Source organism: Pseudomonas sp. FEMGT703P, from assembly GCF_002786345.1.
GTDB classification, from domain to species: Bacteria; Pseudomonadota; Gammaproteobacteria; order Pseudomonadales; family Pseudomonadaceae; genus Aquipseudomonas; species Aquipseudomonas peli.
This window is the reverse complement of record NZ_PGCM01000005.1, coordinates 1-57,671: the sequence shown is the minus strand read 5'-3', so window position 1 is coordinate 57,671 and position 57,671 is coordinate 1. Positions and strand designations below refer to the sequence as shown.

Below are 57,671 nucleotides of genomic sequence, written 5' to 3'. Positions count from 1 at the left end.
CGGCGATTTCACGGTAAAGCGGATCACGGACTGCCAACAGATCAGCCAGAACCTTACCTGGATCTGCCGCCCGCAACAGGGGGCGATTTCGATCACGTGAAGTACGATCCACCTGCTGCTCGACAGACGCATGCAGATATACCACACGCCCACCGCGCCTAAGGGCAACACGGTTTTCAGCACGCATCACTGCACCGCCGCCGGTGGCAAGCACCATACCATCAACATCGCAAAGATCTGCGATCACCGCCTGCTCACGCTCACGAAATCCCTGCTCACCTTCAACATCAAAGATCCAGGGAATATCTGCGCCCGTACGTTGCTCAATCTCTTTATCAGAGTCTTTGAACGGCAACCGCAACTCTTTAGCAAGCAGGCGCCCGATGGTGCTTTTACCAGCGCCCATCGGGCCAACAAGAATCAAATTCCGCACTGAATCAGCGGCTCACCGCGATGGTTTGATTGTTCATAATGCGAGGAGTCAGGAAAATAAGTAGCTCAGACTTTTTATCCTGCACCAAGTCGCGCCGGAAGAGGCGACCTAAATATGGAAGATCTCCCAAGAACGGAACCTTATCTACCGATTTAGACTGAGTATTAGAAAAAACACCGCCAATTACAATTGTTTCACCATCAGCAACAAGAACCTTAGCATTAACCTCATTTTTATTGATTGATGGCACACCGCCTGTTGCTGCAGCTTGCGAAAAATCAGGCGCATCTTTAGTTACCTTAACCTCAATTATTACACGATTATCTGGCGTAATTTGGGGCGTAACCTCAAGAGACAGAGCGGCTTGCTTAAAAGATGTACTTGTTGCACCGCTGGAACTGGCCTCCTGATAAGGCACTTCAGAACCTTTCAAAATCTTTGCTGTCTCCTTGTCTGCTGTAACAACTTTAGGCTGGGAGACAACCTCGCCAGAGCCCGTTTTCTCCATAGCGCTCAACTGAAGATCCAAAATAACGTTATCTGTAACAAAACCGATACCAAACCCGCTTGTCGCCGCCGCAGCACCCAAGTCAACAAAAGGACTATTCACTGGGGAAGTCCTGAGGCCTGGAAAACGCCCAACCGTACCGCCTTCATCATTCTCCTCAACACCTAAATCTCCATCTTTGCCCCAGGCATTCCACTTATCACCAGTCCAAAAATTACCACCCCAACGGACACCGAGTGACTTATCAAAATCCACATTGGCCTCAACTATACGCGCCTCGATCATAACTTGGCGGACCGGAATGTCTAGCTGAGTAACAATACGACGAAGCTCATCAATCCTTTCTTGAGTAAGCGTAACAATAAGGGTATTTGTCCTGTCGTCGAAAATAACGGAACCGCGCATATCATCCTTAAGTGCTCCTTGCGAATCATTATCCTCATATATTTTCGCTATATCAGATGCCTTAGCATAATTCAGTTGAATAACATCTTTACGGAGTGGAGCTAACTCAGCCACTTGTTTCTGAGCTTCTAGCTCCTGCCGTTCGCGCGCTGCGATCTCGTCCGCCGGCGCGACCATCAAGACGTTACCTACCTTGCGTTTATCTAGGCCTTTAGTTTTCAAAACGAGATCAAGTGCTTGATCCCAAGGAACGTTTTGCAAACGTAATGTGATATTTCCAGAAACAGTATCACTAGCAACCAGATTGAGGTCAGTAAAATCAGCGATCAACTGCAGCACTGAGCGAACATCGATATCTTGAAAATTCAAAGAGAGCTTTTCGCCACTGTAGGCAAAACTCTCTTTCTTTTGCTGCTCAACATCGCTCTGACTCAACGGCTTTACACTTATAGTTAGCTTATTATCAGCCTGATAAGCCAGGTAATCATAAAAACCAACAGGCTCGATAACTATAACAGCATCTCCACCGACCTCAGAAGAACTAACAAACTGAACAGGCGTAGCAAAATCTTTTACATCCAGCTTTACCCTCAAAGCTTCCGGAATTTCAGCCTTAGAGAATTTCAACTTAATCTTTCCGCCCTGATCCTGAATATCAGGACTAATAGCTGAGTCCGCGAGGCCGATAATAATATTGCCTTCCCCCTGATCACCTCGCTGGAAATCTATACTGTTTATTCCTTTACCAATTGATTCATACTTATCTTTCTGCGGCATCGAATCTGATCGAGCAGCACTCAACACTGGAGCAACAGCACTAGAACGCTCGCCGACGACAACATATAAATTATTCCCTTCGGCACGTGTACTGTATGGTGCCAGAGTTGTAAGATTAACTATCAAACGAGTCCGATCTTTGGCCTCAACCACAGTCACACTACGAGCATTGCCTACGCCAAGCTCGCGATTTTTCGCACCCAGCTTATTTGACACTCCAGGCAAATCTAAGGCGATTCGAGCAGGCTGCTCAATAGTATATCCACGTGGAGCTAGAACCGGCTCATCAAAGGTGAGCTTGAGTTCGACTCTGTCTCCAGGCAATGCCGCAACATCCAAAGTCTGTAAATTCGCAGCAAAACTAGAACCAGTAAAAATCACTGCAATGAGCGTGAGACCACAAATAGAGAACTGATTACTCATAATATTATTCCGCCGAGCAAATTGATTATTTTTTTCATAGTCATCACACCCTTAATTAAGAGCGCTCCTTAAGGGATAAGCTGCGCGGCCGCTCTAACCAACCACCTTCACCATCTGGAACTATCTCAATGACTTCAATTCTAGACTCATCTAAAGCTTGAATACGCCCATGATTTCGCCCGAGGTAGTCACCGACTTTGACCCTATGTACACCACCAGCACCGCTTATCAAGGCAAAAAATCCGCTTGAATTAGACAGCACACCAACCATGTCAAACACTTCGATATTGAAGCCTTCGAGAAACTGTTTCGTACGAGCCTCATCAGGCCTTACATCTTCGCCCCCTTTCTGCTTTGCAATGAGTTCCAATGTAACGGGCGGTTGAAATGGACTTCTTAATGATGCGGCACCATAAGTAAAGTTTTCGTACATTTGAAATTTCGGCAGCGGCTCGATCTCACCCTTTGGTCGCGCACGAATCTCCTCCATAAAAGACTGCAAGTCAGTAAAATCACTACTGGCTCCGCAACCAGCAAGGCCAAAAAATAAAATAAAAATTAACAACAAACGAAAGCTCATTGCTGGCCTCCTTTATCATTATATCGATAAGTTTTTGCAAGTATATTCATCCTCAACTTAGATGAACTACCAGCAACCGCTGGCGCCAAATCAAAATCATGAAGAGTAACTATCCGCGGAAGACTAGCAACACCACTAACAAAGGTTGCTAGATCGTGGTAACTGCCAACAACCTTCACCTGAATTGGCAGCTCAATATAAAATTGCTGAGCAACCTCAGGTAAAAGCTTAATTTCTTCAAACTCTAAGCCACTACCCAACCCTGTCCGCGTAATATCTTCAAGCAGGCCAGGAACCTCAGTATCACTTGGGAGCTGTTTTAACAGAGCCCCAAAGGAAACCTCCATCTCTTGCATCTGATTCTTATAAGCATCTAAGTTTGCAGCTTGAAAGGCTTTCGTTGAGAACTGCTCTTTAAGAGTAATTTCCTCTGCATGCTTAATCTCTAACTGGACTTGCAAATCTTTAAGGTGGAAGTTGTAACCCAGCGCAACAACAATCACGAACAGAAGAATGCCTGATATAAACTTTACTGCTGCTGGCCACGAGCCAACATTATTAAAATCAAGATCATTTAGATCAATCTGACGCAGGCTTTCTAAAGAATCATTAAGGCTCATTGCTTAGCCTCCTCAGGAGCAAGCGCAGGCTGGGTCTGCTGCACACTTAGCTGAAACACATTAGCCTGATCAACCGCCCCGGCCGTAACAGACTTAACTTCAGTTAGATTCGGCGCCGTTAGCCACTCTGAAGCGTCTAAATTTCGCATCAGATTCGATACACGATTGTTAGATTCAGCCGCGCCAACAATTGAGATATTCTTAGCAGCCATTTTTACTGCAGTGAAATGCACACCATCAGGTAGTGTTCTAACTAACTGGTCAAAGACACGACCAATAATAGGTCGATTACCTTGTAAATCCTGAATGATCTTCATCCGCTCAAGAAGCTGCTGACGACGGGTTTTCAGCTCACTAATTTCTTTAATGCGCGCATCCAGAACAGCAATTTCCTTACGGACAAACTCATTCCGAGCATCCTGTTGCTCAATAGCACCATTAAGATATTGATCCCCAAGAAATACAGTGCCTGCTGCTACGATAAAGACACCAGCAAGTGTTACTAGAAAGCGCTGCTTGCGCTCTTCGCGCAGCTGCTCGCGCCAAGGTAAAAGGTTAATCCGCGCCATTAGTCGAAACTCCTCATTGCCAGACCACAGGCAATCATCAAGGCTGGCGCATCACTGGCGAGCGCACCAGCGTTGACCTTTCCACTCAGTGCCATTTCAGCGAATGGGTTAGCGACCAATGTCTGAGTGCCGATTTTTTGCTGAATCAAACGATCAAGGTCTGGAATCGACGCAGTTCCGCCTGCCAACAGGATGTAGTCAACATCATTGAACTGACCTGCGGCGAAAAAGAACTGCAGCGATCGAGCGACTTGTTGCACCACGGCCTCTTTAAAAGGCTGCAATACTTCGCTGTCATAGTCATCCGGTAAGCCGCCTTGCTTCTTGGCAAGGCCTGCCTCTTCAACTGACAAGCCGTAACGACGCTGAATCTCTTCGGTCAACTGCTTGCCACCAAACAGTTGCTCGCGGGTGTAGATGGTACGGCCGTTGTGGAGAACACTGAGGGTGGTCATGGTGGCGCCAATGTCGACAACCGCTACGGTCAGCTCATCGCGACCACCACCCAATTGGTCAATCAACAAACCATAGGCGCGCTCCAAGGCATAAGCCTCGACATCAACCACTTTGGCGGTGAGACCAGCAAGCGCAAGAGCGGCCTCACGAACCTCGACGTTCTCCTTGCGACATGCTGCGAGCAGCACCTCAACTCGATCGGCATTACGCGGGGATGCGCCCTGCACCTCGAAATCGATGGCAACTTCTTCTAAGGGGTAGGGGATGTACTGGTCGGCTTCGATCTTCAGTTGGTTTTCGAGCTCATCATCAGAAAGCCCGGCTTCCATTTCGATGGTCTTGGTAATAACTGCAGAGCCGGCAACCGCGACGGCGACGGTTTTTACACCGCTCTTAGCCTTCGCTAGCACGCGTGAAAGGGCCTGACCCACACCTTCCAGCTCGGCGATGTTTTTCTCGACCACCGCGTTTGGCGGGAGCGGCTCGACTGCGTAAGCCTCTACCTTGTAGCGGCTTCCGGAGCGGCTCAATTCGAGGAGCTTGACGGAGGTCGAACTGATATCGATCCCGAGTAGCGTATTCGCTTTCTTATTGAAGAGCCCTAGCACGACCGATTTCCTATTGGCATCCGCGACTTACGGACTATTTATGTTTTTTCACATTAAATAACAGTCTTGACAGAAGCGCAAATGGCTACCCGGCAAAAAAACCGCTTATAATGTGATCAGTTTTTCTCTTTTAACCTTGTGTTTCGCTTAACCCGTTCTTTTATCTGGAAATCCAAAAATCTTGATGCGTCTTTTGCGTTTTTTTTGCTGGTCTAGCCTCGCCGCTTTTTGTGGTCTGGTACTCAGTTTCAGCGGTGCCTTCCTCTATCTTAGCCCCAGCCTTCCATCCGTCGAATCATTGCGCAGTATTCAGCTGCAGATTCCCTTGCGCGTTTACAGCAGCGACGCCAAGCTGATTGCCGAGTTTGGTGAAATGCGCCGCTCGCCCATCGCCTTCGACGACATTCCCCAAGACTTCATCAGCGCGCTGCTGGCAGCCGAAGACGACAACTTTGCCAATCATTATGGCGTCGACCTGACCAGCCTGATGCGCGCTGCGACGCAAATCTTGAAAAGCGGGCAAATCCAGAGTGGTGGCAGCACCATCACCATGCAGGTGGCAAAGAACTTCTTCCTGACCAGTGAAAGAAGTTTCTCACGCAAGATCAACGAGATACTTCTAGCTCTGCAAATTGAGAGAGAGCTTAGTAAGAACGAAATTCTTGAACTTTATGTGAATAAGATTTACCTCGGTAATCGCGCCTACGGTATCGAAGCAGCCGCTCAGGTGTATTACGGTAAGTCCATTCGCGACGTCACTCTTTCACAGATGGCCATGATTGCCGGACTTCCTAAAGCGCCTTCGCGCTTCAATCCGCTAGTCAACCCAACACGCGCCCTTGAGCGCCGCGACTGGATTCTCGGGCGCATGTTCAGCCTGGGTCGAATTGACCAGCAGCGCTACAAAGAGGCGCTCGCCGAGCCGATCAATGTCAGTTACCACGTGCCAGCGCCCGAGCTGGTAGCACCTTACATAGCCGAAATGGCGCGAGCCGAGATGGTCGGGCGTTACGGCAGCGAGGCCTACACCGAAGGCTTTAATGTCACCACCACGGTACCGAGCGATCTTCAGCTGGCGGCCAATACGGCCGTACGCGAAGGCTTGATCACATACGACCAGCGCCACGGCTATCGCGGACCAGAAAGCAGACTACCCGGCATGACCAAAGAAAATTGGTTAACCGAACTGAGCAAGCAGACGTCTCTCGGCGGCCTGGAGCCGGCCATTGTTACCGGCGTAGAGAAAAGCGGAATTATGGTCCTGCTGCGTAACGGCGAAGAACAGGCCGTGGCTTGGGACAGCATGAAGTGGGCGCGACCATTCCTTAACACCAACAGCCTTGGTCCACGCCCACAGCAGCCTGCCGATGTCAGCCAGATAGGCGACCTGATTCGTGTGCAGCCTCAGGACGATGGAAGCCTGCGCTTCGTTCAGTTGCCCGCAGCACAAAGCGCTCTTGTTTCCCTGGATCCGAACAACGGTGCCATTCGCGCCTTGGTGGGCGGATTCTCTTTTGAGCAGAGCAACTACAACCGTGCCGCCCAGGCCAAGCGCCAACCCGGCTCGAGCTTCAAACCCTTCGTGTACAGCGCCGCGCTGGATAAAGGCTACACCGCCGCCACCCTGGTGAATGACGCGCCAATTGTGTTCGCCGATGACGCGCTGTCGCAGGTTTGGCGACCGAAGAATGACAACAACACCTTCCTGGGCCCGATCCGCCTACGCGAAGCCTTGTACCGCTCGCGCAACCTCGTATCGATTCGCCTGCTGCAAGATCTCGGTATTGCCAGCACCTTGAGCTATATCGAGCGTTTTGGTTTTGACAAAAAAGACCTGCCGCCCAACCTGTCATTGGCGCTTGGCACCGCAAGCCTGACCCCAATGGAAATCGCCGAAGGCTGGAGCGTGTTTGCCAGCGGCGGCTATAAGACCGAGCCCTACTTGATCGAACGGATTGAGGATCGCACTGGCAAACAGCTGTTCAACGCCAACCCAGCGCAAACACCTACTGGGATCGCTCAGCGCGCAGAACAAAACAGCACGATACCACTCAGCACCGGCGACCAGCCTCTGCCGCCTGAGCCGGTACTTGCCGAGCAGATCATTGATGGGCGCACCGCCTACATCATGACCAGCATGCTTCAAGATGTGATCAAACGCGGTACGGGGCGCCGCGCCATGGCCTTGGGCCGTGATGACCTGGCAGGCAAAACTGGCACCACTAACGAATCAAAAGACAGCTGGTTCTCTGGTTATAACGCCGACTACATCACCACGGTCTGGGCCGGCTTTGATCAACCGGAAAGCCTGGGTCGCAATGAGTATGGCGGCACTGTAGCCCTGCCGATCTGGATGAGCTACATGGCTGCTGCGCTGAAGGACAAGCCAAGCCATTTACTGGCCGAACCCGAAGGGTTGCTAACCCTGCGTATCGATCCCCACAGCGGGCGCGCTGCCACACCGGATACACCGGAAGCCTATTTTGAGCTGTTCAAAAGTGAGGACTCACCACCGCCCATGGGTGAGTTTGAACCGGGCACCTACATCCCGGGTAGCCCGCTACCCGCTGACGAATCTGCGCCGATCGACCTGTTCTAAGCCACTCGGCACCTTAAGCAGCGGCTTAGCAAACCGGAAATCGCGCCAATAAAAAACCCGCCTTAGCGGGTTTTTTATTGCTCTTGAGCTAAGCCATTAGCCGTTGAACACGTCGTTTACCGACTGCAACGGGTAATGCTTCGGATACGGCAGAGTCGCCACACCGCTTTCAATCGCGGCCTTGGCCACAGCATCGCAGACCACAGTGATCAGGCGCGGGTCCATCGGCTTCGGAATGATGTACTCACGGCCGAACGACAGGGCAATACCGCCGTAAGCGTCACAGACTTCCTGAGGCACCGGCAGCTTGGCCAGATCACGCAACGCCAGGGCTGCGGCGATCTTCATTTCCTCGTTGATACGGGTCGCACGAACGTCCAGCGCACCGCGGAAGATGAACGGGAAGCCCAGTACGTTATTGACCTGGTTCGGGTAGTCGGAACGACCGGTAGCCATGATCACATCGCTGCGCACTTCGCGCGCCAGCTCCGGTTTGATTTCCGGGTCAGGGTTGGAGCAAGCGAACACAATCGGATTAGGCGCCATGCGCTTGAGGTCTTCAGCCGCCAGCAGGTTGGCACCCGACAGGCCGACGAAGACATCGGCACCGTCCAGGGCATCAGCCATGGTGCGCTTGGAGGTTTCGCTGGCGAACACAGCTTTGTACTGATTGAGATCATCGCGGCCAGCGTGGATCACGCCTTTGCGGTCGATCATAAAGATGTTCTCGACCTTGGCGCCCATGCTCACCAGCAGCTTCATGCAGGAGATTGCGGCTGCGCCAGCACCCAGGCACACAATTTTGGCCTCTGGCAGTGTTTTACCGGCGATTTCCAGGGCGTTGAGCATGCCGGCCGCAGTCACGATCGCGGTGCCGTGCTGGTCATCGTGGAACACTGGAATGTCGCACTGTTCGATCAGCGTGCGTTCAATTTCAAAGCACTCGGGTGCCTTGATGTCTTCCAGGTTGATGCCACCGAAGGTGATCGAGATGCGACGTACGGTGTCGATAAATGCCTGCGGGCTTTCAGACTCGACTTCGATATCGAATACATCGATGCCGGCAAAACGCTTGAACAGCACACCCTTACCTTCCATCACCGGCTTGGAAGCCAGCGGGCCCAGGTCGCCCAGGCCGAGAATAGCGGTACCGTCGGAAATCACTGCCACCAGGTTGCCTTTGCCGGTGTAGCGGTACGCCAGCTCCGGGTCACGCGCGATTTCGCGCACAGGCTCAGCGACACCTGGGCTATAGGCCAGGGACAGATCGCGCGCAGTTGCGGTGGGCTTGGTGAGCTCGACACTCAGCTTACCCGGACGAGGATTCGCATGGTATTCGAGAGCGGCTGTTTTCAAATCAGACATGTTGGCATTTCCGCTTTGGGCTGTTGAACAGGCAGGCGGCGAGGATACGCAAGTTGTATACAGCTGCACAAGACTGACGAGTCCGGATGGACACGCCAGCCCTAGCGCACGACCTTCAGCCAGTCGCCAGCACGCGGCTGCCCTGATGGGTAGAGGTTATTCAGCAGGCGCAGGGTCTTCAGCGCATCCCCCGGCAACTTGCTGCCTTCGGCCAGCGCCTCGATGGTTTGTCCCGGCTTGACCTTGACCATCTGCAAGCGCAGCGGCTGCGCCTGCTGGAACTCGGCGCTAGTCATCGGCCGAAAGCTTTTGATCACGCTGAGAAACTGCTCATCCTGAGTTTCCAGCGAGGCGCGACCACGTACCGCTCCGACAAACAGGTAAACCCGTGAGCCATACTGGATAACCGCCACGCGTTTGGCGGCAGTGCCTGGAATCACCGCGCTGTAGCCATTGAGACCAGCCTGCTGCAACTCGACGCCGGCCACCAACCGCTGACCGCCGACGCGCTTGCGCAACAGTTCAGCCGGCGTCAGTTGCTGCGGGTTATCTTCCAGGGTCATGGCGATAAACGCCTGCTGATCGGCGGTGTGACCGATCAGCGCATCCGGGCGATTGAGCAGGCTCCAGCCCTTGGGAAACGCCAGGGTGAAGTTCAGATCGGCATGGTAAAAGCGCTGGCCGCGACGCACACCGGTATCGGCGGAGTCGCCAAAGGGCAGACCTTCAAGGCGTTTGAGAAAGGCCTCGCGATTGACCTCCTGCTGACCGGTAGCCAAGGCACGCGCCGGGCCCAGCACCTGCTGCAAACGCCGGTCGTTATCCGGATGGGTATCGAACAGCCCGTGGTAGCCGCCCGCAGGTTGCGCCTCACCGCGCGCGGTAGCTTGGTCGCGGGCAAAGTCTTCCTGATTTTTCAGCACCTTGACCACTTCGATCATCGCCTGCGGGTCATAACCGCTGCGCGCCAGGTACTGAGCGCCCAGACCATCGGCCTCCAACTCCATGTCGCGGCCATAACCACGGACAACGGCACTGCCCAGCACGCCGGTGACATCGGCAGCGGCACCCACGCCAGTGCCAATCGCCACGGCCTGGCCGAGCAAGCCCCAGGCAGTGGACTGGCTTTGCTGCTGCACACTGTGCCGCGCGGTGACGTGGCCGACCTCATGACCGAGCACGGCGGCCAGTTCGGCTTCCGAGCTGAGATAGGCCAGCAGCCCGCGATGGATATAGATGTAGCCGCCCGGCAGGGCAAAGGCGTTGATATCCGGGCTGTCGACCACCGTGAACTGATAGGCCAGCTGGTTGCGGTGGCTATTCTTTGCTACCCGCTCACCGACTTGCTGCACGTAGGCCTGCAGCTTCTCATCGGCATAGCGCGGGTTTTCTTTGAGGATTTCCTGGTTGTAGCGGCGCCCGAGATCGAGTTCCTGCTGCTCGCTCATCATCACGAAATCGCTGCGGCCAGTGGCCGGATTGACCGCACAGCCGGCTAACTGTACCAGCAGGACAGAGAGCGTCAGTACACGCAGGATCATGGCAGGGCCTCCAACATGGCCTTATCAGTCAATGGCAGCATCCAACGCGCCTGTCCCGCGCGCAAGCCGCCACGTCTGGAGCGGTCGATCACCCAGCCACGAGCCTCGACCTGGCGGCCGTCAAGGCTTTCGACCGCGCGCAAATCAAAATTGCCCAACGCCTTGGGCGCGATATGCAGCACCAGCGAATCGCCCATTTCCAGCCACAGACCGCCGCCATTGCGTTCGATACGCTCAACCCGACCCTGCAACAGAGCAAAGCCGCCGCTTTTCAACTGTGCAGCGGTTTGCACCGGCGAACGCTGCCAGAGCCCGGCACGCGCCTGCCGCGCACTGCGCTCGGCGGCTTGCTGGCACTGTACCAGCGCCAGGTTAGGTGCAACCGCCACCTGATAGCCCAAGCCCTCGGCGAGTAGCTGCGCTTCCAGATTATTACCACGGTCGTCATAGGCATGGGCCAGGGTGCGCCCGTAGTGGTCTTTGGCCTGTCGACCAAGCTGCAGGGCCACTCGACCATCACTGGCCGCCACCAGCGCCTGCAGGCGTTGGCGCGCAGCCTCGGCAAACGGCTCGGCGGAACGCCCCTGCCGGCCCATCTCCGGGCTGTTCAAGCCAATCAACCGCACTGTGCGGCCATCGACCAGGCGCAGGGTGTCGCCATCCACCACCCGTTGCACCTTGGTACCGGGCAGGTTGCCCGGCGCCGGACAGAACGCCAGAGCGCCGCCTGCATAAACTCCGAAAACGAAAAAGGCGCCCACGAGGGACGCCTTTTTCAGTAGCGAGGTAAAACCCATGTGGGTCTGCGTCGCTGTGCGCAAGCTTACTGCTTGGCGCCGAACATGCCGAAACGCTGCTTGAAGCGATCAACACGGCCGCCGGTATCCAGCATTTTCTGCTTGCCGGTGTAGAACGGGTGGCACTCGTTGCACACGTCCAGGCTCAGCGGCTTGGCCAGGGTGGAGCGAGTTTCGATCACGTTGCCACAGCTGCAGGTGGCGGTGACGGCTACATAGTTCGGGTGGATATCGGCTTTCATGATGATTCCTCAGGGCTGTCGTGCCGCCACCAGACACTATTGTCAGGTACCGCACGGAAATAGGCCGGCGATAATACCAGAGCACCGCCGCGACGCAAGGCCGGCCGTCGACTGGCAGCATGCTAAGATCGCCCCCCTGCAACCAGGAGCCCACCGCTTGCCCGACGTCATTTTGCGCCTCGCATTGCCCTCGCCGCTGCGCCGCCTGTTCGACTACCGTGCCCCGCCCGGTGTGCCGCGCAGCGCCTTGCAGCCCGGTGCGCGGCTGCGCGTACCGTTTGGTCGACGCGAGATGATCGGCATCCTGATCGAAGTCACGGAGCACAGCGACGTGCCGGCCGACAAGCTCAAGCCCGCCCTGCAATTACTGGACGCCCAATCGCCACTGCCGCCCGCACTGTTCAAGCTGTGCCTGTGGACCGCGCAGTATTACCAGCACAGTCTGGGCGACACCCTGAGCTGGGCGCTGCCAGTGCTGCTGCGCCAGGGCGAGCCGGCGGAAGTACGCCAACAGCGCTTCTGGTCGGTCACCGCCGGCGCGCAGTTGGACGACCCCCGCCTGAGCCGTGCACCGCGTCAGCGCGACGCCCTGAAAACCCTGGCCCAGCACCCCCACGGCGTTGCCCATGCACTGCTGAGCAAACTGCAGCTGAACAAGGACAGCCTCGACCTGCTGCTGGAAAAGGGTCTGGTGCAGATTGACGTGCGCCGTCATGCGCCGAGCGAGCGTCACGCCAACTGGTTGGCGCAGCCGGAACTGCCGCTAAATGCTGAGCAGCGCGCGGCCAGCGAGGCAATCCGCTCAGGTTTCGGCAGCTTCAACGCCTTTCTTCTCGCCGGGGTCACCGGCAGCGGCAAGACCGAGGTCTACCTGCAGCTGATCCGCGAAACTCTGGAGGCCGGCAAGCAGGCTCTGGTGCTGATCCCGGAGATCAACCTCGGTCCGCAAACCCTGGCGCGTTTCGAGCGGCGCTTCAACGCTCGTATTGCCCTGCTGCACTCGGCAGTGAATGACCGCGAACGCCTGGACGCCTGGCTGGCGGCGCGCGATGGCGAGGCGGACATCATCATCGGCACCCGCTCGGCGCTGTTCACCCCCATGCAGCGGCCGGGGCTGATCATCATCGACGAGGAGCACGACGCCTCCTATAAACAGCAGGAAGGTCTGCGCTACCACGCCCGCGACCTGGCGGTGGTACGCGCCCATCAGGAAAATATCCCGATCGTGCTGGGCTCGGCCACGCCCTCGCTGGAAAGCCTGCACAACGCCCACAGTGGCCGCTACGCCCTGCTGCACCTGCGGGAGCGCGCCGGCGGCGCTAAGCAGCCGCGCTTTCTGCGCCTGGATGTGAAAAGCCGACCGCTGGATTCCGGCATCTCCGGCCCCATGCAACAGGCCATCGCGCAAACCTTGCAAGCCGGCCAGCAAGTATTGGTGTTCCTCAACCGCCGCGGTTTCGCCCCGACCCTGCTCTGCCACGACTGCGGCTGGTTGTCCGAGTGCCCGCGCTGCGACGCACGCATGACCGTGCACCAGCGCTCACGCGAGCTGCGTTGCCACCACTGCGGCCACGTCGAGCGCCAGCCAAGCAACTGCCCAAAGTGCAACAACGTCGACCTGCGCCCGGTCGGCGCGGGCACCGAGCGCGCCGAAGAACGCCTGGAAATTCTCTTCCCCGACGTGCCGGTCTTGCGCGTCGACCGCGACAGCACCTCGCGCAAGGAGGCTATGACCACCTTGTTCAACACCGTGCAGCGCGGCGAGCCGTGCATCCTGGTCGGCACACAGATGCTCGCCAAGGGTCACCACTTCCCGCGCGTCACTCTGGTGGCGATTCTCGATGCCGATGGTGGGCTTTTTTCCGCCGATTTTCGTGCCAGCGAGCGTATGGCCCAGCTGATCGTGCAGGTCGCCGGCCGCGCCGGACGCGCCGAAGAGCCGGGCAAAGTGATTATCCAGAGCCACCTGGCCGACCATCCTTTATTGGTGCAACTGACCGAGCAGGGCTACTTCGCCTTCGCCGAACAGGCCCTTAGCGAACGGCGCAGCGCCGGCCTGCCGCCGTTCTGCCACCTCGCACTGCTGCGCGCCGAAGCGCATAAACCCGGGCAGGCCGAAGGCTTTCTCGACGATGCCTGCACGGAAGCTGAGCTGTTGCTGAACGAGCTGAAACTCAGCGGCATCGAACTGCTTGGTCCGGTGCCAGCGCCAATGGAGCGCCGCGCCGGCCGCTACCGCGCCCAGCTGCTGGTGCAGGCAAACGCCCGCGCGCCGCTGCATCGCTTACTCAACACTTGGATGCATGCACTGGAACAAATGCCCAGCGGCCGTGCGGTACGCTGGTCATTGGACGTAGACCCCATCGATCTGTTCTAAGACAGGCCGCCGCGCGCAGCCTGTTACACTGCACGCCATTTCGTTTAGCAGGCCTGTACCGTGACCCACACCGCTTTCTCTTCTCTGCCGCTTTCCGCCGCCATGCTGGCGAACCTCGAGTCCCTCGGTTACACCGAGATGACCCCGATTCAGGCGCAGAGCCTGCCGGTAATGCTCAAGGGCATGGACCTGATTGCCCAGGCCAAGACCGGCAGCGGCAAGACCGCCGCCTTCGGCATCGGCCTGCTCAACCCGCTTAACCCGCGCTACTTTGGCTGCCAGGCACTGGTGATCTGCCCGACCCGCGAGTTAGCCGACCAGGTGGCCAAAGAGCTGCGTCGCCTGGCGCGCTCTGCGGACAACATCAAAATTCTGACTCTGTGCGGCGGCGTGCCGTTTGGCCCGCAGATCGGCTCGCTGGAACATGGCGCACAGATCATCGTCGGCACCCCGGGGCGCATCCAGCAGCACCTGAGCAAAGGCACGCTGAAACTCGACGGTCTGAACACCCTGGTGCTCGACGAAGCCGACCGTATGCTCGACATGGGCTTCTACGACAGCATCGCCGACATCATCAGCCAGACCCCGACACGCCGGCAGACCCTGCTGTTCTCCGCCACCTACCCAGCCGGGATCAAGCAGCTGTCCGCGACGTTTATGCGCGATCCACAGCAGGTCAAAGCGGACGCCCTGCACGACGACACACAGATCGAGCAGCGTTTCTACGAAATCGCGCCAGAAGAGCGCATGGACGCGGTGGTCAAGCTGCTCAACAGCTATCGCCCGCAGTCCTGCGTGGCCTTCTGCTTTACCAAGCAGCAGTGCCAGGAAGTGGTCGATCACCTCACCGCTAAAGGTATTTCGGCCGCCGCGCTGAACGGTGACCTAGAACAACGCGACCGTGATCAGGTGCTGGCGATGTTTGCCAACCGCAGCTTGTCGGTGCTGGTGGCCACCGATGTGGCCGCCCGCGGCCTGGATATCGACGCCCTGGACATGGTGATCAACGTCGAACTGGCGCGTGATTCAGAAATTCACATTCACCGCGTTGGCCGTACCGGCCGTGCCGGTGAAAAGGGCTTGGCCATGAGTCTGGTGGCCCCGGCCGAAGGCCACCGTGCTCAAGCCATCGAAACCCTGCAAAAGGCCCCGCTCAACTGGCACCCACTGAGCAGCTTGAAGCACCAGGGCGGCGCGCCATTACAGCCGCCGATGATCACCCTGTGCATCGGCGCGGGTCGTAAAGATAAACTGCGCCCCGGCGATATTCTCGGCGCACTGACGGGCGCGGCGGGCATCCCTGGCGCGCAGGTTGGCAAGATCGCGATCTTCGACTTCCAGGCCTATGTCGCCGTTGAACGGGTCGTGGCCATGCAGGCACTCAAGTGCCTGAGTGAAGGCAAAATCAAGGGCCGCTCGCTGCGTATCCGTACCCTATAGTTGCCATAAGCGCTAAACAGACGGTCGCCGTGACGCGACCAGCGACAGAGGAGTAGCACCCTTGCGCAATATTCTGGTGATCGAAGACAGCCCATTGGTGCTGAAGATTCTCGAGCATCTATTCCGCAAGGAAACCGGCTTCCAGCCGATCTTCTGCGCGTCCCTGGGTGAAGCCCAGGTGATGCTGGAGACCTCGGCGGAGCTGTTCTTTGCCGCGATCGTCGACCTCAACCTACCGGACGCCCCGGACGGTGAAATCGTCGACGTGGTGATGGGCTATCACCTGCCTTGCATCGTGCTCAGCGGCACCTACAACGAACAGCGCCGCGACCAGATGCTGCTCAAGGGCGTGGTCGATTACGTCCTCAAGGAAAGCCAGCACTCCTACGAGTACGCCTTCCGCCTGCTGCACCGCCTGGAAAGCAACAGCACCGTGAAGATCCTCATCGCCGAGGACTCCGATGCCACACGCCACTACATCCGCCACGTGCTGACCCCGCATCGCTACCAGATTATTGAGGCCTGCGACGGCGATGAAGCCCTGAGGATCCTCAAGGAACAGCCGGACATCGACCTGCTGGTGGTCGACCACAGCATGCCGGGACTCAGCGGTTTTGACCTGGTCAAACTGCTGCGGCAGAAGATGAAGCGCCACGAGCTGATCATTCTTGGCCTGTCCGCCGACACCAAGGGCTCGCTCAGCGCCAAGTTTATCAAGCACGGTGCCGATGACTTTTTGCGTAAACCGTTCTGCTCGGAAGAGCTCAACTGCCGGGTGATGTCGACCCTGGAACGCCGCGACCTGCTGCGTGCGTTAAAACAAGCGGCGCAGTACGACGCCCTCACCGGCCTGAATAATCGCCGTGCGTTTTATGAACATGGCCAACAGCTGTTCCAGCAAGCCCGCTCCGGTGGCCGTGACCTGAGTGTGGCGATGCTCGATCTGGACTTTTTCAAACGGATCAACGATGACCACGGTCACGCCAGTGGTGATGCGGCACTCATCGGCTTTGCCCGGGCGTTTTCCGCCACCTTCCCAGACGCTCTACTCGGTCGCCTGGGCGGGGAAGAATTTGCCATGGTCAGCCAGCAGGACGCCGCCACCCTCAGCGACACCCTGGATCAGCTGCGCACGCACTGCGCCAGCTTGAAGTACGCCATCGGCGCACCCGCACTGTCATTCAGTGCCGGCATCTATCATGGCGCTCCTGATGACCTGGAAAGCCTGCTGCACCAGGCCGACCTGCGTCTGTATCAGGCCAAGAGCCAAGGCCGCGGGCGCAACTGTTGGCAGTAATCCATGCGGTCTGCTGGCGATGCAGCATTAGGTCCTAGAGCCCATGGCGCAGAAAGATCTGCGCATAACTGCCATCGGCGCGCATGTCCTCAATCGCCTTATTAAAAGCATCAGCAATTTGCTGATGCTGCGGATGCTTGCGGCTAACCAGAATGTGCAGGCCGTTTTCGCTCAACGGCTGCGGCAGAAACTCCAACTGATCGCGAATCCCGGCAAGGCTGCGACTCAGGTGAAAGCGCGCCACCAGCTCATCCTCCAAGGTCAGCTGCACCCGCCGTGCCTGCAACATCCGCGCGCCCACCTCGAAGCCCACCACTCCCACTTTGGTCAAACGACTGTCCAGATCAAACTCACTGGAGTAGGCATACCCGCGCACCACAGCGATGCTATAGGGGTACAGATCCGGCAACGTACGGAAGTTGATATGACTGTCCTTCCGTTGCAGAAAACGAATGCGATTAATCAGGTAGGGCTGCGAGAAATGGCCAAACACAGCCCGCTCATCGGTGTACCAGGCGTTGATCAGGACATCGTAGATTTCTTGCTGCAACCCCCGCACCGCACGCTCCCACGGCACCTGGACATAACTGGTGGTATAGCCGGCGCGGGCCAGGGCGGTGGTCACCAGGTCAGAGGCCACCCCGTTGTTCAGCAGCGTCTGGTCATTGAATGGCGGCCAAGGGTCCGCCACCAACCGTAAGGTCTCTGCAGCATGGCCATACAGAGGCGCCAACAGCAGCCACGACAGCAGGCAGGCACGCAGTCCATTCATCAACGGCGATTCCAGAGAAAGCAGAGCACTAATCCTAGTCGATCACTGGCTCAGCCACACCCTACTGGCCATGCGCTAATATGCGCGCTGTTTTGCGCCAGCCTTGGCGCGTGTCGCAGGTTGAGGAAATGGCTGTGCTTACTCCCCAGGTCGTGATTATCGGAGCCGGTGCCGCCGGGCTTATGTGTGCATTGACGGCCGCTACGCGCGGACGCCAGGTATTGCTGCTGGATCACGCCAACAAAGCCGGCAAGAAGATCCTGATGTCCGGTGGCGGGCGCTGCAATTTCACCAACATGTACTGTGAACCGAGCAATTTTCTTTCGGAAAATCCGCACTTCTGCAAATCGGCCCTGGCGCGCTACACCCAGTGGGACTTTATCGGCCTGGTGGCCAAGCATGGCGTGCCGTACCACGAGAAGAAACTCGGCCAGCTGTTCTGCGACAACAAGGCCAGCGACATCCTCGGCCTGCTGCTGAGCGAGTGCGATGAAGCCGGCGTCGAGCTGCGCCTGGACACCTCGGTCAGCGAGATCAGCAAGCGGGACAATGGTTATCAGCTGCAGACCAGCGCCGGCCTGGTGCGCTGTGAATCGCTGGTGATCGCCACTGGCGGCCTATCGATTCCAACCCTCGGCGCCAGCGGCTTTGGCTATCAGGTGGCCAAGCAGTTCGGCCACGAGCTGCTGCCGACCCGCGCCGGCCTGGTGCCATTTACCCTCACCGACCCGCAGCTTAAAGCGCTGTGCACCGAGCTGTCCGGCACCTCAGTCGAGGATTGTGTGGTGAGCTGCAACGGCCAGAGCTTCAAGGAAAATATTCTGTTCACCCACCGTGGCCTGTCCGGCCCGGCGATTCTGCAGATTTCCTCATTCTGGCAACCCGGCGATGCCGTGAGTATCAACCTGCTGCCGCATATCGACCTGCCCGAGTGGCTGGATCAGCAACAACGCGAACGCCCCAACAGCGAACTGAAAACCCTGCTCGCCGAGCTGTTTACCAAAAAGATGGCCGGGTTGTTGGCCGACAACTGGTTCGCTTCCAAACCGATGAAGCAGTACACCCACGCCGAACTCAAGGCGATTGCCGAGCAGCTCGGCGACTGGCAACTGGTGCCAGCCGGCACCGAGGGTTACCGCACCGCTGAGGTTACCCTGGGTGGCGTCGATACCCGCGAAGTGTCATCTAAAACCATGGAGTCGCTAAAGTCACCGGGGCTGTATTTTGTCGGCGAGGTGCTGGATGTGACGGGGCATCTGGGCGGTTTCAACTTCCAGTGGGCCTGGGCCTCCGGCTACGCGGCAGCCCAGTACGTCTGACCACTCAGGGCGCTGGGGCAGGCTCAAGCGGCGGCAACGGCTCACCCGGCAACCACTTCTGGTGGATCAAGGTAAAGCTGCCATCCCTCTTCATCGCGTCGAGTTCACTTTGCCAGCGGCTGATCAACGCATCATCCGTCTGCAGGGAAAAAGCGATGTAGCTGTCGCTGTGCATGAAGTCGAACAACAGCTGCACTTCATCCGCCTGGATATCGCCCTGTGCCAGCAGGGCATTGATGCTCAGGTTATCCAGCACCATCAGCTTGACCCGACCGAGCTTGAGCATGCTTACCACCTGCGCCGGCCCGGTTACCGGGGTGAGGTTGCTGAAGCCCTCGGCCAGCAGCCGCTGATGGCTGTACCAGTCGCGCGGCACGGCAATTTCGCCGTACTCGCGTGCTTCTTCTAAACGGCTGATCGATAGAAAAGAGCGGCGCAGGGCGTAGAAGCTGGTGACGTTGCGGGTAATCGGCCCGACCCACTTGAACAGCTGTTCACGCTCACGGGTGCGCATGGCCACAAACAAGCCAGTGTTCGGTCGGGTCAAGGCCTCCTGATACCCACGCGCCCAAGGCACCACGCTGATCGGCGCGCTCTGCCCGGTGCGCTGCAGAATGGCTTGCACCACTTCAGTGGCTAGCCCTTTGGGTTCGCCGTTCTCGCTGAAATTGATGGGTGGGTATTCTTCGGTGTAGAAGCGCAGCGGCTGAGCCTGTAAAACCCTGCACGACAAGCAGACAAGCAGCAACACGAGCAATCCACGCACACAGGTGTACAACACGGCAGATGCCTCGCGAATGGCGGATAGTTTAAGCGTAGCCCGGCCGCCGTGATTCACACCAACCCATCGATCGGCGCCACATTTTAATCGGTGGCAACACGGCTTACAGCTGCCAAGTCGACACAGACTCCGTTAGGCTGCTACCTGTTACGGTTGATCAAGGTCGGGCCATGCCGTCCACTGCGCTGCGCCACTCGCTTCGTCGCCTCTGGGCCCAGGATAAATTCAGCTACAGCCTGCGGGTGTTTATCGCCCTCAGCGGCGCGTTGCTACTGTGCTGGTCGCAGGGCTGGATGCATGCGCTGATCCCGTTGTTTCTCGGCGTCATCGCCAGCGCCCTGGCGGAAACTGATGATAGTTGGCAGGGCCGCGTGGTGGCACTGCTGGTCACCCTCGGCTGCTTCAGCGTGGCGGCCTATGCGGTGGAATTTCTGTTCCCCTACCCCTGGCTGTTCGTCTGCGCCCTGGCGCTGTCGAGCTTTGCCCTGACCATGCTCGGCGCGCTGGGCGAACGCTACGCCACCCTCGGCGCGGCCACGCTGATTCTCGCGGTGTACAGCATGATCGGCGTGGAGCAGCGCGGCGGCGCGGCGGGCCTCTGGCAGGAGCCATTACTGCTGGTGGCGGGCGCAGCCTGGTATGGCCTGCTGTCGGTGCTGTGGAATGCGCTGTTCGCCAACCAGCCGGTGCAGCACAGCCTGGCGCGGCTGTTTCGCGAGCTGGGCCAGTACCTCACGCTCAAGGCCGCGCTGTTCGAACCGCTGCGTCAGCTGGACGTGGAGGAACGCCGCCTGGCCCTGGCCAAACAGAACGGCCGCGTGGTGGCGGCACTGAATGCGGCCAAGGAAATCATCCTGCACCGAGTCGGCAATGGGCGGCCGGGACCGAAAGTCAGCCGCTACCTGAAACTGTACTTTCTTGCCCAGGACATCCACGAACGCGCCAGTTCCTCGCACTACCCCTATAACGAGCTGGCCGAAGCGTTCTTCCACAGTGATGTGCTGTTTCGCTGCCAGCGCCTGCTGCGCCTGCATGGCGAAGCCTGTCAGCGCCTGGCCCAGGCCATCGAGCTGCGTCAGCCATTCGAATACCGCGAGCTGTGCCGCCAGGCGCTGGACGACCTGCACGACTCCCTCGAACACCTGCGCGTGCAGAGCAACCCAGCCTGGCGTCACCTGCTGCGCTCCCTCGGCGCGCTGGCCGGCAACCTGCGCAGCCTGGATGCACTACTGGGCAACGCCAGCAACCCCGACGCCATGGCGGAGCAGCAGGACAGCAGCCTGCTCGACCGCGAACCGCACTCGCTCAAGGATGTTTGGGAACGCCTGCGCTTGCAGCTGACGCCGACCTCATTGCTGTTTCGCCACGCCTTACGCTTGTCCATCGCGCTGGCGGCCGGTTACGGCATGCTGCACTGGATTCACCCAACCCAGGGTTACTGGATTCTGCTGACCACGCTGTTTGTCTGCCAGCCCAACTACGGCGCGACCCGGCTCAAGCTGGTGCAGCGTATCAGCGGCACGGTGCTCGGCCTGCTACTCGGCTGGGCGTTGTTTGACCTGTTCCCAAATCCGCTGGTGCAAGCGCTGTTTGCGGTGGTCGCCGGGGTGGTGTTCTTTGCCCTGCGCAGCAGCCGCTACACCTTGGCCACCGCCGCCATCACCCTGCTGGTGCTGTTCTGCTTCAACCAGGTCGGCGATGGCTACGGGCTGTTTATTCCACGCCTGGTCGATACCTTGCTCGGCAGCCTGATCGCCGGCCTGGCCGTATTGCTGATCCTGCCGGACTGGCAGGGCCGTCGCCTGAATCGCCTGCTCGCCAGCACCCTGAGCTGCAACAGCCGCTACCTGCAGCAGATCATCGCCCAATACGCCAGCGGCAAACGTGACGACCTGGCCTACCGCCTGGCGCGACGCAATGCGCATAACGCCGACGCCACACTGTCGACCACTCTGGGCAATATGCTGATGGAACCGGGGCATTTTCGTAAGGATGCGGATATCGGCTTCCGCTTTCTGGTGCTCTCGCACACCCTGTTGAGCTACCTCTCGGGCCTTGGCGCACACCGCGGTGAAACCAGCCTGAGAGGCAGCGACAACCCGCTGCTGGCCAGTGCCAGCCAGTTGGCCGCCAGCCTGGACGAGATTGCCAGCTGCCTCGACGACGAGCGCACGGTGGCCATCCACAGTGACGCCGAAGAGCAGTTGGCTGCGGCACTGGAACAGCTCAGCGACGACCTGGATGACCAACAACGTCTGGTGCAAACCCAACTGGCGCTGATCTGCCGCCAGCTCGGACCACTGCGCACCCTGGCCTCACACCTGCAAAAACGCCAACCTGAGGCTTAACCTCAGGCTATACGGCGTAGCCAGCCACTATTGGCTAGCGCATAGAGCAGGCTTTCTGCCAGTATGCCAGCGCACGTATAGCACTCTGGTCGCTCTATGCTCACCGCCAGGAATACCGCTAACCGATCACTACCGATCAGCCTAAGCAGCCTAAGCAGCCTGGTCCTAGCGTTCTGTCTGCTGCTGGTAATGCCACTGAGCCAGGCTGAAATACGCCTCGACGACCACACACCCGCGCAAAACCTCAATGATCTGGCCGATTACCTGGCGGACCCCGGCGGCACACTGACCCTGAAAGATATACGGCAGGTCGACGCCGACTTTCGTCATCGCAAGGATCTCAGCTTCGGCTACACCCGCGGGGCTGTCTGGCTGCGCCTGCAGCTGCGTTCACACACCTTGCAAGCGCGTACCTGGCGCGTAGAGCTGGACTACCCCTCGCTGGATGAAGTACGCCTGTACGATGTCGGATCAGACGGTATACGCACATCACGCTCTGGCGATACCGTGCCCTACTCAGAGCGCAGCATCGGCCACCGCACGCCCGTATTCGACATACCCCTGCAACCTGGCGAGCAACGCACCCTGTACCTGCGCGTCGAATCGGCTGGCAGCATGACGCTGAGCGGCAGCCTGATGTCGCTCAGCGACTTCGAGCAGCACAGCCAACGCGGCTACCTGGTGCATGCGATCTACTGCGGCTTGCTGATTGCCTTGGGTCTGTACAACCTTCTGCTATTTCTCGCGCTACGCGAGCGTCCGTTTCTCAACTATGTGCTGTTTATGTGCGCCTTTGCCCTCAGCGTACTGTCGCTCAACGGTCTCGGCGCACAATACCTATGGCCGCAGGCAGCACCTTGGAGCAACCGCATGCTGCCCGTCAGCCTGACATTGGCAGCCCTCTTCTCGGCGATATTTGCCCGCAGCTTCCTCGACACACGTCAGTGGCTACCACGCTGGGATCGTGTACTGGTCGTGCTCTGCTTCGCGACAGCACTGGCCGTTCTGGCCACCTTGCTGTTGCCAGTGCAGCGCGCCTTGCAGACCATGTCGCTGACCGGGCTGACAGTCACGCTCATGCTCCTGCTCACCAGCTTCGTCTGCGTCGGCTACCGTGTGCCAGGTGCCCGTTTATTTGCCCTAGCCTGGATGATGTTGCTGACCGGCGCAGTGCTGCTGGCACTGCGTAACTTCGCCATCATCCCATCGAATTTTCTGACGCTCTATTCCATGCAAATTGGCTCAAGCCTGGAAATGATCCTGCTGTCTTTCGCCCTTGCAGCGCGTTTCAATGAGCTGAAGCGGCAGCGAGAGGCTGCCCTGCAAAACAACGAACGGGTACTCGAACAGCGGGTGGCCGAGCGTACTCAGGCACTTGAGGAGGCCAACCAGCGCCTTAGCGAGCAAGCCATGCGCGACCCACTAACGGGCCTTGCCAACCGTACGGCACTGCAGCAGCACCTGACCCAGGCACTAAGCCGCAACCAGCGCCGCCAAGAGCTACTGGCCGTGATGCTGATTGACCTGGACGGTTTCAAACCCATCAACGACCTATATGGTCACGGCTTTGGTGACCTGGTATTGGCTGAAGTCGCCCAGCGCCTCAACCTGCAAATGCGCGAGAGTGATTTGGCGGCACGTTTGGGTGGCGATGAATTCGTGATGGTCTGCGAAAGCGTGCAGTCAGCCGAGGCCGTCCAGCAGCTTGCCGAACGCCTGCTCAACCGCCTGAATCAGCCGATGACCCTCGAAGGACACACCGTGCATGTCGCGGCCAGTATCGGCATTGCCCTGAGCCATGACGAAGACGACACCACAACCCTGATTCGCCGGGCCGACGCGGCGATGTATCAAGCCAAAGCGGCAGGCCGTAACCGCACCCAGCTTGGCTGAGGCCTCGCTAAAAGTACTCGGTGCCAGCCTGTCAGCTAACTAATGCAGCACCCGCACGACCTTGAGGGAGCACAGCTGTCAGCTGCCCGCGCCAATGCTTTTCCGCTACCCTGCACGCCTGCCCAGAAAGTGCCCGCCATGAACAAGACCGAACTGCTGAAACAGGTAATCGCCCGCCTCGAAGATGACCTGCTGCAGGCTCAACAGGCGGCGCTCACCGCCTATGAAACGGCGACCCATGAAGAAAATATCGCTGAAAACAAATACGACACCCTAGGTCTGGAGGCGTCTTATCTAGCCACCGGGCAGGCGCGCCGTGCGGCCGCCATTCGTCAGACCCTGGCAAACTGGAAGCTCCTGGTGTTACGCGCGTTTGACCCTCTACTGGGCATCCAGCTCGGCGCACTGATTGAGTTGAGCGACGATGAAAATCGCCGCCAATGCCTATTCCTAGGCCCGGACGGCGCAGCGATGAAACTGCAGCAGGACGGCCAGTCAATACAGGTGATCGGCCCGCAAGCGCCCCTTGGGCTGATCCTTATTGGCAAGACCGTTGGCGACGAAGTGACCCTGCACGTGGCCAGTGGTGTGCAACTGTTGGAGATTCTGTCGGTCGACTAAAGGGCTATTAGCCGATAGCGTTAACGGGAGACCGCTATGCAAGCCAACGTCCAAGAGCTTGAAACACTGTTCCAGCAACTGGGGCTTGAGCATGACCAGATCAGCATCGACCTCTTTATCAAGCGCCACTCCCCCTTGCCGGAAGACTGCCGACTGGCCGATGCACCGTTCTGGGACCCAGCCCAGGCCGACTTTTTGCGCCAACAGTTCTTAGCCGACGCTGAATGGGCCGAGGTGGTGGATCAGCTCAACCTGCTGCTACGTGGCTGACAGCACGCCTGCTGTTCCTGGCAGTTCCCGCCAGGTCAGGTAAACACGCAGGTCGAACTCCAGCTGGTGGTAGCCCGGCAGCATGTATTCGCAGAGTTTATAAAAGGCCTTGTTGTGCTCAGCCTCTTTCAGGTGCGCCAGCTCGTGCACCACGATCATCTGCAAAAACTCCGGCGCGGCCTCGCGGAACAATGAGGCCACGCGAATTTCCTTCTTCGCCTTGAGCTTGCCGCCCTGCACCCGCGAAATTGCCGTGTGCAAACCGAGAGCACGATGGGTCAGGTCGAGGCGATTGTCGTAGAGCACCTTGTCGATGGCCGGAGCATTGCGCAGGTGCTCCTGCTTGAGACCCTGGATATAGGCGTACAGCGCTTTGTCGCTTTGAACCGCGTGCTTGCCGCTGTAAGACCGCGCCAGATAATCGCCCAGGCGCTCCTCGGCAATCAGCTGACGGATCTTGTCTTGCAGCTGGGCCGGGTAGCCTTGCAGGTATTTGAGCGGGGTCATTGTCAAAATGGCGTATACACGGGAAAGCCGAGGATTATGCCGCAAGCCGCGCGCAACCAGGGCGGCTTTTGGCACCCCAGCTACTGGCTCGGTACAACCCGCAGCAACCGACCATCTGCACTGTCAGTGAGCAGGTACAACGCACCATCCGGACCGACACGCACATCGCGAATACGCTCTTCCAGTTCCTCGAACAGCACGTCCTCACCGGCCAACTTGCCGTCCTGCAGACGAATGCGTCGCACACTGCGCTCAGCCAAGGTCGAAGCAAACAGATCGCCCTGCCATTCTGGGAATAGAGCCCCGCGGTAAATCGTCAGGCTGGAAGGAGCGACCGACGGTGTCCAGTGCAGTAAGGGTTGCTGCAGGCCGGGCAGTTCGGTGTAGGGCGAAATCTGCGCACCGGTGTAGTCGATGCCATAGGTGATCAACGGCCAGCCATAGTTATTGCCGGGCTCGATGAGGTTCAGCTCGTCGCCTCCGCGTGGGCCGTGTTCGTGGCTGTAGAGGCGCTGCAGCTGATTGTCATAGACGATGCCCTGCACGTTGCGATGGCCCAGGCTGTAGATCTCCGCCGCCGCGCCGGCCTGGCCCACCAGCGGGTTGTTCTTCGGCGCACTGCCGTCACGGTTCAGGCGCACGATCTTGCCAAGGTGGTTGCTGGTGTTCTGGGCCTGCTCGCGCCAGTCGAAACCATCGCCCAGGGTCAGTACCAGGGTGTTATCCGGTAGCCAGGCCATGCGCCCACCGTAATGCGCAGCACCGGACTTAGCCGGCTGTGCGGTAAATAGCACCTGCACATCCTGCAGCTGACCATCGACCAGCCGCGCCTTGCTCAGACGGGTGTTGTTAGCCTGGGTCGTGCCGTATGCATAACTCAGATACAGCTGCTGATTACTGGCGAACTCCGGGTCAAGCAGCACCTCCATCAGCCCGGCCTGGGCGGCGACAAACCCCTCAGGCACGCCGCCAACCGGTTGCGGATTAAGGCTGCCGTCCTGCTCGATGATGCGCAGGCGGCCGACGCGCTCGGTTACCAGCATGCGGCCATCCGGCAAGAAGGCCAGCGACCAGGGATGCTCCAGACCTTCAGTCACGGTTTCGATGCGGTAATCCATGGCGTGCGCCAAGCTGCTGCCAAGCAGACCAGACAACAACAGAGCGCGGGACGTATTCAGCATGATTCGGGCCTTTTGCTTGCAGAGGGATAAATCAGGATTGCGCCGGCGATGAGCGCCGCATCAGCACGGCAAATAACAGCGCGCCCAGGCTGCCGCAGGCCATCAGCCCAAAGGTGCCGGCAAACGTGCGGTTGGCGCCAATCAGCGTTGGCATCGGTAGCAGTGCATTGGCCAGCGCCATCGCCGCCAGCACCGCCAACGCACCGGCCAGGGTAAACAGCAGCCAGCGGCCCATTGGCCAGAGGCGCGCCAACAGGCTTGCGGCTGGCAAGGCAAAAATAAAACCGAGGATCACCAGCACCGCGAAGGTCGGGCTAAAGCCCAGCAGGTCCAGGCAGGTGGTCTGCACCCGTACACCAAGCGGCATGGGCGCGCCAAGCGCCTGCAGGTTGGCCAGATTGAACTGGGTCTGCAGCACAGTGCCCATCACACTCGCCAGCAGCACAGCCAGAAAGAAGTACAACAGAGTGCGCAATTTGCTTGGCATGCAGACAGATATCCAGAGACGACGGTGGCCCGAGTATGGACCAGCGCGCCGCGCTGCACGTGGCCGGTGTTTTACATGGTTTTACCAAGCCCACAAATGGGCGATAGGCGCAGCTACAGCTGCTGTAGCAGAATGCCAGCAGCCATCCTGCCGACAACAACCCACACAAGAACCGCACGATGAAAAAAGCCCTACCCCTCTGCGCGCTGATTCTCGCGCTGTTTGCCGTGGCGTTCAGCCTCGGTCCCGTGCCACCCGTCGATACCCAACTGACAGCGATCCAGCTCCCTGCCGACCTCGACCGCTACCTGACCGAGACAGAAGCACCTTACCCGGACATCACGCCCGGCGCGGAAAAGACCATCGTCTGGGCCCACCCAGACCAACGCCAGACCGACCTGGCGATCATCTACCTGCATGGTTACTCGGCCACTCGCCAGGAAACCGCGCCGCTAAGCGATCAACTGGCCCGGCAACTGGGCGCCAACCTGTTCTACACCCGCCTGAGCGGTCATGGCCGAAGCGGCGCCGCGATGGCCGAGGCCAGCGTGCAGGACTGGCTGCAGGACAGCCAGGAGGCAATGCAGATCGGTCAGCGTTTGGGTAAACAGGTACTGGTGATCGGCACCTCGACCGGCGCCACCCTAGCCACTTGGCTGGCGCTGCAGGGCGATAACCCGCAGGTGCTGGCCTATATCATGGTGTCGCCGAACTTTGCCCCCAAAGACCCGGCCGCGACCGTGCTCACCTGGCCCTGGGCGACGCACTTTGTGCCCTTGCTGCTGGGCCCGGAACATCAATGGCAACCGCGCAACGCCGAACAGGCGCGCTACTGGAGCCACCGCTACCCGGTACAGGCGCTGCTGCCGCTGATGGCGCTGGTGAAATATGTGCGTGAGCAGCCGCTGGAGCAGATCAGCGCACCGATTCTCACACTCTATTCGCAGGACGATCAGGTGGTCAGCGCCCCGGCCATCGAAGCGGCCTTTGCTCGCTTTGGCTCAGCGCACAAGCAGCTGATCGCCCTCAAGGACACCGAGGACCCGTCACACCATGTGCTGGCCGGCGACATCCTCTCGCCGCAGGACACGCCACGGGTACAGGCGGCGATTCTGGCGTTTCTCGCCAGCCTGCCGCCGCGTTAGTCGATACGGCACACCGCCGGACTGAATGCACAGGGTTTGTCCGCCAGGTAACTGCGGTAGATCTGTAGCAGCTGCGGGGCCGTCAGGCGACAGGCCTGTGCCCGGCACTGCGCATTGAAAGCAAAGGCGCTCTGCTCGGCTTCGGCCAGACGGATAGTCAGCGCCGGCCAGTCAGTGAGGGGGGCATCGGCGGGGGTAAACAGCAAGCGCCCATTCCGCTGCACCAGCGGCGCACCGGCCGCCGCATAGTCGAAGACAAACAGCAGGGTACGCGAGACCTTGGTGGTGCACTCGGCGCGGCTATCACAGCGCTGCGGATCGCTTGCCACAAACACTGGAGCAATCGGCTCACTCACATGCGGCTGAGCCGCACAGCCGGCCAACAGAACCAATGCCACCAACAGCCCGATCGATCTGTACATCTATGCCCTCCAGATAACAAAAAGCCCCGCATCGGCGGGGCTCTAAGTACAAATTACGAACGATCTTGCGAGCTAGAGCGATACAAGGCGAAAGCAGCCGAGGAAGCGGAGTGTACGAGTTGTACATAAGCATTCCGAGGCTGCTTTCAACGCCGTAGCGCCGACGCGCAGCTGATCGTCTGGGGTTAGTTGACCTTGGCGGCCAACTCACCTTTTGCATAACGCTGGAACATGCCTTCCAGGGAGATCGGCTTGATCTTCGAGGCGTTGCCGGCGGTGCCGAAGGCTTCGTAGCGGGCGATGCAGATGTCGCGCATAGCGGTGACGGTGGCACCGAAGAATTTGCGCGGGTCGAACTCGCTCGGGTTCTCGGCCATCAGGCGGCGCATGGCACCGGTGGACGCCAGGCGCAGGTCAGTGTCGATGTTGACCTTGCGCACGCCGTACTTGATGCCTTCAACGATTTCTTCAACCGGCACGCCGTAGGTTTCTTTGATGTCGCCGCCGTACTGGTTGATGATCGCCAGCCACTCTTGCGGTACCGACGAGGAACCGTGCATCACCAGGTGGGTGTTGGGGATGCGCGCGTGGATAGCCTTGATGCGGTCGATCGCGAGAATGTCACCGGTGGGCGGCTTGGTGAACTTGTACGCGCCGTGGCTGGTGCCGATGGCGATGGCCAGGGCATCGACCTGGGTGCGCTTGACGAAGTCGGCAGCTTCTTCCGGATCAGTCAACATCTGGCTGTGATCGAGCACGCCTTCGGCGCCAACGCCGTCTTCTTCACCGGCCATGCCGGTTTCCAGGCTACCCAGGCAACCCAGTTCACCTTCAACGGACACGCCGCAGGCGTGGGCGAACGCCACGGTCTGCTGGGTGACACGGACGTTGTAGTCGTAGTCGGCCGGGGTCTTGCCGTCTTCTTTCAGCGAGCCGTCCATCATTACCGAGCTGAAGCCCAGCTGGATCGAGCGCTGGCAGACGTCAGGGCTGGTGCCGTGGTCCTGGTGCATGCACACCGGGATGTGTGGGAATTCTTCGATAGCAGCCAGGATCAGGTGACGCAGGAACGGCGCGCCGGCGTATTTACGGGCACCGGCCGATGCCTGAACAATCACCGGGGAATCGGTCTTGTCGGCCGCTTCCATGATCGCGCGCATCTGCTCGAGGTTATTGACGTTAAAAGCCGGCACGCCGTAACCGAATTCGGCGGCGTGGTCGAGCATCTGGCGCATGCTGATAAGTGCCATGGTGTTCTTTCTCCCGGTGGGGCTCGTTAATCGTGCAAGCCTGCCGCAGGGGCAGGCGCTATTCAAGTCATTCAGACCGGGAGTGAACCCGGCCTGTATTCAAGTCATTGTCAGGGTGCCTTGCAGCCACGGCCGATCAGGTCATCCTTGGCCGTCCAGTAGACCAGTCCTTCCTCGCCTTTGGTGTGAAAAGACAACATCCCGTCACTGTACAGCGCACCCGAGCCAGCGGGCTCCTGCTGCAAGCGATAAACGATATCACCGCCGCCGAGGCGCACATCGACGGACTCTGCACTGCTGTCGGCGAAACGCCAGAGCACTTCGGTCTGGCTGTCGCACACCCAGCGCGTCCAGTTATCCGACGGTGCAGGCTGACTGGCGCAGGCGCCAAGCAGGCTGAGCAATGCCAGCAGGGTAATCCGTTTCATTATCGGGACTCGCTCCATGATCAGGCTGTTTATGCGTTAGCGCGTTGTTCCAGCACTTCAACCGCCGGCAATACCTTGCCCTCGACAAACTCGAGGAACGCACCGCCACCGGTGGAGATATAGCTGATCTGCGCGCCAACGCCGTATTTGTCGATAGCCGCCAGGGTGTCGCCGCCACCGGCAATGGAGAACGCCGGGCTTTCGGCGATGGCCTGGGCCAGCACCTTAGTGCCGTTGCCGAACTGGTCGAACTCAAACACCCCGACCGGGCCGTTCCACAGGATGGTTTTCGAGGATTTCAGCAACTCGGCAAACTGCGCGGCAGTTTGCGGGCCGATATCCAGAATCATGTCGTCTTCAGCCACATCGGCCACCAGCTTGACGGTGGCTTCGGCATCTTCGGCGAAGGCTTTGGCGACGACCACATCAACCGGCAATGGCACGTTGACCTTGGCCGCGATGGCCTTGGCGGTCTCAACCAGATCGGCCTCATACAGCGATTTGCCCACTGGGAAACCGGCTGCCGCGAGGAAGGTATTGGCGATGCCGCCGCCGACGATCAGCTGGTCGCAGATCTGGCTCAGGCTGTTGAGCACGTCGAGCTTGGTCGACACCTTGGAGCCGGCAACGATCGCGGCCATTGGCTTGGCCGGGTTACCCAGCGCCTTGCCCAAGGCTTCCAACTCGGCAGCCAGCAGCGGGCCGGCGCAGGCCACCTTGGCGAACTTGGCGACGCCATGGGTCGAACCCTCGGCGCGGTGAGCGGTACCGAAGGCGTCCATAACGAACACGTCGCACAGCGCAGCGTACTGCTGGGCCAGTTCATCGGCGTTTTTCTTCTCGCCCTTGTTGAAGCGTACGTTCTCGAACAGCACGATCTCGCCAGCCTTGAGCTCAACTCCGCCGAGGTAATCTTTTACCAGCGGTACGTCGCGGCCCAGGGCCTTGCTCAGGTAGGCCGCGACCGGGGCCAGGCTGTTCTCTTCGCTGAATTCGCCTTCGGTCGGACGCCCCAGGTGCGAGCAGACCATGACCGCTGCGCCCTTCTCCAACGCCAGCTTGATAGTCGGCAGCGAGGCGAGGATGCGCGCGTCGCTCTTCACCGCGCCGTCTTTTACCGGCACGTTGAGGTCTTCGCGGATCAGCACGCGCTTACCGGCGAGGTCGAGGTCGGTCATCTTCAGAACGGTCATATATCAGTCCTTCACGGGGGCTGGAGTAGTCAGGGAGAGAAAGTGTTCAGCGACATCGAGCATGCGGTTGGCAAACCCCCACTCGTTGTCGAACCAGGCCAGCAGGTTGACCAGACGCGGCCCGGAGACGCGAGTCTGGCTGCCATCGACGATGGCCGAATGCGGGTCATGGTTGAAGTCGCAACTGGCGTGCGGCAGTTCGGTGTAGGCCAACAAGCCCTTGAGCGGGCCGCTTTCCGCGGCCTGGCGCAACACGCGGTTGATCTCCTCGGTGGAGGTGTCACGCGCGGTCTGCAGGGTGATGTCCAGGCATGAGACATTCACCGTCGGCACACGAATGGCTTTGGCCTGGATACGCCCGGCAAGCTCTGGCAGCAGGCGCTCGATACCACGGGCCAACCCGGTAGACACCGGAATCACCGACTGAAAGGCCGAGCGCGTGCGGCGCAGGTCTTCGTGGTGGTAAGCGTCGATCACCGGCTGGTCGTTCATCGCCGAGTGGATGGTGGTGATCGACACGTATTCGATACCCACCGTTTCATTCAGCAGTTTGAGCAGCGGCACACCACAGTTGGTGGTGCAGGAGGCGTTGGACACCAGTAGCTCGGCGCCGCTCAGGCAATCCTGATTGACCCCGTAGACCACCGTGGCGTCGATATCTGCCTCACTGGCCATCGGTTGCGACAGCAATACGCGCGGCGCGCCAGCATCGATAAAGCGCTGCGCTTCGCTGCGGCTGGTGTATTGGCCGGAGCACTCGAGCAGCAGGTCAATATCTAGCGCCGCCCAGTCGATGGCTTCCGGGCTGGCCTGACGCAGTACTTTTACGCAGTCACCATTGATATGCAGGCAATCACCGTCGACCTTCACCTCACCGGGGAAACGCCCGTGGGTGGAGTCGAAACGCGTCAGGTATTCAATGCTGGCCTGATCGGCCAGGTCATTCAGCGCGACGATTTCCAGCTGTGCCCCGGCGCCCCGCTCATGCAGCGCACGCAGCACGCAGCGGCCGATACGGCCATAACCGTTGAGGGCAATTCGATAGGGGCGCTTGGGCATGGTGATCTCGATAGGGAACCTTAGGATGGGTGAGCCGCACGCGGCATCACCCATCATTCGCCGGATCAGGCGTCCAGCAGCTCGGCGGCGGTTTCCAGGATGTTTTCGACGGTGAAGCCGAATTCCTCGAACAGCGCCGGCGCGGGGGCAGACTCACCGAAGGTGGTCATGCCGATGATGCGACCTTCCAGACCCACGTATTTGTACCAGTAGTCGGCATGCGAGGCTTCGATTGCAATACGCGCGCTGACCTGCAGCGGCAGCACCGCCTGCTTGTAGCCGGCGTCCTGCTGGTCGAACACGCTGGTCGACGGCATGGACACCACGCGCACCTTACGGCCCTGCTCTTCCAGCTTGGCCGCCGCCTGCATGGCCAGGCCGATTTCCGAACCGGTGGCGATCAGGATCAGTTCCGGCTCACCCGCGCAGTCTTTCAGCACATAACCACCACGAGCGACATCAGCCAGCTGCTGGGCATCGCGGCTCTGGTGCGGCAGGTTCTGCCGGCTGAAGATCAGCGCGCTCGGGCCGTCATTGCGCTCGATGGCATATTTCCACGCCACGGCGGACTCAACGGCGTCGCATGGGCGCCAGGTGTCGAGGTTCGGCGTGCCACGCAGGCTGGCCAGCTGCTCGATTGGCTGGTGGGTCGGGCCGTCTTCACCGAGGCCGATGGAGTCGTGGGTAAACACGAACAACACACGCTGCTTCATCAGCGCGGCCATGCGCACCGCGTTGCGTGCGTATTCCATAAAGATCAGGAAGGTCGCGCCGTAGGGCACGAAGCCACCGTGCAGGGCCACGCCGTTCATGATCGCGCTCATGCCGAACTCGCGCACGCCGTAGAACATGTAGTTGCCAGACGCGTCGTCTGCCGACACACCTTTGCAGCCTTTCCACAGGGTCAGGTTGGAGCCGGCCAGATCCGCCGAACCGCCGAGGAATTCCGGCAGCAGCGGGCCGAAAGCATTCAGGGTGTTCTGGCTGGCCTTGCGGCTGGCGATGGTTTCGCCTTTGGCGGCCACTTCTTGAATATAAGCAGCGGTCTTCTCAGCGAAGTCAGCGGGCAATTCGCCGGCGACGCGGCGCTTGAACTCGCTGGCCAGCTCAGGGAAGGCGGCGGCGTAGGCAGCAAAGCGCTCGTTCCACTCGGCCTCGGCGGCGGCACCGGCAGCCTTGGCATCCCACTCGGCATAGATGTCGGCCGGGATTTCGAACGGACCATGGTTCCAGCCCAGGGTGGCGCGGGTCAGGGCGATTTCGTCGTTGCCCAGCGGCGCGCCGTGGCACTCTTCCTTGCCCTGCTTGTTCGGCGAGCCGAAACCGATGGTGGTTTTGCAGCAGATCAGGGTCGGACGGTCGCTGGTCTTGCGCGCGGTTTCGATGGCCATCTTGATTTCTTCAGCATCGTGGCCGTCGACATTGCGGATCACCTGCCAGCCGTAGGCTTCGAAGCGCGCCGGGGTGTCATCAGTGAACCAGCCTTCGACTTCACCGTCGATGGAAATGCCGTTGTCGTCATAGAACGCCACCAGCTTGCCCAGGCCCAAGGTGCCGGCCAGGGAGCAGACTTCATGGCTGATGCCTTCCATCATGCAGCCGTCGCCGAGGAAGGCGTAGGTGAAGTGGTCAACGATCTGGTGGCCGTCACGGTTGAACTGCGCGCCCAGTACTTTCTCGGCAATGGCGAAACCGACGGCGTTGGCGATGCCCTGGCCAAGCGGGCCAGTGGTGGTTTCCACGCCTGGGGTGTAGCCGTATTCCGGGTGACCCGGCGTGCGGCTGTGCAGTTGACGGAAGTTTTTCAGGTCTTCGATGCCCAGGTCGTAGCCGGTCAGGTGCAGCAGCGAGTAGATCAGCATCGAGCCATGGCCGTTGGACAGCACAAAGCGATCACGGTCGGCGAATTTCGGGTTGCTCGGGTTGTGCTTGAGGAAGTCACGCCACAGGACTTCGGCGATATCCGCCATGCCCATCGGGGCACCGGGGTGGCCGCTGTTGGCTTTCTGCACGGCATCCATGCTGAGGGCACGAATGGCATTGGCTCGCTCACGACGGCTGGGCATCACTGAATCTCCTGCGGGGCTGCTTGGGCAACTGGGGGGTCGAAAAAGGCGGCCATTTTCGCCCAGCGGCGCCATGGGGGCAATCACAGATGGTCGTTAACCCCGGACAATCGGCAATTAGCTCCCGTCAGCCGCCTCAAATCGACGCTTGCGTGGCCAGACAAGGGGCGCGAAACAGCTCGCCGTGCCACAAACCGTGCAGCGTGCGGCGCATCACCAGCAACCAGACCAGCACCAGCTTGGCCGCCAGCAACAGGCCCATCCACATAAAGAACGTCAAGCCGGTCATCTGCTGCAGAGCAAAGGTGGCCAGGGTGAACACCCCCAGCGGGAAGGTGAACCCCCACCAACCCAGGTTGAAGGGCAGCTCACGGCGCATGTAATGCTGGGTAAACAGGCTGGCCGCGACCAACCACCACAACCCCGCACCCCACAGCGCCAACCCACCGACCAGACCCAGCTGCTGCGCCATTTCGGCCGCGCCCTGCAACGCGGTGCCCTGCCAGGCGTGAGGCGCCGCCTGCCCCAGACTGATCAAGCCCAGGCAACCGGTGGCCAGCGGCCCCAGTGGCAGCCAGCTGCTGGCGGCAAAATCCATATCCGGCAACTTGTGCAGAGCGAGGCGCAACAGCACAAGAGCGATCAGGGCAAACGCCAAGCTCAGCGACAAGCCCCACAGCACATAGCCCAGACTGAGCAGCAGTTGTGCCGACTCAGCCGCCAGATGCGGCGCCAGTGCTGCCGCGCCGCTGGCCACCACCTCGGGGGCGACAATCGGCAGCAGCCAAACCCCGGTCAGGGTTTCCAGCACATGCTTCTGCCGGGTGAACATCAAATACGGCACGCCGAGAGCAGCGCCTAGAGCCAAGACCAGCGCCAGCCACCACAAGCCATGGGCCAGTGTCACGAGGGCGTCGCCATGCTGCGGCACGGCAAATAGCAGCAGGCCGTTGATCACCTGTACCAGCCCCATGGGGATAGCCCCCAGAAACATCGACTGCACCGGGTGATCGAGCATCGGCCACAGAGTGTCGCGAAACAGCAGCAGGCGCGCGGCAAACAGCACACTGAACAGACCAAACAGCAGCACCGTCAGCCACCATAGGCCTTCGGCCAGCAGCAGCTGCCCAGGGAAAGTCAGCGGCAGCTTGGCCACCACCTGCGCCAGCACGCCGGTGCCCATGGTCATTGCGAACCAGTTGGGGGTGAATTGACGAACAAAAGCCAGCGGCTCATGCAAACGGGTAAATGGGCGCAACATCACGGCATTCCTCACAGACAATCGCCAATGGCGATCCATGACTGGGAGGTTAGGCACAGCCGTGCTATAGGTAAAATACATATAAAAGATACAAGGCATACCTTCTATTTATGAATTTGCATCACCTCAAAGTCTTTCTCGCCATCGCCCAGACCGGCAGTATCAGCGCGGGAGCCGCCCGCCTTTTTATCAGCCAGCCGGCGGTGACCCGTGAGATCCGCGAGCTGGAAGCACGCCTGCGCTTGCCGCTGTTTGACCGACAAAGCCGTGGCGTCACCCTGACCGCTGCCGGACAACGCCTGCTGCCCTACGCCGAGCGCATCTTTGCTCTGGAGCAGGCCGCCGAACGTGACTTGCAGGCCTTCGCCAACCTCGGCTGCGGCGAGCTGCACCTGGGTGCCAGCGCTACTCTGGGCAGCTACCTGCTACCAGCGCTGATTGCACCGTTTCATCAGCAGCACCCCGACCTGCAGCTGAGCCTGCAGATCGACAACACCGCGGCCTGCCTACAACAGCTGGAAGATAACGCCATCACCCTGGCCTTTATCGAAGGGCCATTCGCCCCGGAACAGTTCAATCACCGTCACCTTGGCACGGATGCGTTGCTGCCCGTCGCCAGCCCCAAGCATCCGCTGGCCAAGCAGACGGCCGTCAGCCCAGGGGAACTGGCCGACGCCGCCCTGCTGATACGCGAACCGGGCTCCGGAACCCGCGCCAGTCTGGAGCAGGCCTATCAGGCGCTCGGCCTGCAACCACGTGTCGCCATGGCCCTGGGCAACAGCGAGGCGCTAAAACGCAGCTTGCTGGCCGGCCAAGCCGTGGCCTGGATTTCCGAACTTGCGGTGCAGGAGGAGCTGCGCAGCGGACAGCTGTGCCACCTGCCCGTTCGCGACTTACAGATCAGCCGCGATCTGCATGCCGTCTGGCGCAGTGAACACAGCCTGAGCCCCGCGGCGGCGGCGCTGCTGGAACAGGTTGAACAGGCACTGAGCACCAGCAAGAGCAATATCAAAACTTTTTGATATTGCTCTTGCTGGATAAAAAGTGACCGACTAGACTGCCCAACCTATGAATATGCGCGCCTCCCATTTGGCCTTCGAGCCGGTCGATGCCCTCGCCGCCCTGTGCAAGGCCAGCGGTGACGCGTTGCGCCTGAACATTCTGCGCGCCCTGGCCAACGACTCGTTCGGTGTATTGGAGTTGGCGCAGATCTTCGCCACCGGTCAATCCGGCATCAGCCATCATCTCAAGGTGCTGGCCCAGGCTGGCCTGGTGGCTACCCGCCGCGAAGGCAATGCGATTTTCTACCGCCGCGCCCTGGCTCAGGGTGAACAGCTGGGTAGTCGCCTGCACAGCGCGCTGCTTGATGAAATCGATCAGCTACAGCTGCCTGCCGAGGTACAGCAACGCATCGCCCAAGTGCACGGCCAACGCGCCGCCGCCAGCCAAGAGTTCTTCGCCCGCAGCGCGGCCAGCTTCCAGGCGCAGCAGGACCTGATCGCCGGTCTGCCGCAGTACCGCGACAGCGTGCTGGCCCTGCTCGACTCACTGGGTTTTGCCCGTGATGCCAGCGCCGTGGAAATCGGCCCTGGCGATGGCGGCTTTCTCCCGGAGTTGGCGCAACGCTTCCAGCAGGTACTGGCCCTGGATAACAGCGCGGCGATGCTTGAACTGGCCCGTCAACGTTGCACCGAGGAAGGCCTGGGCAATGTGCAACTGCAGCTGGCCGATGCCCTGCAGGACGACTACCCGGCTGCCGACTGCCTGGTGCTGAACATGGTGCTGCACCACTTCGCCGCCCCGGCCGATGCGCTCAAGCAGCTGGCGCAGCGCGTGAAACCTGGCGGCAGCCTGCTGATCACCGAATTGTGCAGCCACAACCAGAGCTGGGCCCGCGAAGCCTGCGGCGACCTGTGGCTGGGCTTCGAACAGGACGACCTGGCGCGCTGGGCCGCTGCGGCCGGCCTCAACACCTGCGAAAGCCTCTATGTAGGCCTGCGCAACGGCTTTCAGATTCAGGTTAGGCACTTTGCCAAACCGTCACTCACTCATGGCCTACGGGCTGCAACTACCGGTCACTAACAGGAACCCGCACGATGAGCGAATACTCCCTCTTTACCTCCGAGTCCGTCTCCGAAGGCCATCCCGACAAAATCGCCGACCAGATTTCCGACGCGGTGCTGGACGCCATCATCGCCCAGGACAAACACGCCCGCGTGGCCGTGGAAACCCTGGTCAAGACCGGTGTGGCCATCGTTGCTGGTGAAGTCACCACCAGCGCCTGGGTCGACCTGGAACAGATCGTCCGCGACGTGATCTGTGACATCGGCTACACCAACTCCGACGTCGGCTTCGACGGCGCCACCTGCGGCGTGCTGAACATCATTGGCAAGCAGTCCCCGGACATCAACCAGGGCGTCGACCGCGCCAAGCCGGAAGACCAGGGTGCCGGCGACCAGGGCCTGATGTTCGGCTACGCCAGCAACGAAACCGACGTGCTGATGCCCGCACCGATCTGCTTCAGCCACCGTCTGGTCGAGCGCCAGGCCGAAGCGCGCAAGTCCGGCTTGCTGCCATGGCTGCGCCCGGATGCGAAATCCCAGGTCACCTGCCAATACGAAAATGGCAAGGTAGTCGGCATCGATGCGGTGGTGCTGTCCACTCAGCACAACCCGGAAGTATCGCTGGCAGACCTGCGTGAAGGCGTAATGGAGCTGATCATCAAGCATGCTCTGCCGGCCGAGCTGCTGCACAAAGGCACCCAGTTCCACATCAACCCGACCGGCAACTTCGTGATCGGCGGCCCAGTGGGTGACTGCGGTCTGACCGGGCGCAAGATCATCGTCGACTCCTACGGCGGCATGGCCCGTCACGGTGGCGGTGCGTTCTCCGGCAAGGACCCATCCAAGGTTGACCGCTCAGCGGCCTACGCCGGTCGTTACGTGGCGAAGAATATCGTCGCTGCCGGCCTCGCTGAGCGTTGCGAGATTCAGGTGTCCTACGCCATCGGCGTGGCTCAGCCGACCTCGATCTCGATCAACACCTTCGGCACCAACAAGGTGGCAGACGATTTGATCATCAAGCTGGTGCGTGAAGTGTTCGACCTGCGCCCTTACGCCATCACCAAGATGCTCGACCTGCTGCACCCGATGTACCAGGACACCGCGGCCTACGGCCACTTCGGCCGCACGCCGAAGCAGAAGACCGTCGGCAACGACACCTTCAGCACCTTTACCTGGGAAAAAACCGACAAGGTCGCCGACCTGCGCGCTGCCGCTGGGTTGTAAGCCTGAAGCAATACCCGAAGCCCCGCCTTGTGCGGGGCTTTTTATTGCCTACACATCGCGCTCACTCGGGTAAATCCGACTAGTCTGAGTGAGACATCTGCCGAGCAAGGACGCTCACGGTGAACCTCCGAATTGCCTGCCTGCTGCTGTTCAGCAGCCCCCTTTGGGCCACCTGCCCCGACTGGTCCGCCCCGCGCGCCGAACGCGAATTGAATGCCCTGAGCCGACAACTGGCCGAATGGGACGATACCTACCATCGTCTGGGGCAAAGCCCGGTCGCAGACGAGCTGTATGACCAGGCCAGCGTCACCCTGCAACATTGGCGCAGCTGCTTCCCGGCCCCCCATAGCGCGGCAGTTAACCCGCTGGCCAGCAGCACCGGCCCACAACCGCACCCGGTGGCTCACACAGGCCTGCGTAAGTTGCCAGACAAGCGTGCTGTCGCGCGCTGGATGGCCAAACGCGATGAGCTATGGATTCAGCCCAAGGTCGATGGCGTGGCCGTCAGTCTGGTGTATCACCAAGGGCACCTGCTGCAACTGATCAGTCGCGGCGACGGCCGTCAGGGGCAGGACTGGACCCAGCTGGCCCACCAGCTGCCAGCAATTCCCGCAGAGCTGCCTTCGGCGCTGAACCTGACCCTGCAAGGCGAGTTGTACTGGCGCAGACCTGGGCATATCCAGCGGCAAGATGGCGGCCAAAGTGCACGCAGCAAGGTAGCCGGCCTGATGAGCCGCAAGGCGTTGAGCCATGAGGACGCAGCCGGTATCGGCCTGTTTGTCTGGGATTGGCCCGATGGCCCAGCCAGCATGCTAGAGCGTCTGCAGCAGCTGAGCGCGCTGGGCTTCACCGACAGCGCCACGTTCAGCCATCCCCTTCGCAGCGTGGCCGACGCCAGCCACTGGCGCGAGCAGTGGTACAGCAGCGCCCTACCCTTCGCCACCGATGGCGTGGTGCTGCGTCAGGCCCAGCGCCCGCAGGCCGCACGCTGGCAAGCAGAACCGCCGCACTGGGCAGTGGCCTGGAAGTACCCGGTCGGCCAAGCTCTGGCCGTGGTGCAGGCCGTGGACTTTCGCATCGGCCGCAGCGGGCGCATCACCCCGGTGCTACGCGTGCAGCCGGTAAAATTGGATGACCGGCGCATCGAATACGTCAGCGCCAACTCACTGCAACGCTGGCAGGCGCTGGATATACGCCCCGGCGACCAGGTGGTGATCCGGCTCTCCGGGCTTACCATCCCGGTGCTCGACAGCGTGTTCTGGCACACCCAAGAGCGCGCTGAATTGCCGGTGCCAGATGCCCGCGCTTACCACGCCCTGAGCTGCTGGCAAGCCAGCGCCGCTTGCGCCAGCCAGTTCCGTGCACGCCTGGCATGGCTCAGCGGCAAACAAGGTTTATCTCTGCCGGGGGTGGGCCCGGGCACGTGGGAAAAACTGCTGCAGGCGGGAATGATCAACGGCCTGCTCGACTGGCTGGAGTTAACCCCCGAGCAGTTGATTCGCGTGCCAGGCTTAGGCCCGCGGAGCGCAGCGGCCTTGCAGCAGAGTTTTCAATTGGCCCGCCAACGTCCGCAGCAGGCCTGGCTGCGTGCCCTCGGGGTTCCGTCTCAGGTGCCATTAAACGCGGACTGGGACACGTTGGCGCAGCGCAGCACGGCCGACTGGCTGCGCCAGCCCGGCATCGGCCCGCAACGCGCGGCGCAGTTAACAGCTTTCTTCCAGCACCCCGAGGTGAAAGCCCTGCAGGCGCAGTTGCGCGCCGCGCAGATCGCCGGATTTTGAGGACTTTAGAACGCGCGGAACTCTTCATGACAAGCTTTGCAGCTGTCTTCAACACGCTGCATCGGCGCAACCAGTGCATCGGGCTTTAACGGCTTTGCCGCCGTCGCGGCGACTAGCGCAGCGGTGCTGGTTTCCATGGCACGAGCCAGCTCCTGAAAACGCGCCTGGCGCTGCCAGACGTCATCCTTGGCACGGCTTTCCTCAACGTCATCACGCACCTGCGGAAAGTGCTGCCAGGGCGTGCGGGTCAGTTGATCGAGCTTGGCGGCGCCGTCAACAAATGCCTGTTCCTTGAAAGCCAACCGCCCGCGCAGCATGCCGCCAAGGTCTTCGCTGACCTTGAGCATCTGCTTGAAAATGCTCTGACGCTGGCCTTGCGGCGAATTGGGATCGACACCGCCGCAGCCGCTTAGAGCAAGCGCCAATACAACCAGAGACAAGGTTTTAAGCTTCATAACACCTTCAAATGCCAACAACCGGATGGATAACGGGTGACAGTATCGCCACCCAGTACCCACCGGCCAAGCGTGGTGTTTTGCCGCAGAGGACTGAACAGTCCGGCTGCAATCAAGCCGATACGACAAACAGGCTGATGATCAGCCCCATGTTGACGAACCACACCAGTGAACGCACCGGCGCCCAGTCAGCCAGGTAACAGATGAAATAGACAATACGGCTGACGACAAACGCGATCGCCAACTGATCAAGCAATGCCTGCTCAGCGCCGCCTGCCAGGTGGGCAATGATCACCGCGGCCGAAAAAGCCGGGGTCACTTCAAAACTGTTGAGCTGGGCGTTGTTGGCCCGCCGCCCGACGCCGCTGAGGCTGTTGAGCAACGCCCGCGGGTCATGGTTATGACGCGGGCTAAAACCACCGCTGACGGCCTTGGCGGTAACCGTCGACAGGTAAGGCAGAAACAGGGCAATCAATACACACCAGTAAGCAGTCGTCATGGCAGCTCCGCGTTGAGGGAATAAACATCTGCAGCCTGTATCAGCGCGGATGCAAACACCATGACTGAAGCAGCCAAAAGCGATGGCGCAACAGCCAATCCGCCCGACAGAAAGCCTTGGGCTTATGCGCCAGGCTGGCTATACTTCGTCAGCTTCATGTGGCCGGCACAGCTCCGGTCGCACCCGCCACCTGTCCGAGGGGCGCTGCAGCAAACTCTGGCCACCAGAGATTTGTCAGGCTCGGACAGGGCGTTAACCATACGCATCAACGGCGCCCATTCGCAGACAACGAATGGAGAGCTTTTATGAGCGCCGCTTTTAACGATTTTAAAGTCGCTGACATTTCCCTGGCTGCCTGGGGCCGTCGCGAAACCATCATCGCCGAATCTGAAATGCCTGCTTTGATGGGCCTGCGCCGCAAATACGCCGGCGAGCAGCCACTCAAGGGCGCGAAGATCATCGGCTGCATCCACATGACCATCCAGACCGCTGTGCTGATCGAAACCCTGACTGCACTGGGTGCCGAAGTACGCTGGTCGTCGTGCAACATCTTCTCCACCCAGGACCAAGCTGCTGCGGCTATCGCTGCTGCCGGCATTCCAGTATTCGCCTGGAAGGGCGAGACCGAAGAAGAGTACGAGTGGTGCATCGAGCAGACCATCCTCAAGGACGGCAAGCCTTGGGATGCCAACATGATCCTCGACGACGGCGGCGACCTGACCGAGATCCTGCACAAGAAATACCCGCAGATGCTGGATCGCATCCACGGCGTCACCGAAGAGACCACCACTGGCGTGCACCGCCTGCTGGACATGCTGGCCAAGGGCGAGCTGAAGATCCCGGCGATCAACGTCAATGACTCGGTGACCAAGAGCAAAAACGACAACAAATATGGCTGCCGTCACAGCCTGAGCGACGCCATCAAGCGCGGCACCGACCACCTGCTGTCCGGCAAGCAAGCGCTGGTTATCGGTTACGGCGACGTGGGCAAGGGCTCCGCGCAGTCGCTGCGTCAGGAAGGCATGATCGTACGCGTGACCGAAGTGGACCCGATCTGCGCCATGCAGGCCTGCATGGACGGCTATGAAGTGGTTTCGCCGTTCATCGACGGCATCAACGACGGCACCGCTGCAAGCATCGACAGCGCCCTGCTGAGCAAAATTGACCTGCTGGTGACCACCACCGGTAACGTCAACGTGTGCGACGCGAACATGCTCAAGGCCCTGAAAAAGCGCGCTGTGGTGTGCAACATCGGTCACTTCGACAATGAAATCGATACCGCTTTCATGCGCAAGAACTGGGCATGGGAAGAAGTGAAGCCACAAGTGCACAAGATCCACCGCACCGGCAGCGGCAGCTTCGACCCGCACAACGATGACTACCTGATTCTGCTGGCAGAAGGCCGTCTGGTGAACCTGGGCAACGCCACCGGCCACCCGAGCCGGATCATGGACGGCTCCTTCGCCAACCAGGTACTGGCGCAGATCTTCCTGTTCGAGCAGAAGTTTGCTGACTTGTCCGCCGACAAGAAAGCCGAGCGCCTGACCGTGGAAGTGCTGCCCAAGAAGCTCGACGAAGAGGTGGCCCTGGAAATGGTCAAAGGCTTCGGCGGCGTGGTGACCCAACTGACCAGCAAGCAAGCCGAATACATCGGCGTGCCGCAGGAAGGCCCGTTCAAGCCACACGCTTACCGCTACTAATGCGTAGGGTGGATAAGCCTCTGGCTTATCCACCGCCGACTTCCCGCAAGGTGGATGGAACAACGCCCTCCACCTTTCGTCTCCAAGGCTAGACACCCTATGAGCCAAGAACGCCGTTACAGCTTCGAGTTCTTTCCCACCAAAACCGAAGCCGGGCACGAAAAACTGATGAATGTGGCGCGCCAGCTGGCGACCTACAAACCCGATTTCTTCTCCTGCACCTATGGTGCCGGTGGCTCAACCCGCGACCGTACGCTCAACACAGTGCTGCAACTCGACGGCGACGTGAAGGTGCCCACCGCACCGCACCTGTCCTGTGTGGGCGACAGCAAGGCCGAGCTGCGCGAGTTGCTGAACCTGTACAAGAATTCCGGAATCAAACGCATTGTTGCGCTGCGTGGTGACCTGCCGTCCGGCATGGGCATGGCCAGCGGCGAACTGCGCTACGCCAACGACTTGGTCAGCTTTATCCGCGAAGAAACAGATGATCACTTCCATATCGAAGTGGCCGCCTACCCGGAAATGCACCCGCAGGCACGCAATTTCGAGGACGACATCGCCAACTTCGTGCGTAAGGCCAAAGCCGGCGCAGACAGCGCGATTACCCAGTACTTCTTCAACGCCGACTGCTACTTCTACTTTGTCGACCGTGTGCGCAAGCTGGGTGTAGATATTCCAGTGGTACCGGGCATCATGCCGATCACCAACTACAGCAAGCTGGCGCGCTTCTCCGACGCCTGCGGTGCGGAAATCCCGCGCTGGGTGCGCAAACAACTGGAAGCCTACGGTGACGACACCGACAGCATCCAGGCGTATGGCGAGCAGGTTATCACTGAAATGTGCGAGCGCCTGCTGCAAGGCGGCGCCCCAGGCCTGCACTTCTACAGCATGAACCAGGCTGAACCGAGCTTGGCGATCTGGAACAACCTCAAGCTGCCACGCTGAGGGGCGATACCGCGTCCATGGCCATTGCACGTGCCATGGACGTTATCCCGCGACACACCACAGCTTGTGACTTCCCCCAAGTCGGCTGCCTCAGACAGATCCTGCCGTACTCATCACCCACACCGACTTGACCTCAAGGTCAACCCTGCATAGCTTGAAGCTCAAGACCTCCATGGAGTTGCTCAATGGTCAGCAGAAAAACCATCAATGCCTCGGTCACCCCCAAAGGCAGCCTGGAAACCCTCTCGCAGCGTGAAGTGCAACAACTGCGCGAAACCGGTTCCGGCAGCGTCTATGCGCTGTTCCGCCAATGCGCCTTGGCGATCCTCAACACCGGATCGCACAGCGATAACGCCAAGACCATTTTGGAAGCCTACCCAAACTTCGAGATCAATATCCTGCAGCAAGACCGCGGCATCCGCCTGGAGCTGTTCAACGCCCCGGCTGATGCCTTTGTCGATGGCGAGATGATCGCCAGCACCCGTGAAATGCTGTTCAGCGCCCTGCGCGACATCGTCTACACGCAGAGCGAACTGGAAAATCAGCGCATCGATTTTGGCAGCTCTCAAGGCATCACCGATTACGTCTTCCACCTGTTGCGCAACGCCCACACCCTGCGCGCCGGCGCTGAGCCGAAGATTGTGGTGTGCTGGGGCGGCCATTCGATCAGCACCGAAGAGTACAAATACACCAAGAAAGTCGGCCACGAACTGGGTCTGCGCGGCCTGGACATCTGCACCGGCTGCGGCCCTGGCGTGATGAAGGGACCGATGAAAGGCGCGACCATCTCCCACGCCAAACAACGTAACGTGCATGGCCGTTACCTGGGCCTGACCGAACCCGGGATCATCGCCGCCGAAGCGCCCAACCCGATCGTCAATGAGCTGGTGATCCTGCCGGATATCGAGAAGCGCCTGGAGGCCTTCGTCCGCGTCGGCCACGGCATCATCATCTTCCCCGGCGGCGCGGGCACAGCCGAGGAGCTGCTGTATTTCCTCGGCATCCTCATGCACCCGGACAACCAGAACATCCCCTTCCCGCTGATCATGACCGGGCCACGCAGCGCCGCCGCCTACCTGGAGCAGCTGCATGAGTTTATCGGCGCGACCCTGGGTGAAGCGGCGCAGCAGCGCTATCGCATCATCATCGACAACCCCGAGCAGGTCGCCCGGGAAATGGCTGAAGGGATCAAGGCCGTCAAACAGTTCCGCCGCGAACACAACGACGCCTTCCACTTCAACTGGCTGCTGAAGATCGATGAGAGCTTCCAGCACCCATTCGAGCCAACCCACGCCAATATGGCCAGCCTCAAACTGACTCGCGAGCAACCGGTGCATGAACTGGCCGCCAACCTGCGCCGGGCGTTTTCCGGAATTGTCTCGGGCAACGTCAAGGACAAGGGCATTCGCCTGATTGAGCAGCACGGCCCTTATGAAATTCGCGGTGAACGCGAAATCATGCGCCAGCTCGACCAGCTGCTGCAGGCCTTCGTCGATCAACACCGGATGAAACTACCGGGCAACAGCGCTTATGTGCCCTGCTATAAGCTGATCACCTGAGCGTACATGCACACATGTTTATAGGTCATGGGCGGCCGACCCACGCAGATAGCAGCTACAGTGAGACAGGGTATCTGCAATGAAGTCTGCGAGGTCACCGCACCATGGTCAGGTTGTATGCACTGCTTTTCCTGCTGTCTTGCAGCGTCAACAGTTTCGCCCAGCCCCTGAAAGTCTGTACCAATGAATGGCCACCCTACACGCTCCTCGAAGACGGTCAGGTGCGCGGTATTGATGCTGATCTTCTGCACCTGGTACTGACAAACCTGAATATCAGTTACGACATTACGCTGGAACCATGGCGGCGCTGCTTGCGCAAGATGAGCGATGGCAAACTGGATATTCTGCTCGATGCGTTCTACAGCGACGAACGCGCCAAAGGCATGATTTTCCCCAATGAAGCCATGGCCGACAGCGCAATGGTGCTGTTCCACGCACGAGCACGCCCTCACCTGATCAACTCGGTGGACGATCTTGCAGGCTTACGGGTTGGCACAGAACCCGGCTACGCCTACAGCAACCAAGCCTTCGCTAAGGGCACTCACTTTGTGCGTGAGGATGCTCCAACGCTGGATGCCAATATTGGCAAACTCCTGCTGGGGCGCATTGATCTGGTGATAACTGACCGGGCCGTCGGCCTTTACACCGCCAAGACAATGGGCGCCGAAAATGCCATCGCCTACAGTCCGCAACCGCTGTACAGCGATCAGGTGTATGCCGCCTTCAGCAAACGACCTGCCGTGGCAGCACTGGTGCCACGCTTCGAGAGCGAACTCCGACGCCTCAAAAGCAGCCCCGAGTACGCGGCAATACTGCGGCGCTACCACCAAGAAGTACCGGCTCAGACCGCCGAGCAGACCGACGCTCGCGCTGACTAGCGGCTCTGTTATACTCGGGCCTTCCCGCCAGGCTTGCGCCCGGATGCTAGCCCCCAGAGGCCAGTAGTACCGGACGGGATTACGCCCCCCAAGCGTGATTCAAGCCAGGCAATACACCCCATAGGGCTGCGCCCTCACTAGACAGGATTACACATGTCCTTTGCCTCCCTCGGTCTCTCCGAGGCTTTAGTCCGTGCGGTCGAATCCGCCGGCTACACCCAACCCACTCCGGTGCAACAGCGGGCCATCCCCGCCGCGTTGCAAGGCCGCGACCTGATGGTTGCAGCCCAGACGGGTACAGGTAAGACAGGCGGTTTTGCCCTGCCGATCCTTGAGCGACTGTTCCCCAACGGTCACCCGGATCGCGAACAGCGTCACGGCCCAAAGCAGCCGCGCGTCCTGGTATTGACGCCGACCCGCGAACTGGCCGCCCAGGTGCATGACAGCTTCAAGCTGTATGCCCGCGATTTGAAATTCGTCAGCGCCTGCATCTTTGGCGGCGTTGGTATGAACCCGCAGGTCCAGGCCCTGGCCAAAGGCGTCGACGTACTGGTGGCGTGCCCCGGTCGCCTGCTCGACCTGGCCAACCAGCGCGCCATCGACCTCTCGCACGTGGAAATCCTCGTCCTCGACGAAGCCGACCGCATGCTTGATATGGGCTTTATCCATGACGTGAAGAAGGTCCTCGCCAAGCTGCCGGCCAAGCGCCAGAACCTGCTGTTCTCGGCGACCTTCTCGAAAGACATCACGGATCTGGCCGGCAAGTTGCTGCACAACCCGGAGCGCATCGAGGTCACGCCGCCGAACACCACGGTCGAGCGTATCGAACAGCGTGTATTCCGCATCCAGGCCAGCCACAAGCGCGCCCTGCTCGCTCACCTGATCACCGCTGGCGCCTGGGAACAGGTACTCGTGTTTACCCGTACCAAGCATGGCGCCAACCGCCTGGCCGAGTACCTGGATAAACACGGCCTGCCGGCTGTGGCGATCCACGGTAACAAGAGCCAGAACGCCCGCACCAAAGCCCTGGCTGACTTCAAGGCCGGCAAAGTACGCATTCTGGTAGCCACTGATATCGCCGCCCGCGGCCTGGATATCGATCAACTGCCGCACGTGGTCAACTTCGAGCTGCCGAATATCGAAGAAGATTACGTGCACCGCATCGGCCGTACCGGCCGTGCCGGGCGCAGCGGTGAGGCGATCTCCCTGGTCGCACCGGATGAAGAGAAGCTGCTCAAGGGCATTGAGCGCATGACCAAGCAGAAGATCGGTGACGGTGACCTGCTGGGTTTTGATGCCAGCACCGTTGAGGCTGAGCGTCCGGAAGTGCGCGAGCCGCAGAAGCCACGTCAACCACGCGGCGCCAAGCCAGAAGGCGAGCGCCATGGCGGTGGCCGCAAGGACAAGGGCAAGGACAGCGGTCGCGACAACAACCGTAGCAAGCCACAGGGCGGCCGCAGCCAACAGCCGCGTGGCGCATCATCAAGCCGCGCCGCCGCACCAGCCGTACCCGCACTCCCTCCGGACCGCGCGCCGGACGAGTTCCGCGACGATGAAATCGATAATTTCGGCAACCGTGCCGACTATGTAAGCCCAAACCAGAACAAGCAGCAGAACCGTGGCCGTCGGCCCGGTGCGCCTGCAGCGCCAAGCGGCCCAAGCGCCAGCAATGGCGTTGGCCTGGGGGCTCGCCCAGCCAAACCGCCGCGTAGCAATGGCGGTGGTGCCAATGCTGGCGGTCAAGGCCGTCGTCAGGGCTCAGGCTCTGGTGGCCAGGGCGGTCAAGGTCGCAATGGCTCCGGCCGTGCGCGTCCGCCGCGCGACACCCGCACCACATCGCTGAACCGCGATGAGTTGCCACGCCAGGAAGCGGCAGTGAAAAGCCCACGCGACAAGCAACCAGTGATCGTGCACAAGGGCTCACGCCTGGATCGCTTCCCGACACCGGAGCAGCTCGACGAACTGGCGAGCGCACGTCCGCGCGGCGAAAAGCCGGCACTGCTGACACGCAACCGCGAAGAGTCATAGTCCGCCAGCCGCACACAAAAACGCCGCCCAATGGGCGGCGTTTTGTTGGCAGGTCTAACCAGGCGGGTTATGCCCCGCCTGACAGGCTTACTTGCGCACGCCTTCCACCGAGATGATCAGCTCAACGTCCTGAGACGCCGGGCCGAGGTCTTTCTGGATATCGAAGTCTTTCAGCTTCAGTTTGGTGCTGCCTTCAAAGCCGGCACGGTAGCCGCCCCATGGGTCTTTGCCTTCGCCGATAAACTTGGCCGCAATCACCACCGGCTTGGTCACACCGTTAAGGGTCAGGTCGCCGGTGATATCGGCAGTGCCTTCACCGGTGGATTTGACCGAGGTGGAAGCGAAGGTCGCTGTTGGGTGCTTGCTGACGTTGAGGAAGTCACCGCTGCGGATGTGCTTGTCACGCTCAGCGTGGTTGGTGTCGACGCTGGTGGTGTTCAGGGTGACATTGACCTTGCTGTCCTGCGGCTTGGCGGCGTCGAAGCTGAAGCTACCGTCGAAGTCCTTGAACGTGCCGTACAACCAGCTGTAACCCAGGTGGCTGATCTTGAAATTGACGAAGGCGTGCTGGCCTTGCTTGTCGATGGCGTAATCCGCCGCCATCGCCTGACCAGCGCCGATCAATGCGCCACCCAGTGCCAGGGCTACTAGGGTTTTCTTCAACATGGGCATGCTCCTTGTGAGGGTGAGATGGGGCCAGTCCAGCCCCGGAAACAGCAAACGCAACTAGCGACCGAACATCCGCGTGAGCGTACGGTCACGATCAATAAAGTGGTGTTTCAACGCTGCAAGCGCATGAACGCCCGCAAAAATCACCAGCGTCCACGCCAGATACTCATGCACCAGCCCGGCGACATCTTCCTGATCAGGAATGCTGGTCAAACTGGCTGGCACTTCAAACAGACCGAATACCGGAATGCCGCGACCGTCTGCCGTGGAAATCAGGTAGCCGGAAATCATCAGCACAAACAGCCCCAGATAAAGAAAGCTGTGGCCCAGCTTGCTGGCCATACGCGTCATCCGCCCATGGTTAGGCAGACTCGCCGGGGGCGGACTGAACCAGCGCCACAGCACCCGCGCCAGCATCACGGCAAACAGCACCAGGCCGATGCTCTTGTGCAGGTCCGGAGCCGTCTGACGCCAGCTGCTGTAGTAATCCAGCCCGACCATCCAGTAACCCAGACCAAACAGACCGAAGACCACCACGGCGACCAGCCAGTGCATAAAGATGCTGACCAGCCCGTAGTGAGAAGAACTATTGCGCCATTGCATTACACACTTTCCGGAGAGAAGGACTAGAACCGCGAGTGGAGCAAGACTAGCAACAAACCTATCGACTAAAAGCGGAATTTTTCGCTTTGAAATATCGGGAAATACGATGCATAGCCCTAATGCTTTAACTCAGCACGGTTAGTCTAGCGGCACACTGCAAAGTTCAGCGCACGGGCTACAGAAGGCAGAATAGAGCGGACCAGCGGGCGACCCGAGTCATCGTTTAAGGTTGTGCCGTCCATCCACTGCAATGCTTCTGATAGGCTGGGTGCAGATGAGTGTGAGCCGAGGAAGAAGTAAAGCGATGAGCCTGAATGACCAGTGGATGCAGCGTGACCTGAAGGTGCTCTGGCACCCTTGCACGCAAATGAAGGACCACGAACAGCTGCCGCTGGTGCCGATCAAACGTGGCAAAGGCGTGTGGCTCGAGGACTTCGATGGCAAGCGCTACCTCGACGCGGTCAGCTCCTGGTGGGTCAACGTGTTTGGCCACGCCAACCCGCGGATCAATCAGCGCATCAAGGATCAGGTCGATCAGCTGGAGCACGTGATCCTTGCAGGCTTCAGCCATCAACCAGTGATCGAACTGTCCGAGCGCTTGGTCAAGATGACACCTGCCGGCCTGGACCGGGTGTTCTACGCCGACAACGGCTCATCCTGCATCGAAGTCGCGCTGAAAATGAGCTTTCACTACTGGCTCAACGTCGGCAAACCGGCGAAGAAGCGCTTCGTTACCCTCTCCAACAGCTACCACGGCGAAACCATCGCGGCCATGTCCGTGGGCGATGTGGCGCTGTTTACCGATACCTACAAAGCGCTGCTGCTCGACACCATCAAGGTGCCCAGCCCGGATTGCTATCACCGCCCCGAGGGCATGAGTTGGGAAGCGCATTCGCGAGCCATGTTTGCTCATATGGAGCAGACCCTGGCCGAGCACGGCAACGAGGTCGCGGCGGTGATTGTCGAGCCGCTGATCCAAGGCGCCGGCGGCATGCGCATGTACCACCCGATCTACCTCAAGCTGCTGCGCGAAGCTTGCGACCGGTATGGCGTGCACCTGATTCATGACGAGATTGCCGTCGGCTTCGGCCGCACCGGGACGATGTTCGCCTGCGAACAAGCCGGCATCCGCCCAGATTTCCTCTGCCTATCCAAAGCGCTGACTGGCGGCTATCTACCACTGGCCGCCTGCCTGACCACCAACGAGGTGTACCAGGCGTTCTACGACGACTACTCGACCCTGCGCGCCTTCCTCCACTCACACAGCTACACCGGCAACCCGCTGGCCTGCGCGGCGGCCCTGGCGACCCTGGATATCTTCGAGCAGGACAATGTGATCGAGGCCAACAAGGCCCTGGCCGCACGGATGGCCAGCGCCACCGCACACCTGGCCGATCACCCGCATGTCGCCGAAGTGCGCCAGACTGGCATGGCCCTGGCCATCGAGATGGTGCAGGACAAAGCCAGCAAAACCGCCTACCCCTGGCAGGAACGTCGCGGCCTCAAGGTGTTCCAGCACGCGTTGGAGCGCGGCGCGCTGCTAAGGCCACTGGGCAGCGTGGTGTATTTCTTACCGCCTTACGTGATCACCCCGGAGCAGATCGACTTTCTCGCCGAAGTGGCCACTGAAGGCATCGACATCGCCACCCGCACCTCGGTCAGCGTGGCGCAAGGCAATGCCAACTACCCCGGCTTTCGCGATCCGGGCTAAGGCATTCACCCTCAGCCGGCTGTATGCGGCACGCCTGAGGCGTTAAGCTTGCCGCCTCAACTGTGCCGCTGTAGCGATCAATCCATGCGCCTTTCTCGTTTCTTTATCGATGCCCCCCTCTACCTCGGTCAGCACGAGCTGCCCGAAGCCCAGGCCCACTATATCGGCCGCGTACTGCGGCATGCAGTGGGCGATGCGGTGCAATTATTCGATGGCAGCGGCCAGGAATACCGGGGCGAGCTGATCGAGGTGGGCAAGAAAAGCGTGCGCGTCGAGTTGCGCGAAGCCTTTGCCGGCCAGGCAGAATCACCGCTGCATATTCATCTGGGCCAAGGTCTGTCGCGCGGCGAACGCATGGATTGGGCGATTCAAAAGGCCACCGAACTGGGCGCCAATGAAATCAGCCTGATCATCAGCGAGCGCTGCGAAGTGCGCCTCAAGGATGAACGCGCTGACAAGCGCATGGCGCACTGGCGCCAAGTGGCGATCAGCGCCTGCGAGCAATGCGGTCGCTCGGTGCTGCCGATCATTCATCCGCCCATCAGCCTGAATGACTGGCTGGGGCAGGTAACCGCCGAACTCAAGTTGGTGCTGCACCCGGTCGCTGAGCCGTGGGCCAGCCACCCGCAGCCTAAGTCGCTGGCCTTTCTGATCGGCCCGGAAGGCGGTCTGAACGACAGCGAAGTTGCCTTGGCCAAGACCCAGGGCTTCCACGCCGCCCGCCTCGGCCCGCGCGTGCTGCGCACGGAGACTGCGCCGGTGGTGGCGTTAAGCGTGGCGCAGCAGTTGTGGGGCGATTTCTAAGCGCTACTTAACATCATAAAAAAGCCCGCTAACGCGGGCTTTTTTGTTTAGCGTCAATCAGATCAACCCGGCATCCGCCAGCTTCTGCTCCAGCCCAATCAGGTCCGGGATCTTCAGCACGGCTTCGCCAAACTGCACCGCATCCAGCTCCAGCGGCGACAGGGCGGCATCGGCGCGCACCAGATCGGCACCGACCTTGATCGAGCGCGGAATACCCTGCACCAGCACAGCAATAAACTTGACGTTCGGCCGTCCACCCAAAGCGTTGATCACCGCTACGCGCGAGCCGGGGCTGACACTGACCTGGCCATCCGATGCCGCTTCGAACGACAACAGCGGCAGGCGTAGATCACGCCAGGCAATCTGCCCGAGGAACCAGCCGGGCATGCCTTCACTGGTCTGTGGCGCGCGATAAGGGATCAACTCGGCCACTGCCACGTTGGGCAGCAGCAGAGTACGGTCAGTCAGCGGCATCAACAGGCCGGTCAGGCTGTTGGCGCTGTTCTGCGTGGCGACGGCTTGGCTCATGAAAATTTCCTGTACAGGGCACAGCCCCAGATTAACGGCACTGCTCGGCCAGGTGATTGACCAGAGCTTCGGCCAGCTCACGCGGATCACCGCTGTGGCTGCTGTAGCCGGCTTCACGCAGGCTGTCCGGCATGCTTGGACAGGCGCAGCTGTCTGCACGCTGGGTCCAGATCAAGCCACCCTGACGGCGCACATAAGCCGCCGCGGCACTGCCGTCACTGCCCATGCCACTGAACGCAATAACGCCACTCATGGCGCCGAAATGCTGGGCCAGGTTAAGCATCATCTGGTCGATGGACGGGCTATAGGGTTCCGGCCAGCCACGCTCAGATATCTGCATAAGGGCATCATCACTGAAGCCCAGTTCGTGGCTGATCGGTACCACCACCACTTCACCGCAACGCACCGCGTCGCCATGTCGAGCCGGGTTCACATGCCACTGGCTGTGGCGCCCCACGGCTTGCGGCAGCGTGCTCTCGAAACTGGCATCAATATGCTGAGCGTACACAAAGCCCACCGGCAACCCGCCGGGCAAGGCATCGAGAAAGGCTTTTACCGCCGCAGGGCCGCCCAGCGAGGCCGCCAGCAACCACACCTGCCGCGCCGGCTCGCCGGCAACCAGCGGGGTATCCGCCAGCGCAGCCGGCAGGTCCAGACGCGATGGACGCTGCGCTTCGGCCAACAAGGCTTCCAGGCTCGGTCCAACCGCCTGCGACGGATCACCGACCAGCTTCTTCAGCTTGCCGAACAGACGACGCTCCCAGCGCGGATAGTTTTCCGAATGACGCTCCGGCGCGTGGCCTTCGCCAAACAGTACCGGGGCCGAGGCACTTTCCATCAGGCTGTCGACCAGCGGCAAGTCTTCCGACTGCGCCAGATCAACCAGCCACAGGTCGGTTTCGCAGGCGTTCAGGGTTTCCTGATCGAGGCGCGCCGGGTCGCTGTTCATCACCACCTGATAGCCGCTACCAGTCAACGCCTGTTGCAGCACATGGCGCTGCAACGAGGTGTCGGCAATCACCGCAATACGGGCTGCAGTTTTCTCACTCATGTGCGGTTTACCGGGTGGCGGCCCACCAGTTGCTGAATGGTTTCAAGCAACAAGGACTCCTGGTAAGGCTTACCAAGGTACTCGTTGACGCCGATGCTCATGGCCCGCTCACGGTGCTTTTCACCGGTACGCGAGGTGATCATGATGATCGGCAGGTCTTTCAGGCCTTCATCGTGGCGCACCAGGGTTGCCACTTCGAAGCCGTCCATGCGTGGCATTTCGATGTCCAGCAGCATGATGTCGGGCTTGCGCTCCTGCAGCTGCGAGATGGCATCGACACCGTCCTTGGCGGTCAGCACGTTCATGCCGTTACGCTCGAGCAGACGACTGGTGACCTTGCGCACGGTGACCGAATCGTCAACCACCATGACAAGCGTCGGCCGATCCGCTTCGATCTCCGCTGCCGTAGCCGACTGCCTGAGCTGGCGTGGCTGCAGCTGAGTGAGCAAATGCGCATGCAGCACGCGAATGGTTGCGAGCAGGTCAAGAATGACCACCACGCGACCGTCACCAAGGATGGTCGCACCGGAAATCCCGTGTACGCCAGCAAACTGCGGACCGAGGCTCTTCACCACGATCTCGCGCGAACCAGCCAGGGAGTCGACCTGCACGGCCACGGCGTGCTCCTTGGAGCGCACCAGAATCACCGGCAGCGGCAGGCTCTGCCCCACCAGTTTGGGCTGCTGACCGTTGTTCAGCAGGTCGCCCAGATAGCGCAGCTCATAGCTCTGCCCGGCGTACTCGAAGCGCGGTGCATCGGGCGCGTAGTAGGCTTCCAGCTCATACGGGGAGACCCGCACAATACCTTCGATGGTGTTCAGCGGAATGGCGTAGAGGTCTTCACCCGACAACACCATCAACGCACGGTTGACCGACACGGTGAACGGCAACCGAATGGTGAACGTGGTACCCGTGCCTGGGATCGACTCGATGCTCATCGAGCCACCGAGCTGCTTGACCTCGGAGTGGACCACGTCCATGCCCACACCACGCCCGGAAATCTGCGTGACCTTCTCGGCGGTAGAGAAACCGGCCTCAAGGATAAACTGCAGTACTTCGTAGTCGGTCAGGTCGGCGTCAGCGTCCATCAAGCCGCGCTCGATGGCTTTGCGCCTGACCGCTTCCAGACGAATGCCGCCGCCGTCATCGGCCAGGGTCAGGACGATATCGCCGCCCTCACGGCCCAGCGCCAAGCGGATAGTGCCTTGCTCCGGCTTACCGGCTGCACGACGCACGTCAGACGTTTCAATGCCATGGTCAACCGCGTTACGCAGCATGTGTTCCAGCGGCGCGACGATACGCTCGAGTACGGTACGGTCCATCTCACCATCGGCATTGCCAACGATAAACTCGACCTGCTTGCCCAACTCACCGGAAATCTGCCGCACGATACGGCGCAGGCGCGGCACCAGACGGTCGAACGGCACCATGCGCGTACGCATCAGGCCTTCCTGCAGCTCGGAATTGACCCGCGCTTGTTGCAGCAGCAGGGTTTCCGCATCGCGGTTACGCGCTGCCAGGGTTTCTTTCAGGTCAAGCAAGTCGGAAGCGGACTCAAACAGTGCGCGCGACAGCTGCTGCAGCTGAGAGTGGCGATCCATTTCCAGTGGATCGAAATCCTCATAGCCCATACGCTCGGCTTCAGCCTCAATACGGCTGAGGATCTGCGCCTGGGTTTCGGTATCGAGGCGGCGCAACTGGTCACGTACGCGGTCGATGGTGGCTTCCATCTCACTCAGGGTGAAACCAAAGTCGCTGACCTGCTGCTCAACACGGCCACGGAAAATCGAGGTTTCACCGGCCAGGTTAACCAGACCTTCAAGCAGTTCGGCCGGCACTTTGACCAGTTCCTGCGGGGCACGACGCGAAGCGGCTTCCTGAGCGGCTTCTTCAGCGCGGCGCACGAACGGTAGCACCTTGGCCACCAGTTCCTGAGCCGGCATGGCACTGGCCGCAACAATGGGAGCGCTCAATTCCGGCATACGCGCCGCTTGCTCGACCACGGGCTCAGGCGCTTGCGGGCTCGCGGAATCAGCCACCAGGCTATCATTCAGGCGCTGACGCAGCGCGTCGAGTTCCTGCTGCAAGCCTTCAAAACCCGACTGCACATCCACAAACAGACTCTGCGGCCACGGTGCACCCTGGGCTTGCGCTTCGGTCAGGTGTTGCTCGAGGCTGTGAGTGAGGTCGCCCAGGCGCTTCTGTCCAGCCAGGCGCGCACCACCTTTGAGGGTGTGCAGGATGCGCAGCATATCGTCGATGGCGGCGCCGTCTTCACGGTCAGCTTCCCAGCGGCCGATAGAGACTTCCATAGCTTCCAGCAGGTCATCACCTTCCTCAAGGAAGATGTCGAGGATGTCCGATTCGGCATCGTCATCCTCTTCGGCCTCAGCGGCCTTAAGGGCCACCGCGGACGGCATGCTGAGCTGTTCATCCGGATTGCTGCGGAAACGCTTGATGGTTTCGATCAGCGCCTCGCCACTTGGTACGCCGCGCTTGCCGCGAACGGCTTCAAGCATCTCAGCCAGGCTGTCGTGACAGGCCTGAAGCAGCGTGAACAGGTCCTGGCTGGCGCGCAAACGCCCTTGGCCAAGGCCTTCGTAGAGGAATTCCAGCTCGTGGGCCAGGTCACCGATTTCACGGATTTCAGCCATGCGTGCACCACCCTTGAGGGTGTGCAAGTCACGCTGCAGCGACTCCAGCTCCAGGCTGTTGTTGACGTCGCCCATCCAGCGTTGCAACGCCGCACCGGCACTGTCGATGATGTCGAAACCTTCTTCGAGGAAGATTTCCACCAATTCAGGATCACGCTCGTCATCCAATACAGCAGGCGCAGCAATAGCAACCGGTGCTGGCTCTAGCTCGGGAGCAGTGTCGAGAAGCTCGGCAGACTCGACTTCGCCTTCAACAACAGAGTCGACCCATGGCAGCTCATCGAGCTCTACGGCGGGCAATTCGAACGCGTCGATCTCCGTCGGCTCGGCTACCTGCGGCTCGCTATCCGCAGGCTCCTGCGGGGCATCGGCGAGGATACCGAAGTCGATCTCTTCTTCAATCTCTGGCAGCTCAGCAGGCTCAGGCTCTGCCAGATCAAACGACTCGATCATCGACAGTGCCGGTGCGGCGTTGCAAC

The 57,671-nt window shown here is 60.1% G+C and carries 50 protein-coding genes and 1 riboswitch (1 of these 51 running past the window's edge); of the genes, 21 read left to right on the top strand and 29 right to left on the bottom strand.

Translation table 11 applies throughout. The features are described from left to right. The 6 genes in view from aroK to CUR33_RS04150 are tightly spaced (at most 55 nt apart) and all read right to left on the bottom strand, a layout consistent with a single transcriptional unit that may run on beyond the window. On the bottom strand, positions 1 to 433 hold the 5' portion of the coding sequence (aroK, locus tag CUR33_RS04175) for a shikimate kinase AroK (protein ID WP_289238789.1). Its footprint begins 86 nt before the window's first position; 433 of the gene's 519 nt are visible here — the first part of the coding sequence; its start codon is at positions 431 to 433; the stop codon falls past the left edge of the window. Positions 434 to 437: 4 nt separating this feature from the next. Next, complete coding sequence (gene pilQ, locus CUR33_RS04170) at positions 438 to 2,546, bottom strand: type IV pilus secretin PilQ (protein WP_289238788.1); 2,109 nt, start codon at positions 2,544 to 2,546, stop codon at positions 438 to 440. 55 nt (positions 2,547 to 2,601) lie between these two features. Beyond that, positions 2,602 to 3,126 carry a pilus assembly protein PilP gene (locus CUR33_RS04165; protein ID WP_282874818.1) on the bottom strand — a complete coding sequence of 175 codons (525 nt, stop codon included), beginning with the start codon at positions 3,124 to 3,126 and terminating at the stop codon, positions 2,602 to 2,604. Further along, positions 3,123 to 3,746 carry a type 4a pilus biogenesis protein PilO gene (gene pilO / locus CUR33_RS04160; RefSeq protein ID WP_289238787.1) on the bottom strand — a complete coding sequence of 208 codons (624 nt, stop codon included), beginning with the start codon at positions 3,744 to 3,746 and terminating at the stop codon, positions 3,123 to 3,125. The genes CUR33_RS04165 and pilO overlap by 4 nt, the downstream gene beginning before the upstream one ends. Then, positions 3,743 to 4,315 (bottom strand): PilN domain-containing protein, encoded by a 573-nt coding sequence (locus CUR33_RS04155; RefSeq protein WP_160085755.1) that lies wholly within the window; start codon positions 4,313 to 4,315, stop codon positions 3,743 to 3,745. Before CUR33_RS04155 ends, pilO begins: the two co-directional genes overlap by 4 nt. Further along, on the bottom strand, positions 4,315 to 5,379 hold the full coding sequence (locus CUR33_RS04150) for a pilus assembly protein PilM (protein ID WP_090249972.1): 1,065 nt from the start codon (positions 5,377 to 5,379) through the stop codon (positions 4,315 to 4,317). Before CUR33_RS04150 ends, CUR33_RS04155 begins: the two co-directional genes overlap by 1 nt. A gap of 184 nt (positions 5,380 to 5,563) precedes the next feature. On the opposite strand from CUR33_RS04150, the gene CUR33_RS04145 reads away from it, so the two are divergent. Then, complete coding sequence (locus tag CUR33_RS04145; protein WP_448703097.1) at positions 5,564 to 7,978, top strand: penicillin-binding protein 1A; 2,415 nt, start codon at positions 5,564 to 5,566, stop codon at positions 7,976 to 7,978. A 96-nt stretch (positions 7,979 to 8,074) separates the two neighbouring features. Here CUR33_RS04145 and CUR33_RS04140 read toward each other — a convergent pair whose 3' ends face one another. The 4 genes from CUR33_RS04140 to rpmE form a co-directional block, all read right to left on the bottom strand. Next, positions 8,075 to 9,343, bottom strand: a complete 1,269-nt coding sequence (locus CUR33_RS04140; RefSeq protein WP_289238785.1) for a malic enzyme-like NAD(P)-binding protein — start codon at positions 9,341 to 9,343, stop codon at positions 8,075 to 8,077. Positions 9,344 to 9,444: 101 nt separating this feature from the next. After that, positions 9,445 to 10,884 (bottom strand): M48 family metalloprotease, encoded by a 1,440-nt coding sequence (locus CUR33_RS04135; protein ID WP_448703096.1) that lies wholly within the window; start codon positions 10,882 to 10,884, stop codon positions 9,445 to 9,447. Further along, the gene (locus CUR33_RS04130) at positions 10,881 to 11,681 is read right to left on the bottom strand and encodes a thermonuclease family protein (RefSeq protein ID WP_289238784.1); all 801 of its coding nucleotides are present in this window, start codon (positions 11,679 to 11,681) and stop codon (positions 10,881 to 10,883) included. Before CUR33_RS04130 ends, CUR33_RS04135 begins: the two co-directional genes overlap by 4 nt. 26 nt (positions 11,682 to 11,707) lie before the next feature. Further along, complete coding sequence (gene rpmE / locus CUR33_RS04125; protein ID WP_090249983.1) at positions 11,708 to 11,923, bottom strand: 50S ribosomal protein L31; 216 nt, start codon at positions 11,921 to 11,923, stop codon at positions 11,708 to 11,710. A 157-nt stretch (positions 11,924 to 12,080) separates the two neighbouring features. Here rpmE and CUR33_RS04120 point away from each other — a divergent pair, with 157 nt between their 5' ends. The 3 genes from CUR33_RS04120 (at position 12,081) to CUR33_RS04110 (ending at position 17,037) form a co-directional block, all read left to right on the top strand. Further along, entirely contained in the window at positions 12,081 to 14,300 is a 2,220-nt protein-coding gene (locus tag CUR33_RS04120; RefSeq protein WP_289238783.1) for a primosomal protein N', read from the top strand. A gap of 60 nt (positions 14,301 to 14,360) precedes the next feature. After that, positions 14,361 to 15,740 (top strand): ATP-dependent RNA helicase DbpA, encoded by a 1,380-nt coding sequence (dbpA, locus tag CUR33_RS04115; protein ID WP_289238782.1) that lies wholly within the window; start codon positions 14,361 to 14,363, stop codon positions 15,738 to 15,740. Between the two features lie 61 nt (positions 15,741 to 15,801). Further along, positions 15,802 to 17,037, top strand: a complete 1,236-nt coding sequence (locus CUR33_RS04110) for a diguanylate cyclase domain-containing protein (RefSeq protein ID WP_090249989.1) — start codon at positions 15,802 to 15,804, stop codon at positions 17,035 to 17,037. 34 nt (positions 17,038 to 17,071) lie between these two features. Here the strand turns inward: CUR33_RS04110 and CUR33_RS04105 are convergent, their stop codons facing one another. Next, positions 17,072 to 17,809: a substrate-binding periplasmic protein gene (locus tag CUR33_RS04105; protein ID WP_289238781.1), complete on the bottom strand. Its 738-nt coding sequence runs from the start codon at positions 17,807 to 17,809 to the stop codon at positions 17,072 to 17,074. A gap of 128 nt (positions 17,810 to 17,937) precedes the next feature. On the opposite strand from CUR33_RS04105, the gene CUR33_RS04100 reads away from it, so the two are divergent. Next, positions 17,938 to 19,128: an NAD(P)/FAD-dependent oxidoreductase gene (locus CUR33_RS04100; RefSeq protein ID WP_448703093.1), complete on the top strand. Its 1,191-nt coding sequence runs from the start codon at positions 17,938 to 17,940 to the stop codon at positions 19,126 to 19,128. 4 nt (positions 19,129 to 19,132) lie between these two features. Here the strand turns inward: CUR33_RS04100 and CUR33_RS04095 are convergent, their stop codons facing one another. After that, positions 19,133 to 19,879, bottom strand: a complete 747-nt coding sequence (locus CUR33_RS04095) for a substrate-binding periplasmic protein (protein WP_289238780.1) — start codon at positions 19,877 to 19,879, stop codon at positions 19,133 to 19,135. A gap of 200 nt (positions 19,880 to 20,079) precedes the next feature. Here CUR33_RS04095 and yccS point away from each other — a divergent pair, with 200 nt between their 5' ends. The 4 genes from yccS (at position 20,080) to CUR33_RS04075 (ending at position 25,041) form a co-directional block, all read left to right on the top strand. Continuing rightward, positions 20,080 to 22,257, top strand: coding sequence for a YccS family putative transporter (gene yccS, locus CUR33_RS04090; protein WP_289238779.1), 2,178 nt, complete (start codon positions 20,080 to 20,082; stop codon positions 22,255 to 22,257). Between the two features lie 96 nt (positions 22,258 to 22,353). Next, on the top strand, positions 22,354 to 24,150 hold the full coding sequence (locus CUR33_RS04085; RefSeq protein WP_289238778.1) for a diguanylate cyclase: 1,797 nt from the start codon (positions 22,354 to 22,356) through the stop codon (positions 24,148 to 24,150). A 138-nt stretch (positions 24,151 to 24,288) separates the two neighbouring features. Next, positions 24,289 to 24,771: a GreA/GreB family elongation factor gene (locus CUR33_RS04080; RefSeq protein ID WP_289238777.1), complete on the top strand. Its 483-nt coding sequence runs from the start codon at positions 24,289 to 24,291 to the stop codon at positions 24,769 to 24,771. Positions 24,772 to 24,807: 36 nt separating this feature from the next. Beyond that, complete coding sequence (locus CUR33_RS04075) at positions 24,808 to 25,041, top strand: DUF2789 family protein (protein ID WP_090250004.1); 234 nt, start codon at positions 24,808 to 24,810, stop codon at positions 25,039 to 25,041. Here CUR33_RS04075 and CUR33_RS04070 read toward each other — a convergent pair. From CUR33_RS04070 to CUR33_RS04060, 3 genes are all read right to left on the bottom strand, one after another. Continuing rightward, positions 25,030 to 25,548, bottom strand: coding sequence for a YgjP-like metallopeptidase domain-containing protein (locus CUR33_RS04070; protein WP_160085765.1), 519 nt, complete (start codon positions 25,546 to 25,548; stop codon positions 25,030 to 25,032). The genes CUR33_RS04075 and CUR33_RS04070 overlap by 12 nt on opposite strands. Positions 25,549 to 25,628: 80 nt before the next feature. Further along, positions 25,629 to 26,729, bottom strand: a complete 1,101-nt coding sequence (locus tag CUR33_RS04065) for a PQQ-dependent sugar dehydrogenase (RefSeq protein ID WP_289238776.1) — start codon at positions 26,727 to 26,729, stop codon at positions 25,629 to 25,631. Positions 26,730 to 26,760: 31 nt separating this feature from the next. Next, the gene (locus tag CUR33_RS04060) at positions 26,761 to 27,216 is read right to left on the bottom strand and encodes a hypothetical protein (protein ID WP_289238775.1); all 456 of its coding nucleotides are present in this window, start codon (positions 27,214 to 27,216) and stop codon (positions 26,761 to 26,763) included. 179 nt (positions 27,217 to 27,395) lie between these two features. Between CUR33_RS04060 and CUR33_RS04055 the strand changes: the two genes are divergently transcribed. Further along, positions 27,396 to 28,361, top strand: a complete 966-nt coding sequence (locus CUR33_RS04055; protein ID WP_289238774.1) for an alpha/beta hydrolase — start codon at positions 27,396 to 27,398, stop codon at positions 28,359 to 28,361. Here the strand turns inward: CUR33_RS04055 and CUR33_RS04050 are convergent. The 7 genes from CUR33_RS04050 to CUR33_RS04020 all read right to left on the bottom strand — a co-directional run bounded on the left by CUR33_RS04050 (position 28,358) and on the right by CUR33_RS04020 (position 36,040). Continuing rightward, positions 28,358 to 28,783, bottom strand: a complete 426-nt coding sequence (locus CUR33_RS04050; RefSeq protein ID WP_289238773.1) for a hypothetical protein — start codon at positions 28,781 to 28,783, stop codon at positions 28,358 to 28,360. The two genes, CUR33_RS04055 and CUR33_RS04050, sit on opposite strands and share 4 nt — an antisense overlap. Before the next feature lie 185 nt (positions 28,784 to 28,968). After that, positions 28,969 to 30,033 (bottom strand): class II fructose-bisphosphate aldolase, encoded by a 1,065-nt coding sequence (fba, locus tag CUR33_RS04045; RefSeq protein ID WP_289238772.1) that lies wholly within the window; start codon positions 30,031 to 30,033, stop codon positions 28,969 to 28,971. A 110-nt stretch (positions 30,034 to 30,143) separates the two neighbouring features. After that, complete coding sequence (locus tag CUR33_RS04040) at positions 30,144 to 30,461, bottom strand: MliC family protein (protein WP_090250020.1); 318 nt, start codon at positions 30,459 to 30,461, stop codon at positions 30,144 to 30,146. A gap of 29 nt (positions 30,462 to 30,490) precedes the next feature. Then, positions 30,491 to 31,654, bottom strand: a complete 1,164-nt coding sequence (locus tag CUR33_RS04035) for a phosphoglycerate kinase (protein ID WP_289238771.1) — start codon at positions 31,652 to 31,654, stop codon at positions 30,491 to 30,493. Between the two features lie 3 nt (positions 31,655 to 31,657). Further along, the gene (epd, locus tag CUR33_RS04030; protein WP_289238770.1) at positions 31,658 to 32,713 is read right to left on the bottom strand and encodes an erythrose-4-phosphate dehydrogenase; all 1,056 of its coding nucleotides are present in this window, start codon (positions 32,711 to 32,713) and stop codon (positions 31,658 to 31,660) included. Positions 32,714 to 32,778: 65 nt separating this feature from the next. Then, positions 32,779 to 34,779 (bottom strand): transketolase, encoded by a 2,001-nt coding sequence (tkt, locus tag CUR33_RS04025; RefSeq protein ID WP_289238769.1) that lies wholly within the window; start codon positions 34,777 to 34,779, stop codon positions 32,779 to 32,781. A gap of 136 nt (positions 34,780 to 34,915) precedes the next feature. After that, positions 34,916 to 36,040: a TDT family transporter gene (locus tag CUR33_RS04020; protein ID WP_289238768.1), complete on the bottom strand. Its 1,125-nt coding sequence runs from the start codon at positions 36,038 to 36,040 to the stop codon at positions 34,916 to 34,918. Between the two features lie 110 nt (positions 36,041 to 36,150). Between CUR33_RS04020 and CUR33_RS04015 the strand changes: the two genes are divergently transcribed. From CUR33_RS04015 to ligB, 4 genes are all read left to right on the top strand, one after another. Next, a complete protein-coding gene (locus tag CUR33_RS04015) occupies positions 36,151 to 37,062 on the top strand; it encodes a LysR family transcriptional regulator (RefSeq protein ID WP_289238767.1) in 912 nt (303 codons plus the stop codon). 46 nt (positions 37,063 to 37,108) lie between these two features. Next, entirely contained in the window at positions 37,109 to 38,122 is a 1,014-nt protein-coding gene (locus CUR33_RS04010; RefSeq protein WP_289238766.1) for an ArsR/SmtB family transcription factor, read from the top strand. A gap of 14 nt (positions 38,123 to 38,136) precedes the next feature. Next, on the top strand, positions 38,137 to 39,327 hold the full coding sequence (gene metK / locus CUR33_RS04005) for a methionine adenosyltransferase (protein ID WP_160085777.1): 1,191 nt from the start codon (positions 38,137 to 38,139) through the stop codon (positions 39,325 to 39,327). 119 nt (positions 39,328 to 39,446) lie between these two features. Continuing rightward, positions 39,447 to 41,108 (top strand): NAD-dependent DNA ligase LigB, encoded by a 1,662-nt coding sequence (gene ligB, locus CUR33_RS04000; protein ID WP_289238765.1) that lies wholly within the window; start codon positions 39,447 to 39,449, stop codon positions 41,106 to 41,108. Positions 41,109 to 41,113: 5 nt separating this feature from the next. Here ligB and CUR33_RS03995 read toward each other — a convergent pair whose 3' ends face one another. Then, positions 41,114 to 41,563, bottom strand: a complete 450-nt coding sequence (locus CUR33_RS03995) for a c-type cytochrome (protein WP_289238764.1) — start codon at positions 41,561 to 41,563, stop codon at positions 41,114 to 41,116. 112 nt (positions 41,564 to 41,675) lie between these two features. Next, complete coding sequence (locus CUR33_RS03990; protein WP_289238763.1) at positions 41,676 to 42,062, bottom strand: MAPEG family protein; 387 nt, start codon at positions 42,060 to 42,062, stop codon at positions 41,676 to 41,678. 190 nt (positions 42,063 to 42,252) lie between these two features. Further along, positions 42,253 to 42,346: riboswitch (S-adenosyl-L-homocysteine riboswitch) on the top strand. Positions 42,347 to 42,367: 21 nt separating this feature from the next. On the opposite strand from CUR33_RS03990, the gene ahcY reads away from it, so the two are divergent. The 5 genes from ahcY to CUR33_RS03965 all read left to right on the top strand — a co-directional run bounded on the left by ahcY (position 42,368) and on the right by CUR33_RS03965 (position 49,172). Further along, positions 42,368 to 43,762, top strand: a complete 1,395-nt coding sequence (ahcY, locus tag CUR33_RS03985; RefSeq protein WP_289238762.1) for an adenosylhomocysteinase — start codon at positions 42,368 to 42,370, stop codon at positions 43,760 to 43,762. 99 nt (positions 43,763 to 43,861) lie between these two features. Next, positions 43,862 to 44,707, top strand: coding sequence for a methylenetetrahydrofolate reductase [NAD(P)H] (gene metF / locus CUR33_RS03980; RefSeq protein WP_289238761.1), 846 nt, complete (start codon positions 43,862 to 43,864; stop codon positions 44,705 to 44,707). Positions 44,708 to 44,892: 185 nt separating this feature from the next. Next, positions 44,893 to 46,266, top strand: a complete 1,374-nt coding sequence (gene ppnN, locus CUR33_RS03975; RefSeq protein ID WP_289238760.1) for a nucleotide 5'-monophosphate nucleosidase PpnN — start codon at positions 44,893 to 44,895, stop codon at positions 46,264 to 46,266. Between the two features lie 104 nt (positions 46,267 to 46,370). Continuing rightward, complete coding sequence (locus tag CUR33_RS03970; RefSeq protein WP_289238759.1) at positions 46,371 to 47,144, top strand: substrate-binding periplasmic protein; 774 nt, start codon at positions 46,371 to 46,373, stop codon at positions 47,142 to 47,144. Between the two features lie 153 nt (positions 47,145 to 47,297). Continuing rightward, positions 47,298 to 49,172, top strand: coding sequence for a DEAD/DEAH box helicase (locus tag CUR33_RS03965; protein WP_289238758.1), 1,875 nt, complete (start codon positions 47,298 to 47,300; stop codon positions 49,170 to 49,172). A gap of 87 nt (positions 49,173 to 49,259) precedes the next feature. Here the strand turns inward: CUR33_RS03965 and CUR33_RS03960 are convergent, their stop codons facing one another. Both CUR33_RS03960 and CUR33_RS03955 read right to left on the bottom strand, forming a co-directional pair. Beyond that, a complete protein-coding gene (locus CUR33_RS03960; RefSeq protein WP_090250063.1) occupies positions 49,260 to 49,838 on the bottom strand; it encodes a YceI family protein in 579 nt (192 codons plus the stop codon). 60 nt (positions 49,839 to 49,898) lie between these two features. Then, positions 49,899 to 50,444 carry a cytochrome b gene (locus CUR33_RS03955; RefSeq protein ID WP_289238757.1) on the bottom strand — a complete coding sequence of 182 codons (546 nt, stop codon included), beginning with the start codon at positions 50,442 to 50,444 and terminating at the stop codon, positions 49,899 to 49,901. A 304-nt stretch (positions 50,445 to 50,748) separates the two neighbouring features. Here CUR33_RS03955 and CUR33_RS03950 point away from each other — a divergent pair, with 304 nt between their 5' ends. Both CUR33_RS03950 and CUR33_RS03945 read left to right on the top strand, forming a co-directional pair. After that, positions 50,749 to 52,155: an adenosylmethionine--8-amino-7-oxononanoate transaminase gene (locus CUR33_RS03950; RefSeq protein ID WP_289238756.1), complete on the top strand. Its 1,407-nt coding sequence runs from the start codon at positions 50,749 to 50,751 to the stop codon at positions 52,153 to 52,155. Between the two features lie 84 nt (positions 52,156 to 52,239). Further along, positions 52,240 to 52,959 carry a 16S rRNA (uracil(1498)-N(3))-methyltransferase gene (locus tag CUR33_RS03945; RefSeq protein ID WP_289238755.1) on the top strand — a complete coding sequence of 240 codons (720 nt, stop codon included), beginning with the start codon at positions 52,240 to 52,242 and terminating at the stop codon, positions 52,957 to 52,959. 57 nt (positions 52,960 to 53,016) lie between these two features. Here CUR33_RS03945 and CUR33_RS03940 read toward each other — a convergent pair whose 3' ends face one another. From CUR33_RS03940 to CUR33_RS03930, 3 genes are all read right to left on the bottom strand, one after another. Further along, positions 53,017 to 53,487 carry a chemotaxis protein CheW gene (locus CUR33_RS03940; protein ID WP_289238754.1) on the bottom strand — a complete coding sequence of 157 codons (471 nt, stop codon included), beginning with the start codon at positions 53,485 to 53,487 and terminating at the stop codon, positions 53,017 to 53,019. Between the two features lie 31 nt (positions 53,488 to 53,518). Beyond that, positions 53,519 to 54,538, bottom strand: a complete 1,020-nt coding sequence (locus CUR33_RS03935) for a chemotaxis protein CheB (protein ID WP_289238753.1) — start codon at positions 54,536 to 54,538, stop codon at positions 53,519 to 53,521. Next, a partial coding sequence (locus CUR33_RS03930; protein WP_289238752.1) for a hybrid sensor histidine kinase/response regulator occupies positions 54,535 to 57,671 on the bottom strand: 3,137 nt, incomplete at its 5' end. The genes CUR33_RS03930 and CUR33_RS03935, both read right to left, overlap by 4 nt.

Excerpts from the sequence above, each read along its gene's own strand:
- CUR33_RS04055 (WP_289238774.1), top strand. The coding sequence starts at position 27,396 with ATGAAAAAAGCCCTACCCCTCTGCGCGCTGATTCTCGCGCTGTTTGCC.
- CUR33_RS04165 (WP_282874818.1), bottom strand. The coding sequence starts at position 3,126 with ATGAGCTTTCGTTTGTTGTTAATTTTTATTTTATTTTTTGGCCTTGCT.
- CUR33_RS04155 (WP_160085755.1), bottom strand. The coding sequence starts at position 4,315 with ATGGCGCGGATTAACCTTTTACCTTGGCGCGAGCAGCTGCGCGAAGAG.
- CUR33_RS03940 (WP_289238754.1), bottom strand. The coding sequence starts at position 53,487 with ATGAGCCAAGCCGTCGCCACGCAGAACAGCGCCAACAGCCTGACCGGC.
- CUR33_RS04050 (WP_289238773.1), bottom strand. The coding sequence starts at position 28,783 with ATGTACAGATCGATCGGGCTGTTGGTGGCATTGGTTCTGTTGGCCGGC.
- tkt (WP_289238769.1), bottom strand. The coding sequence starts at position 34,779 with ATGCCCAGCCGTCGTGAGCGAGCCAATGCCATTCGTGCCCTCAGCATG.
- CUR33_RS03995 (WP_289238764.1), bottom strand. The coding sequence starts at position 41,563 with ATGAAGCTTAAAACCTTGTCTCTGGTTGTATTGGCGCTTGCTCTAAGC.
- ppnN (WP_289238760.1), top strand. The coding sequence starts at position 44,893 with ATGGTCAGCAGAAAAACCATCAATGCCTCGGTCACCCCCAAAGGCAGC.
- CUR33_RS04020 (WP_289238768.1), bottom strand. The coding sequence starts at position 36,040 with ATGTTGCGCCCATTTACCCGTTTGCATGAGCCGCTGGCTTTTGTTCGT.
- metF (WP_289238761.1), top strand. The coding sequence starts at position 43,862 with ATGAGCCAAGAACGCCGTTACAGCTTCGAGTTCTTTCCCACCAAAACC.
- CUR33_RS03955 (WP_289238757.1), bottom strand. The coding sequence starts at position 50,444 with ATGCAATGGCGCAATAGTTCTTCTCACTACGGGCTGGTCAGCATCTTT.
- CUR33_RS04100 (WP_448703093.1), top strand. The coding sequence starts at position 17,938 with ATGGCTGTGCTTACTCCCCAGGTCGTGATTATCGGAGCCGGTGCCGCC.
- CUR33_RS04065 (WP_289238776.1), bottom strand. The coding sequence starts at position 26,729 with ATGCTGAATACGTCCCGCGCTCTGTTGTTGTCTGGTCTGCTTGGCAGC.
- CUR33_RS04145 (WP_448703097.1), top strand. The coding sequence starts at position 5,564 with ATGCGTCTTTTGCGTTTTTTTTGCTGGTCTAGCCTCGCCGCTTTTTGT.
- CUR33_RS03960 (WP_090250063.1), bottom strand. The coding sequence starts at position 49,838 with ATGTTGAAGAAAACCCTAGTAGCCCTGGCACTGGGTGGCGCATTGATC.
- pilQ (WP_289238788.1), bottom strand. The coding sequence starts at position 2,546 with ATGAGTAATCAGTTCTCTATTTGTGGTCTCACGCTCATTGCAGTGATT.
- pilO (WP_289238787.1), bottom strand. The coding sequence starts at position 3,746 with ATGAGCCTTAATGATTCTTTAGAAAGCCTGCGTCAGATTGATCTAAAT.
- CUR33_RS04015 (WP_289238767.1), top strand. The coding sequence starts at position 36,151 with ATGAATTTGCATCACCTCAAAGTCTTTCTCGCCATCGCCCAGACCGGC.
- CUR33_RS03935 (WP_289238753.1), bottom strand. The coding sequence starts at position 54,538 with ATGAGTGAGAAAACTGCAGCCCGTATTGCGGTGATTGCCGACACCTCG.
- CUR33_RS04105 (WP_289238781.1), bottom strand. The coding sequence starts at position 17,809 with ATGAATGGACTGCGTGCCTGCCTGCTGTCGTGGCTGCTGTTGGCGCCT.
- CUR33_RS03950 (WP_289238756.1), top strand. The coding sequence starts at position 50,749 with ATGAGCCTGAATGACCAGTGGATGCAGCGTGACCTGAAGGTGCTCTGG.
- CUR33_RS04070 (WP_160085765.1), bottom strand. The coding sequence starts at position 25,548 with ATGACCCCGCTCAAATACCTGCAAGGCTACCCGGCCCAGCTGCAAGAC.
- CUR33_RS03970 (WP_289238759.1), top strand. The coding sequence starts at position 46,371 with ATGGTCAGGTTGTATGCACTGCTTTTCCTGCTGTCTTGCAGCGTCAAC.
- fba (WP_289238772.1), bottom strand. The coding sequence starts at position 30,033 with ATGGCACTTATCAGCATGCGCCAGATGCTCGACCACGCCGCCGAATTC.
- CUR33_RS03990 (WP_289238763.1), bottom strand. The coding sequence starts at position 42,062 with ATGACGACTGCTTACTGGTGTGTATTGATTGCCCTGTTTCTGCCTTAC.
- CUR33_RS03965 (WP_289238758.1), top strand. The coding sequence starts at position 47,298 with ATGTCCTTTGCCTCCCTCGGTCTCTCCGAGGCTTTAGTCCGTGCGGTC.
- CUR33_RS04040 (WP_090250020.1), bottom strand. The coding sequence starts at position 30,461 with ATGAAACGGATTACCCTGCTGGCATTGCTCAGCCTGCTTGGCGCCTGC.
- CUR33_RS03945 (WP_289238755.1), top strand. The coding sequence starts at position 52,240 with ATGCGCCTTTCTCGTTTCTTTATCGATGCCCCCCTCTACCTCGGTCAG.
- epd (WP_289238770.1), bottom strand. The coding sequence starts at position 32,713 with ATGCCCAAGCGCCCCTATCGAATTGCCCTCAACGGTTATGGCCGTATC.
- metK (WP_160085777.1), top strand. The coding sequence starts at position 38,137 with ATGAGCGAATACTCCCTCTTTACCTCCGAGTCCGTCTCCGAAGGCCAT.
- CUR33_RS04130 (WP_289238784.1), bottom strand. The coding sequence starts at position 11,681 with ATGGGTTTTACCTCGCTACTGAAAAAGGCGTCCCTCGTGGGCGCCTTT.
- CUR33_RS04135 (WP_448703096.1), bottom strand. The coding sequence starts at position 10,884 with ATGATCCTGCGTGTACTGACGCTCTCTGTCCTGCTGGTACAGTTAGCC.
- CUR33_RS04035 (WP_289238771.1), bottom strand. The coding sequence starts at position 31,654 with ATGACCGTTCTGAAGATGACCGACCTCGACCTCGCCGGTAAGCGCGTG.
- yccS (WP_289238779.1), top strand. The coding sequence starts at position 20,080 with ATGCCGTCCACTGCGCTGCGCCACTCGCTTCGTCGCCTCTGGGCCCAG.
- CUR33_RS04075 (WP_090250004.1), top strand. The coding sequence starts at position 24,808 with ATGCAAGCCAACGTCCAAGAGCTTGAAACACTGTTCCAGCAACTGGGG.
- rpmE (WP_090249983.1), bottom strand. The coding sequence starts at position 11,923 with ATGAAAGCCGATATCCACCCGAACTATGTAGCCGTCACCGCCACCTGC.
- CUR33_RS04010 (WP_289238766.1), top strand. The coding sequence starts at position 37,109 with ATGAATATGCGCGCCTCCCATTTGGCCTTCGAGCCGGTCGATGCCCTC.
- CUR33_RS04140 (WP_289238785.1), bottom strand. The coding sequence starts at position 9,343 with ATGTCTGATTTGAAAACAGCCGCTCTCGAATACCATGCGAATCCTCGT.
- CUR33_RS04060 (WP_289238775.1), bottom strand. The coding sequence starts at position 27,216 with ATGCCAAGCAAATTGCGCACTCTGTTGTACTTCTTTCTGGCTGTGCTG.
- ahcY (WP_289238762.1), top strand. The coding sequence starts at position 42,368 with ATGAGCGCCGCTTTTAACGATTTTAAAGTCGCTGACATTTCCCTGGCT.
- CUR33_RS04080 (WP_289238777.1), top strand. The coding sequence starts at position 24,289 with ATGAACAAGACCGAACTGCTGAAACAGGTAATCGCCCGCCTCGAAGAT.
- CUR33_RS04085 (WP_289238778.1), top strand. The coding sequence starts at position 22,354 with ATGCTCACCGCCAGGAATACCGCTAACCGATCACTACCGATCAGCCTA.